This is a genomic window from Streptomyces bathyalis, from assembly GCF_015910445.1.
GTDB classification, from domain to species: domain Bacteria; phylum Actinomycetota; class Actinomycetes; order Streptomycetales; family Streptomycetaceae; genus Streptomyces; species Streptomyces bathyalis.
This window is the reverse complement of sequence record NZ_CP048882.1, coordinates 7,243,967-7,301,637: the sequence shown is the minus strand read 5'-3', so window position 1 is coordinate 7,301,637 and position 57,671 is coordinate 7,243,967. Positions and strand designations below refer to the sequence as shown.

Annotated in this window: 46 protein-coding genes (1 of these 46 cut by a window edge); 27 read left to right on the top strand and 19 right to left on the bottom strand. The window is 69.7% G+C overall.

Going from position 1 to position 57,671, the window contains the following annotated elements:
- Window positions 1-203: 203 nt before the first annotated feature.
- A complete protein-coding gene (locus G4Z16_RS31765) occupies window positions 204-641 on the top strand; it encodes a hypothetical protein (RefSeq protein ID WP_197354003.1) in 438 nt (145 codons plus the stop codon).
- Window positions 642-1,002: 361 nt separating this feature from the next.
- Window positions 1,003-5,358, top strand: coding sequence for a cation-translocating P-type ATPase (locus G4Z16_RS31760; protein ID WP_343070926.1), 4,356 nt, complete (start codon window positions 1,003-1,005; stop codon window positions 5,356-5,358).
- A gap of 74 nt (window positions 5,359-5,432) precedes the next feature.
- Here the strand turns inward: G4Z16_RS31760 and G4Z16_RS31755 are convergent, their stop codons facing one another.
- Together G4Z16_RS31755 and G4Z16_RS31750 are read right to left on the bottom strand one after the other, a co-directional pair.
- On the bottom strand, window positions 5,433-6,161 hold the full coding sequence (locus tag G4Z16_RS31755; protein ID WP_246531177.1) for a type 1 glutamine amidotransferase: 729 nt from the start codon (window positions 6,159-6,161) through the stop codon (window positions 5,433-5,435).
- A gap of 163 nt (window positions 6,162-6,324) precedes the next feature.
- A complete protein-coding gene (locus tag G4Z16_RS31750) occupies window positions 6,325-7,611 on the bottom strand; it encodes an MFS transporter (protein ID WP_197354001.1) in 1,287 nt (428 codons plus the stop codon).
- A gap of 72 nt (window positions 7,612-7,683) precedes the next feature.
- Between G4Z16_RS31750 and G4Z16_RS31745 the strand changes: the two genes are divergently transcribed.
- Window positions 7,684-8,526, top strand: a complete 843-nt coding sequence (locus G4Z16_RS31745; protein ID WP_197354000.1) for a LysR family transcriptional regulator — start codon at window positions 7,684-7,686, stop codon at window positions 8,524-8,526.
- Between the two features lie 145 nt (window positions 8,527-8,671).
- Here G4Z16_RS31745 and G4Z16_RS31740 read toward each other — a convergent pair whose 3' ends face one another.
- From G4Z16_RS31740 to G4Z16_RS31725, 4 genes are all read right to left on the bottom strand, one after another.
- Window positions 8,672-9,352, bottom strand: a complete 681-nt coding sequence (locus tag G4Z16_RS31740; protein ID WP_246531176.1) for a GOLPH3/VPS74 family protein — start codon at window positions 9,350-9,352, stop codon at window positions 8,672-8,674.
- A gap of 149 nt (window positions 9,353-9,501) precedes the next feature.
- Window positions 9,502-10,371, bottom strand: coding sequence for an ABC transporter permease (locus G4Z16_RS31735; RefSeq protein ID WP_197353998.1), 870 nt, complete (start codon window positions 10,369-10,371; stop codon window positions 9,502-9,504).
- Window positions 10,368-13,061: an alpha/beta fold hydrolase gene (locus G4Z16_RS31730; protein ID WP_197353997.1), complete on the bottom strand. Its 2,694-nt coding sequence runs from the start codon at window positions 13,059-13,061 to the stop codon at window positions 10,368-10,370. The genes G4Z16_RS31735 and G4Z16_RS31730 overlap by 4 nt, the downstream gene beginning before the upstream one ends.
- Window positions 13,062-13,234: 173 nt before the next feature.
- Complete coding sequence (locus G4Z16_RS31725; protein WP_197353996.1) at window positions 13,235-14,089, bottom strand: LysR family transcriptional regulator; 855 nt, start codon at window positions 14,087-14,089, stop codon at window positions 13,235-13,237.
- Between the two features lie 155 nt (window positions 14,090-14,244).
- Here G4Z16_RS31725 and G4Z16_RS31720 point away from each other — a divergent pair, with 155 nt between their 5' ends.
- The gene (locus tag G4Z16_RS31720; protein ID WP_425508138.1) at window positions 14,245-15,057 is read left to right on the top strand and encodes an EamA family transporter; all 813 of its coding nucleotides are present in this window, start codon (window positions 14,245-14,247) and stop codon (window positions 15,055-15,057) included.
- Window positions 15,058-15,452: 395 nt separating this feature from the next.
- On the opposite strand, the gene G4Z16_RS31715 is transcribed toward G4Z16_RS31720, so the two are convergent.
- The 4 genes from G4Z16_RS31715 to G4Z16_RS31700 form a co-directional block, all read right to left on the bottom strand.
- The gene (locus G4Z16_RS31715; protein ID WP_197353994.1) at window positions 15,453-16,232 is read right to left on the bottom strand and encodes an SDR family NAD(P)-dependent oxidoreductase; all 780 of its coding nucleotides are present in this window, start codon (window positions 16,230-16,232) and stop codon (window positions 15,453-15,455) included.
- A gap of 3 nt (window positions 16,233-16,235) precedes the next feature.
- Window positions 16,236-17,654 carry an amidohydrolase gene (locus tag G4Z16_RS31710; RefSeq protein ID WP_197353993.1) on the bottom strand — a complete coding sequence of 473 codons (1,419 nt, stop codon included), beginning with the start codon at window positions 17,652-17,654 and terminating at the stop codon, window positions 16,236-16,238.
- Window positions 17,651-19,027, bottom strand: coding sequence for an MFS transporter (locus G4Z16_RS31705; RefSeq protein ID WP_197353992.1), 1,377 nt, complete (start codon window positions 19,025-19,027; stop codon window positions 17,651-17,653). The genes G4Z16_RS31710 and G4Z16_RS31705 overlap by 4 nt, the downstream gene beginning before the upstream one ends.
- A 120-nt stretch (window positions 19,028-19,147) precedes the next feature.
- Window positions 19,148-20,893 (bottom strand): PucR family transcriptional regulator, encoded by a 1,746-nt coding sequence (locus G4Z16_RS31700; RefSeq protein ID WP_197353991.1) that lies wholly within the window; start codon window positions 20,891-20,893, stop codon window positions 19,148-19,150.
- Between the two features lie 140 nt (window positions 20,894-21,033).
- Between G4Z16_RS31700 and G4Z16_RS31695 the strand changes: the two genes are divergently transcribed.
- Window positions 21,034-22,227, top strand: coding sequence for a M20/M25/M40 family metallo-hydrolase (locus G4Z16_RS31695; protein WP_246531175.1), 1,194 nt, complete (start codon window positions 21,034-21,036; stop codon window positions 22,225-22,227).
- A gap of 67 nt (window positions 22,228-22,294) precedes the next feature.
- Here G4Z16_RS31695 and G4Z16_RS31690 read toward each other — a convergent pair whose 3' ends face one another.
- The 6 genes from G4Z16_RS31690 to G4Z16_RS31665 form a co-directional block, all read right to left on the bottom strand.
- Entirely contained in the window at window positions 22,295-23,431 is a 1,137-nt protein-coding gene (locus G4Z16_RS31690) for a M20 family metallopeptidase (protein WP_197353990.1), read from the bottom strand.
- On the bottom strand, window positions 23,424-24,092 hold the full coding sequence (locus tag G4Z16_RS31685; RefSeq protein ID WP_197353989.1) for a DUF1028 domain-containing protein: 669 nt from the start codon (window positions 24,090-24,092) through the stop codon (window positions 23,424-23,426). Before G4Z16_RS31685 ends, G4Z16_RS31690 begins: the two co-directional genes overlap by 8 nt.
- Window positions 24,089-24,505 (bottom strand): RidA family protein, encoded by a 417-nt coding sequence (locus G4Z16_RS31680; protein WP_197353988.1) that lies wholly within the window; start codon window positions 24,503-24,505, stop codon window positions 24,089-24,091. Before G4Z16_RS31680 ends, G4Z16_RS31685 begins: the two co-directional genes overlap by 4 nt.
- Window positions 24,506-24,659: 154 nt before the next feature.
- Complete coding sequence (locus G4Z16_RS31675) at window positions 24,660-25,925, bottom strand: flavin-containing monooxygenase (protein ID WP_197353987.1); 1,266 nt, start codon at window positions 25,923-25,925, stop codon at window positions 24,660-24,662.
- A 302-nt stretch (window positions 25,926-26,227) separates the two neighbouring features.
- Complete coding sequence (locus G4Z16_RS31670) at window positions 26,228-27,151, bottom strand: LysR family transcriptional regulator (RefSeq protein WP_197353986.1); 924 nt, start codon at window positions 27,149-27,151, stop codon at window positions 26,228-26,230.
- A gap of 67 nt (window positions 27,152-27,218) precedes the next feature.
- Entirely contained in the window at window positions 27,219-28,562 is a 1,344-nt protein-coding gene (locus tag G4Z16_RS31665; protein ID WP_197353985.1) for an MFS transporter, read from the bottom strand.
- A 507-nt stretch (window positions 28,563-29,069) separates the two neighbouring features.
- Between G4Z16_RS31665 and G4Z16_RS31660 the strand changes: the two genes are divergently transcribed.
- From G4Z16_RS31660 to G4Z16_RS31575, 18 genes are all read left to right on the top strand, one after another.
- Window positions 29,070-30,524, top strand: a complete 1,455-nt coding sequence (locus G4Z16_RS31660; RefSeq protein WP_197353984.1) for an FAD-dependent oxidoreductase — start codon at window positions 29,070-29,072, stop codon at window positions 30,522-30,524.
- 115 nt (window positions 30,525-30,639) lie between these two features.
- The gene (locus tag G4Z16_RS31655; RefSeq protein ID WP_197353983.1) at window positions 30,640-30,945 is read left to right on the top strand and encodes a hypothetical protein; all 306 of its coding nucleotides are present in this window, start codon (window positions 30,640-30,642) and stop codon (window positions 30,943-30,945) included.
- A gap of 351 nt (window positions 30,946-31,296) precedes the next feature.
- Window positions 31,297-32,994, top strand: a complete 1,698-nt coding sequence (locus G4Z16_RS31650) for a formate--tetrahydrofolate ligase (protein ID WP_197353982.1) — start codon at window positions 31,297-31,299, stop codon at window positions 32,992-32,994.
- The gene (locus tag G4Z16_RS31645; protein ID WP_197353981.1) at window positions 32,991-33,596 is read left to right on the top strand and encodes a cyclodeaminase/cyclohydrolase family protein; all 606 of its coding nucleotides are present in this window, start codon (window positions 32,991-32,993) and stop codon (window positions 33,594-33,596) included. The genes G4Z16_RS31650 and G4Z16_RS31645 overlap by 4 nt, the downstream gene beginning before the upstream one ends.
- Before the next feature lie 64 nt (window positions 33,597-33,660).
- Window positions 33,661-34,614: a phosphotransferase family protein gene (locus G4Z16_RS31640; protein WP_197353980.1), complete on the top strand. Its 954-nt coding sequence runs from the start codon at window positions 33,661-33,663 to the stop codon at window positions 34,612-34,614.
- Window positions 34,615-34,922: 308 nt separating this feature from the next.
- A complete protein-coding gene (locus tag G4Z16_RS31635) occupies window positions 34,923-35,789 on the top strand; it encodes an exonuclease/endonuclease/phosphatase family protein (protein WP_197353979.1) in 867 nt (288 codons plus the stop codon).
- A 315-nt stretch (window positions 35,790-36,104) separates the two neighbouring features.
- Window positions 36,105-37,103 carry an RNA polymerase subunit sigma-70 gene (locus tag G4Z16_RS31630; protein ID WP_197353978.1) on the top strand — a complete coding sequence of 333 codons (999 nt, stop codon included), beginning with the start codon at window positions 36,105-36,107 and terminating at the stop codon, window positions 37,101-37,103.
- A gap of 5 nt (window positions 37,104-37,108) precedes the next feature.
- Window positions 37,109-37,405, top strand: coding sequence for a hypothetical protein (locus G4Z16_RS31625; protein WP_197353977.1), 297 nt, complete (start codon window positions 37,109-37,111; stop codon window positions 37,403-37,405).
- Window positions 37,402-37,857 (top strand): DUF6069 family protein, encoded by a 456-nt coding sequence (locus tag G4Z16_RS31620; RefSeq protein ID WP_197353976.1) that lies wholly within the window; start codon window positions 37,402-37,404, stop codon window positions 37,855-37,857. The genes G4Z16_RS31625 and G4Z16_RS31620 overlap by 4 nt, the downstream gene beginning before the upstream one ends.
- Before the next feature lie 85 nt (window positions 37,858-37,942).
- On the top strand, window positions 37,943-38,863 hold the full coding sequence (locus tag G4Z16_RS31615; protein ID WP_197353975.1) for an isocitrate lyase/PEP mutase family protein: 921 nt from the start codon (window positions 37,943-37,945) through the stop codon (window positions 38,861-38,863).
- Between the two features lie 100 nt (window positions 38,864-38,963).
- Entirely contained in the window at window positions 38,964-39,788 is an 825-nt protein-coding gene (locus G4Z16_RS31610; RefSeq protein WP_197353974.1) for a phytanoyl-CoA dioxygenase family protein, read from the top strand.
- A gap of 248 nt (window positions 39,789-40,036) precedes the next feature.
- Entirely contained in the window at window positions 40,037-41,299 is a 1,263-nt protein-coding gene (locus G4Z16_RS31605; protein WP_246531174.1) for an ABC transporter substrate-binding protein, read from the top strand.
- On the top strand, window positions 41,296-42,255 hold the full coding sequence (locus G4Z16_RS31600; protein ID WP_197353972.1) for a carbohydrate ABC transporter permease: 960 nt from the start codon (window positions 41,296-41,298) through the stop codon (window positions 42,253-42,255). The genes G4Z16_RS31605 and G4Z16_RS31600 overlap by 4 nt, the downstream gene beginning before the upstream one ends.
- Window positions 42,256-42,268: 13 nt before the next feature.
- Complete coding sequence (locus tag G4Z16_RS31595; RefSeq protein ID WP_197353971.1) at window positions 42,269-43,081, top strand: carbohydrate ABC transporter permease; 813 nt, start codon at window positions 42,269-42,271, stop codon at window positions 43,079-43,081.
- A 13-nt stretch (window positions 43,082-43,094) separates the two neighbouring features.
- Complete coding sequence (locus G4Z16_RS31590; RefSeq protein ID WP_197353970.1) at window positions 43,095-46,301, top strand: glycoside hydrolase family 38 N-terminal domain-containing protein; 3,207 nt, start codon at window positions 43,095-43,097, stop codon at window positions 46,299-46,301.
- Window positions 46,302-46,347: 46 nt separating this feature from the next.
- Window positions 46,348-48,054 carry a class I mannose-6-phosphate isomerase gene (locus G4Z16_RS31585; RefSeq protein ID WP_197353969.1) on the top strand — a complete coding sequence of 569 codons (1,707 nt, stop codon included), beginning with the start codon at window positions 46,348-46,350 and terminating at the stop codon, window positions 48,052-48,054.
- Window positions 48,051-48,902: an ROK family protein gene (locus tag G4Z16_RS31580; RefSeq protein WP_197353968.1), complete on the top strand. Its 852-nt coding sequence runs from the start codon at window positions 48,051-48,053 to the stop codon at window positions 48,900-48,902. The genes G4Z16_RS31585 and G4Z16_RS31580 overlap by 4 nt, the downstream gene beginning before the upstream one ends.
- A 17-nt stretch (window positions 48,903-48,919) precedes the next feature.
- Window positions 48,920-49,957, top strand: coding sequence for a LacI family DNA-binding transcriptional regulator (locus G4Z16_RS31575; RefSeq protein ID WP_425508137.1), 1,038 nt, complete (start codon window positions 48,920-48,922; stop codon window positions 49,955-49,957).
- A 94-nt stretch (window positions 49,958-50,051) separates the two neighbouring features.
- Here G4Z16_RS31575 and G4Z16_RS31570 read toward each other — a convergent pair whose 3' ends face one another.
- Together G4Z16_RS31570 and G4Z16_RS31565 are read right to left on the bottom strand one after the other, a co-directional pair.
- Window positions 50,052-50,756: an alpha/beta fold hydrolase gene (locus tag G4Z16_RS31570; RefSeq protein ID WP_246531173.1), complete on the bottom strand. Its 705-nt coding sequence runs from the start codon at window positions 50,754-50,756 to the stop codon at window positions 50,052-50,054.
- Window positions 50,757-50,848: 92 nt separating this feature from the next.
- A complete protein-coding gene (locus G4Z16_RS31565; RefSeq protein WP_197353966.1) occupies window positions 50,849-51,481 on the bottom strand; it encodes a DUF4142 domain-containing protein in 633 nt (210 codons plus the stop codon).
- Window positions 51,482-51,887: 406 nt separating this feature from the next.
- On the opposite strand from G4Z16_RS31565, the gene G4Z16_RS31560 reads away from it, so the two are divergent.
- Window positions 51,888-52,592: a DUF2470 domain-containing protein gene (locus G4Z16_RS31560; protein WP_197353965.1), complete on the top strand. Its 705-nt coding sequence runs from the start codon at window positions 51,888-51,890 to the stop codon at window positions 52,590-52,592.
- A 65-nt stretch (window positions 52,593-52,657) separates the two neighbouring features.
- On the opposite strand, the gene G4Z16_RS31555 is transcribed toward G4Z16_RS31560, so the two are convergent.
- Window positions 52,658-53,926 carry an ROK family transcriptional regulator gene (locus tag G4Z16_RS31555; RefSeq protein WP_197353964.1) on the bottom strand — a complete coding sequence of 423 codons (1,269 nt, stop codon included), beginning with the start codon at window positions 53,924-53,926 and terminating at the stop codon, window positions 52,658-52,660.
- A 209-nt stretch (window positions 53,927-54,135) separates the two neighbouring features.
- Here G4Z16_RS31555 and G4Z16_RS31550 point away from each other — a divergent pair, with 209 nt between their 5' ends.
- The 3 genes from G4Z16_RS31550 to G4Z16_RS31540 all read left to right on the top strand — a co-directional run.
- Entirely contained in the window at window positions 54,136-55,383 is a 1,248-nt protein-coding gene (locus G4Z16_RS31550; RefSeq protein WP_197353963.1) for a glycoside hydrolase family 1 protein, read from the top strand.
- Between the two features lie 35 nt (window positions 55,384-55,418).
- Window positions 55,419-56,762, top strand: coding sequence for an MFS transporter (locus G4Z16_RS31545; RefSeq protein WP_197353962.1), 1,344 nt, complete (start codon window positions 55,419-55,421; stop codon window positions 56,760-56,762).
- Window positions 56,763-57,150: 388 nt separating this feature from the next.
- On the top strand, window positions 57,151-57,671 hold the 5' end (the start) of the coding sequence (locus G4Z16_RS31540) for an ABC transporter substrate-binding protein (RefSeq protein WP_197353961.1). Its footprint extends 802 nt past the window's final position; the window shows 521 of its 1,323 coding nt (coding positions 1-521); its start codon is at window positions 57,151-57,153; its stop codon lies beyond the right edge, outside the window.

Genomic DNA, 57,671 nt, shown 5'->3' with positions numbered 1-57,671 from the left:
GTGGGCGCCGGGTACCTCGCTCGGCCGCATGAAGATGCGCCGGGCTTGCCGGTCCCATTTGTCCAGGTAAGGGTACGAAGAGTGAGCTGTGTTATCGCCTCTCAACAACACCTCACCCTTCTCGAGGACGGAGAGTTCCCATGCCTGACCGTTCCAGTTCAACCCGCTCGAATGGCAAGCAGCAGCAGGTCCAGGAGACGGTCATGGATCCGATGCGAACGATGAGGACTGCTGCCGAGAGAGTCCCTGGGTCGGAGCGTGTCAGGGGGGTCTTCGACGACATGCTGGACACCGTCGGAATCGTTTCGCCGCGTGCCAGGCGCGTCGCTGCGTACACGGGGGCGGGGATCCTCGGCGTGGCGGGTGTCATCGAGTGGCCGGTGGCTGTGGCGGGCGCCGCGGCGGTGTGGCTGACGCAACCGCGTCCTGCGGACATGGATGGCGAGGCCACGGACGGGGCCCGGACGCAGAAGCGGACCACGAAGCAAGCTGCCTCCAGGTCCAGGTCGGGCAACGGCTCGAGGACGGCGAAGAAGGGATCGAGCAAGAGCACCGCCGCCAAGAGCACAGCCGCCAAGCGCACAGCGAAGAAGACCACGAGCGCCTCGCGTGCAAAGGCCGGCGGGCGGAAGAAGGCCTGAGCCCTCCTTGCCCGACGCTACGACCGTTCCCCCACGCCCGCCCGGATCCCCGCGAAGGTGAGGAATGCTGCTTCGATTGCTCGCCGGGCTGCCGAAGGTGGCTGACTCACTTCTCCGGAGTGTCTTGGCCGCGCCTGCCAGGACCACTCGCCGGATCACGCCTCCGGCGGCCGCGGCAGCGCGCCTGACGGGCAGGCTGGTAAGCGTCGGTGCGCATGAAGCGGTGAGCGGTGCGACGGAAGTGTGCGCGTCCGCCGGGCACCTCGGCAGAGTCGCCCGTGACGCGATGACGCCCCGCGTCGGCAGCTGGCGCGCAGGACCCCGGATGCACCTTGGGCTGCGGTACCCCCCTGGCGCACCGGTGCCCACCGCGGAACGGCTCGAGACCGCCGCCGAGAAGGTGGCCGTCGAACTGGCCGAGCACCCTGATGTGCTGCTCGCCTACTGGGATGGCGGCCTGGAATGCGTGGTCGTCAAGGCCGCCGAGGACGCGGTCTGCGAGCGTGTGGCGGCCAAGGCATCCGAACTCGCGGCCGAGCATGGGCTTGAACACACCGGCGAACGGACGCCGGAGCATGGCCACCCGGGTGACGTCAGGAACGTGCGCGTCAATATCGCCGCGCTCGCGTGCGACGCGGCAGGCATCGCCACGGTCGTCGCGGCGCGGGCCGTGCTTCCGGCACGCGCGCCGGAAGCACTTGTGGCGTCGGTCTCCCTCCTGCGTGAGGATTCGCGAGTACGTGCGGCATTGGGCCGCCTGCTGGGCTCGGACGCGAGCGACCTGCTTCTGGGCGCAGCACAGGCGGCAGTCTTGGGGATCGCGCAGTCACCGGGGCCTCTGCTGCTCGACGCCGCGCTGCGGGCCACTCAATTGGTGCGATCGCTCGCCCAGCTCGCGACCTTCGAGACAGCGCACGACACGCTCTGTGCTCCGGACCGCCTGACGGTGACGCGAGGCTCCACCGTGCGTCCGGCGCTGCGGACCTGCCCAGACGAGTCGTACTCGGACACGGCCGTCAACGGGATGCTGGGCGGTGCCCTCGCCACGCTCCTGTTCACCCGCAGCCTCGACAAGGCGGCGGAGACGGTCCTGGCCGGTGTGCCCAAGGCCGCACGCTTCGGCCCGTCGGCCTTCACCGCATCGCTCGCCGCTGCTCTCGCGCAAGAGGACATGCTGGTCGGCGATCCCGCGAGGCTCCGCCGTCTGGAACTGGTGGACACCGTGGTGCTGCATTCCGGAGCGCTCCGCAGCGCCCGCCGCACCGTGCTCGAAGTCCATCCCGACACGACGGGCTGGGACCATGCCCGGTTGTGGCACACGGCGATGGAGGCGCTCAGCGCTCCCGAGGCCGGGGCGAAGCCGCCTGGAGAGCCACACCTCACACTCCGTCCGGTGCCCGATGAGACGAAGGCGGAGGCGGGGCTGATGATCGCCTCGGTGCTCGGCAGGGACGTGGGCACCGTCCTGGTCGGCTGGGAGGTCGAGCCCATGGCCGAGGCGGCGCTGGACGCGGCGCGCCGGGCCGGCCTGCACGTCGTGGTGGTGGACGAGGACGGCCTCGGTGAATTCGGCACGCTGGCCGATCAACTCACGTCAGGGGAGGTCCCGTTCGCCGGAACCGTCGCCGCTCTCCAGGACGAGGGCCGTACGGTCCTCACCGTGGCGCGAGTCCCGCATGACCGCCGGACTGAACAACCGGAGCGGGCTCCTTCCGCTCGCGACGTCGTCGACGGGCTGCTCCACGGCGACATCGCCGTCGCGGTCGCCGACGAGGGCAGTGCCGTCGTCTGGGGCGCCGATCTGCTGTCCCTGCACGGGCTGGAAGGCGTGTGGCGGTTGCTGTCCGCAGTGACCCTGTCCCGAGCGGTCAGCGGGTGGGGCAAGTTCTTCGCAGAGGCGGGCGCCGCCCTCTCCGAGCTGCTGGTCCTCACCCGGGAGGCACGGTCCCCGGAGACGCCCGCCTCCCTCGAAGTCCGCCTCAGTCCGGTAACCGTCGCCACCGCCGCATCGCTGACGTGGGGCTGGGCCGCCGCGCTGGTCGTGACCGCAGGCACCATGCCACGGCCCGAACCGCGAGTGCCCTGGCATGCTCTGCCTCCGCACGAGGTCATGGCGCGGCTGCGAAAGGCGCCACGAACCGCGCCCACGGGGTGGTCGGCGACACGGCATCTTGCCGGCCGTCTCGCGCGAGTCATGGCCAGGTATCCGGTGCTTGCGCCCGTACGGATGGGAGTCCAGCTCGCGCGGGCCGTCTGGGCTGAGCTCGACGATCCGTTCACCCCCGTGCTTGTGGTCGGAGCCACCGCATCCGCACTGCTCGGTTCGCCGGTCGATGCCTACCTCGTCATCGGCGCCGTAGGGTTGAACGCCCTGGTCGGCGGGGTCCAACGGCTGCGCGCGCAGAGGGCGTTGTTCGCGCTTGCCACCGAGCAGCGGCCCATGGCCCGTCGGCTCGAGCCGTCGACCGGTGAGGTGTCCGTCGTGGACGCCGCCCGCCTGGCGCAGGGCGAAGTGATCGACCTGCGCGTCAACGACGTGGTCCCGGCAGACGCGCGGCTGCTGGAGGTCGACGGGTGCGAGGTCGACGAATCCTCGCTGACCGGCGAGTCCCTGCCGACCCCGAAAAACGTGGCCGCCGTTCCGGGTGCCTCACTCGCCGACCGAAGCTGCATGGTCTTCGAGGGCACCACCGTGGTGGCCGGCTCCGCGCGGGCCGTAGTGGTGGGTACCGGCCACCAGACGGAAGCGGGTCGTGCCGCGTCGCTCGCCGCCCGCGTCCCCATCTCGGCAGGAGTACAGGCACGACTGCACAGGCTGACCAGGCGAGTGCTGCCCTTCACGCTCGCAGGCGGTGCAGCCGTCGCCGGCCTGTCCTTGTTGCGCGGACGTCCGATGCGTTCGGCACTCCAGGGAGGGCTGGCCGTCGCGGTGGCGGCCGTGCCCGAGGGCATGCCCCTGGTGGCGACCGTGGCACAGATGGCCGCCGCGCGGCGCCTCAGCCGGCTCGGTGTCCTCGTCCGTACGCCGCGCAGCCTGGAGGCGCTGGGCCGCGTCAACGCCGTCTGTTTCGACAAGACCGGGACGCTCACGGAGAACAAGCTGCGGGTGGTCAGTGTCGTCACCGCGAGCGGCGATGAGCACAAGGCGACCGACCCGGAGGCGTTTGCGGTCCTGCGTATCGCCGCCCGTGCGTGCCCGGCTGCCGCGGACCGGGTGGGTGTCCACGCCCATGCCACCGACGAGGCCGTCCTGGCAGCCGCCCCGCCTGAGACCGGATGGACCACTGTGCAGGCCGAACCCTTCGAATCGAGTCGCGGGTTCGCAGCCGCCCTCGGAAGAGGCGCGCACGGCGACGAAAAGCTCGTGGTCAAAGGCGCGCCGGAAGTCGTACTGCCCTGCTGCCCCGACACGGACCCGGCGGCAGTCGACATGGCAAACGCCCTCGCCGCCCAGGGTCTGCGGCTGCTCGCCGTGGCCCAGCGGCCCCTCGGGGTGAACGAGGCGGCCGATGTCCTGGACAAGCCGCTCGAACTGCTGGAACTCATCGGGTTCGTAGCTCTGGCCGACACCCCACGCGCCAGTTCCGCCCCGCTCGTGTCCGGGTTGAGCGAGGCCGGCGTACGTCCCGTCATGCTGACCGGCGACCATCCTCAGACCGCCCGGTGCATGGCGATCGCACTCGGCTGGCCCTCCGACGTCACAGTGGTCACGGGCCACGACCTGGCAGCACTCGACCGGGCAGGGCGAGCGCGCATTCTCAAGGACTGCGGCGTTGTCGCTCGCGTCGCACCCGAACAGAAGCTCCAGGTCGTCGAGGCACTCCGGGAGGCGGGACGCGTCGTCGGCATGGTCGGGGACGGCGCGAACGACGCCGCCGCGATCCGGGCCGCCGACGTCGGGATCGGCATCGGCGCGCGCGGTTCGGCGGCCGCACGCAATGCTGCCGACCTCGTGATCACCAACAACGAACTCTCGGTGCTCATCGACGCCATCACCGAGGGGCGGGCCCTGTGGCGCAATGTGGCCGACGCCATCAGCATCCTGCTCGGCGGCAATGCGGGTGAGGTCGGCTTCTCCGTGCTGGGCACGCTGCTCTCCGGTACGTCGCCGCTGTCCGCGCGCCAGCTGCTCCTGGTCAACCTGCTCACCGACATGTTCCCGGCCATGGCGATCGCGGTCACGCCTCACGACCGGGGCCCCGCTTCGGAGGAGGCCCTGGCCGAGACGCACTCCGTAGGTCTCGCCAACCTGGGCGAGCCGCTCACACACGAGATCCGCCAGCGTGGCCTGATCACCGGAGCCGGCGCGGCGGCGGCGTGGCTGTTCGGCAGCTTCACCCCCGGATCGGCACAGCGCACCAGCACCATGGCCCTGTGCGGGGTGATCGGTTCCCAGCTCACCCAGACCGTGGCCGGACGCCGTGACAGCCCACTGGTCCTCGGCACGGTCATCAGCACCGCCGCCGTTCTCGTGGCCCTCGTCCAGGTGCCCGTCGTCAGTCGCTTCTTCGGGTGCACGCCCTTGGGCCCACTGGCATGGACCGGAGTAGCCATTGCCATCGGGACTTCCTCCGTGGGGCCCCGACTGGTGCCCCAGGCCGACCAGTTGCTCTCACAGCTCACCTCACGGCTGGGGTCCGTACTGCCAACTCGGGACGGCTCTGCACCACTGAGCCTTCTCCGACTTCGAACCCGCAGGTCATCGGGGCTGGTGTGAGTCGGCTCTCGCACTCAGCTCCAGGTGGGCAACTGCCCAGGCGTCCTTGGGCAGTCGGCGGCGAACCGCGTTTCCTAGGCATCGGCCCGCGGGGTGAAGAACGTGCGGGTGGCGGTGAGTTCGGTCCGATCGGCCACGAGTGCCGCGAACCGTGCGAACACCCGGTCCCGGTGCGGTGCCAGCACCGTCAACTCACCGGGCGTCTCCTCCCGAAGACGGGGAGCAGCGGCCACCTCCTGCGGGGTCGCCGTCTCCATGAACGCGTCCACTGCGGCCTCGTCGACCTCCAGGTGAAACTGCAGCCCCCAAGCTGCTCCTCCCATCCGGAACGCCTGCACCGGATACCGATCGCAGGAGGCCAACAGCACCGCCTTCTCCGGCAGGTCCATGGTGTCGCCGTGCCAACTCAGAACCCGTAGCCGCTCGGGTGTACCCGAAAGCAGCGGATCGCCGTCGGCCTCGGGGCTGAACGCCACTTCACCCCAACCCAGTTGCAGCCCGGACCCCACCCGGGCCGTGCCGCCCGCGGCCAGGGCAAGCATCTGTGCCCCCAGGCAGATCCCGAGCACCGGCACTTCGGCGGCCAACGCCTTGCGCAGCAGCTCCAGTTCGGCGCGGCGTGAGGGAAAGCCGTCGTCGCTGTAGGCAGCCTGCGCTCCGCCCATCACCACCAGGGCATCGACATCGGTCAGAGTCGCCGGCACCGGATCCCCTGCCCACACCTGGCACAGACGCATCCGCAGCCCGGCGGCCGCCAGCGCCTCCCCGAGCGTGTACGGGCCTTCGCCTCGTGCATGCTCCACGACCACTACACCCACAGCCTTCGCCCCAATCTGCAGACGCACATCAGATTACGGTGATCCGGTGGCTGCGAGGTTGGCTGATCGACCTCGTACAGCGGCAGCGCTACCCAACGCTCCACGAGGCCGTCCGTACGAGCTGGGCTCGCGTACGTCACACTCGCGTTCACGCCACGTCCGATGACGGGCTGACCGGGCAGTGAGGCGGCTGGATCGCCGCCGCGCGACGGTCCTCGCCGTGTTGGGGGAAGACCGTGTTCTCCCCTCCGCGCGGGCTCCCCGCTGAGGGGGACCGCGTTCGGACGGGCGAGCGACGGGACAGCAGGCATCCGGTCAGCGCGGCGGCGAGGCCGGCCAATCCGGCCGCCGCGAAGCCGCCCGCCGGCACGGACAGGTCGATCGCTCCCCCGACGATCGGGGAACCGAGTGCGAAGCCGGCGCTCAGCGCCGAGGATTGCAGGCCTGTCGCCTCGCCGCGCGCACCGGCGGGCGCGAGCCGGCTGACCGCATCGGCCACCGCGGAAAGAGCCGGCGCGGCGAACAACCCTGCACCGACAGCGGCCACGCACAACCAGAGCCAATGGTGAGCCAGCCCGGCGGGAATGGTCGCCAGCCCGAGCAGACCGAGCGGCAGCCACGTCGGCACCGGCCGGGAGAGCGCGCCGTACACGAGCCCGCCGATGATGGATGCCAAGCCGTACGCTGCCACGACCACGGCGGCCCAGGAGACCTGGCCGGCTTCTTCGAGGGTGGCGACGATGGCCAGGTCGGTGCCGCTGAGCAGCATCGTGGTGCCGAACGCCATCACCAGCACGGCGATCATGCGCGGGCCCAGCCATTCCCGTCGACGGGGGCGGTCGGCCACATCCCCCTCGTCCTCGGCATGCAGCGACGGGTTGAGCAGGGCCATCCCGGCTCCGCCGACCACGAGTGCGGCGCCGACACCCCATGTCACGACGCCCGGGGACGTATTCGCCGCGCAGAGGATCACGATCGGCGGGCCCACCATGTATGACAGCTCGCCCTGCACCGATTCCAGCGCGAAGGCGGCGCGGCGCTGTCCCCCCGTCGTCATCGCGGCGATCGCCTGCCTGGTCACCGACTGGGCCGGCACCATCAGCAGACCCGCGGCGAAGGCGGCGCCCAGCAGGGCTCCGTACGGCAGGGCCGGTACGCTCAGCCAGAACACGACCTGCGCCACGGCGGTTACCGACAGCACGGTACGCGGGCCCCGCCGGTCGATCATGCGGCCGAGGAGCGGCCCGCCCAGCGCCAGCCCGGTGGTCAGTGTCGCCGCGACACCGCCCGCTGCCGCGTAGTTCATGTCCAGACCCAGCACGACGTGCATCATCAGCGCGATCACGGCAGACGTGATCGCGGTACGGGCGAGCAGCGAGACTCCCAGCAGGGATGCCATCCCCGGCACGGCGAGCACCTGTCGGTATCTGGTCACCTGCGTGACGCTAGATCGTCGCGGGCGTCATAGGAAGCGGCAAATTTGCTGGAGCTGGCATAATGAATATTTATGGCCAGGGAGCTTGAGACCCCGTTGCTTCGGTCGTTCGTCACCGCCGTGCGCGCCGGCAGCATCAGCCGCGCCGCGACCGCGCTCGGGCAGACCCAGCCCGCGCTCAGCCAGCAGCTGCGGAAACTCGAGAGCGCGGTCGGCCGTCCGCTGCTCCACCGGTCGCCGTCCGGCGTCTCGCCGACACGGGCGGGTGAGGAGCTGCTGCCGTACGCCGAGCGCATTCTCTCGTTGTGTGCGCAGGCACTCACCGAAGCTGGGCGCGCGCTCACCGGCCACTGCCGTGTCGGGTTGCTCGAAGACCTCGCCGCGTCCCAGCTTTCACAGGCCCTGGCGGACCTCGCCCGGCTGCACCCCGACGCGACGCTGGAAGTGCTCGACTTGTCCAGCGCTGAAATGCGGGGCGCCTACGACGCCGGCAACGTCCAGCTCGTACTCGATCACGTGCTGGACGTTCCCGGCCCGCCGCGCTGGACGGTGCGCCGCCCGCTGGTCTGGGCCGTCGGCCAGGGTGTGGATCTGGCTGCCGAGCCGCTGCCGGTGGTGCTGTTCTCGAACCCGTGCATCTGGCGTACTTCAGTGCTGGAAGCACTGCAACGCGCCGACCGGGACTGGCGGGTGGCGTTCGAAAGCAACAGCCTCGTCGGTGTGCTCGCCGCGGTACGGGCCGGGCTCGGCGTCGCGGCGCTCATGCCCGCGAACCTCGAACCGGCCATGGCCTGCCACGACGCGGACGCCCTGCCAACCCTGCCCGACGTCGAACTCGGACTCGCACGGCACCCACGGACCGAAGGTGATCCGCTGATCGATGCCGTGGAGACCGCGCTGCGACGCACGATCTGAGATCCGCGGTGTTCGGCGAGGGCGAACGCCGAAGTCGCCCTCGGTGACGGCGCGTTGCGCACGCGCACGTGCCCAACTGCTCGGCGTCGCCGAGATGAGAAGTCGTCCACATCGACGCCTCGGCCTGCGCAACCGGGGCGCGTTACTACAGGACCGTGGTGAGCACGATCGTGACAGTCGATGCGGCGATCGCCGCGGCGGTTCGGGTCACCGCTGTGTTCACGGCCGAGGCCGCCCAGTTGCCGTTCTCGATCTCCTTGGCGCGCTTGAGGACTTCCGCTGTCTGTGGAAGGGCGGGACGCAGAGTCTGAAGGGTGCCGCTCGATGACAGCAGTGCGATCAGTGCTGCGGTGCGCGGGTCGGGACGTGCTCTGCCCTCCAGTACGGCGCGGACCTTCCGCCTCAGCTCTGCCTCGTGCCGTGGGTCCCCGGCGGGCAACGTGGTCGTGCGGAACAACCCCAGCACCCGCTTGCTCTCGCGGCGAATGAGACCGCGCTCGACGAGCCGGTCGACTACGGGCTCCTGAAGGCCGTCCCCGATCTCGAGGAGGAGGGTCTGGATGTCCTTGGGCTTGCGCGCAGAGATCTTCTCGTAGGCAGTCCGAAGCAGGGGGTCCGAGAGCTCACCACCCCCGGCGGCCACGACCTCGGGGCCGTTCTCCCCCGCCTGTCCCCGTCCGGTCTCGAGCATGCCGCGGAGTGCGAGTTCGACGAGCACAGCGCCGCCGAGGGTGTATTGCAGCGTGGCAGCTCCCGCGACGACTCCCGTCTCGTCGTCGAGCATCAGGAGCATCACGTCCTCGACGATCAGTGTTTCGCTCTCCACTTCGCCTCCTCTTCCTTGTGCGGGCCGTATCTCCGATGCGCGAACTTTCATGCGCGGCCGGGCGTGAAGGCTGAGGAGCCCCTGACCCCCCGGACCTCGGCGCACCGAATGCGCCTGCGCAGCCGACGAGTTCGGTCCCCTGAGGCGGTTCAGGAAACCACGTCCTTCCGGCCGAACCCCCGGAACGCGAGGGCGAACAGCACGAGGGCGTAGGCCACCGACACGGAAGTCCCCTTGATCATCCCTGTCCACTCCAGCTGGGGCTGTATCGCGTCCGCCCACGCGTACTGCCAGTGCGCGGGCAGGAACTCCCGCCAGGAGCCGAGGGCTTCGACCGCGTCCAGCAGATTGCCGACGATGGTCAGCCCGACCGCTCCGCCGACCGCGCCCAGCGGTGCGTCCGTGATGGTGGAGAGCCAGAACGCCAGCCCTGCCGTGACCAGTTGGGAAACGAAGACGAATGCGACGGCGAGGGCGAGTCTCAACAAGGCATCCGTGGCGGGAACCGAGCTGCCCGTCGGGCTCTGCAGCGGGTGCCAGCCGTATGCGACCGTGCCAACGGCCAGGGAGATCAGGGGGAGCAGCACGATCGCGGCCAGGCTGAAGGTCAGCGCAACCGCGAACTTGCTCCACAGCAGCCGTGCGCGGGGCACGGGCGCGGCGAGCAGATAGCGCAGTGACGACCATCCCGCTTCCGAGGCCACGGTGTCTCCGAAGAACAGTGCCACGGGGATGACGAGCAAGAATCCGGCCGAGAGGAACAGCGCCGATGAGGCGAAGTTGAGCCCGGAGGCGGTGGCGGTGTCCATCAGGTTGATCCGTTGCTCCTGCCCTCCTCCCCCACCATCGTCGTCGCCCCCGCCGATGGCGAAGGCCGCCACCAGGACGAAGGGGAGGACGGTCAGGATCACCGCAACCACCGCGGTGCGGCGGCGGCGCAGCTGTCGTACTGCTTCCACACCGAAGGGGAGGGTGCGGCCTGCACGGAAGCCGGACGCGGTATCCAACTGGCCGGTCACGAGGTCTCTCCTTCGATCAGAGTGAGGAAAGCGTCCTCGAGGCGACGGTGCGGGCCGAGGCCGTTCACCGGGATCTCCATCCCGACCAGTTCCGCCAGCAACCGGGACGGGCTCGTGCCGCCCAGCCGTACCAGCAGGCCTTCGTCAGCCCGCGCGGCGGAGATGACGCCCGGCAGTCCGGCCACCTTCCCCACCACGGCGTCCGACGGGGGCGGGCCGTCGATGCCGATCAGCAGCGTCTCGCCGGAGCCCGTGATCTCCGCGACCGCCCCCGCCTGCACCAGTCGGCCTCTGTCCATGACCACAAGGTGGGTGCAGGTCTGCTCGACCTCGGCCAGGAGGTGCGAGGAAACGATCACGGTGCGGCCCTGGGCGGCGTACCGGATCATGACGTCCCGCATCTCGCGGATCTGCGGCGGGTCGAGTCCGTTGGTCGGCTCGTCGAGGATCAGCAGATCGGGCAGGCCGAGCATGGCCTGGGCGATGGCGAGGCGCTGCCGCATGCCCTGGGAGTAGGTGCGCACTGCGCGTTGGAGCGCCTCCCCGAGGCCGGCGATCTCCAGGACTTCGTCGATGTGGGCGTCTGCGGCGGGACGGGCGGTCGCGGCCCAGTACAGCTCCAGGTTGGCCCGCCCGGACAGATGCGGGAGGAAGCCCGGACCCTCGACGAAGGCACCCACCCGGGAGAGCACCGGCGCGCCCGGCCGTACGGCGTGCCCGTAGATCCGGGTCTCGCCGTCGTCGGGCCTGATCAGGCCCATCAGCATGCGGAGGACAGTGGTCTTGCCCGCGCCGTTGGGGCCGAGAAGACCGAGCACTTGGCCCTTCTCGACGCGGAAGGACAGGTCGCGTACGGCGTACCGGTCGGCGGACTTCGAATAGCGCTTCGTCAGCCCGGTGATCTCCAGAGGCACTTCTGCAAGCTTCGGGTCGGGAGCCGGGGCCGAGGTGCGGCGCCTGCCGCTCACCAGCAGGACCGCGGCGACGGCGGCGCCGGCGAGGGGAAGACCCCAGACCCAGGCGGGCAGCGGGGCGGCCTCGGCGGTGACACCGCGCGCGGTGGGAACGCTCAGTTCGCTCTCCACCGTGGCGGTGTACGTACTCGGCTCGGCGGGAGACGCATAGCCGAGGTCGGTGGTGGCGAGCACGAGCCGCAGCCGGTGGCCCGCCTCGACCTCGTGGTTCACGGCGGGCAGGCGGAGCTGGACGTTCCGGCCCTTCTGGGCGTCGGCGACCCTGATGGGCGAGACAAGCTGCGAAGGCAGTCTCTGGCTGCCGTCCCGCCCGACGTCGTACACCTTCGCGAAGAGCACGGCGTCGTCGGCACTCTCGGACTTGACCCGCACCGTGACGGTGGGCGAGCCGGTGATGCGCAGGGAACTCTTCAGCGGCCGGGAGTCGAAGCGTGCGTGCTGGCCGGGGAAGTCGATGTTCAGACCGCCGACGCCGAGGGAGGACAGCTGCGAGAGACCGCTGCTGAGGCTGGGGATGGCGGAGATCGAGGGTGGTCCTGCGCCCGGCGGGTTGTTGAAGGACCTCTGCGCGGTGTCGAGGGCGACCGTGCGGGCACCGTTGTTCAGCCCGGGGTAGGCGGTGCCGGTGGCGCCGCGTGTCTGGAGCGTCCCGTCCGTGGAGTCCATCCCCCCGGCCTCGGTGACGCGGAAGGCCGGACCCGCCTCCACGCCCTTCTCGCCCTTCAGATAGCGGTCGAACCAGGCCGTCGTACGGGTGTCGAGGCGGGCCGTCTCCAGGTCGCCGCCATCGTGTCCGCCCGCGAACCAGTCGACGGAAACGGGTGCTCCGTTGGCGCGGATCGCCTTGGCCATGGCATCTGCCTGGCCGAGGGGGAAGAGGGAGTCGGACTGGCCCTGGGCGATCAGCGTGGGCACCTTGATCCGGTCCCCGACGGCGGAGGGGCTGCGCGCTGCGAGCAGTTCACGGGCGGCGGCGTCCGGCTTGCCGCTCACCGCCACCCGCTCGTACATCTCGCACACGTCCGTCTCGAAGCGGCCACAGCCACCCCGGGGAGAGCCGGAGCCGAAGAAGACGCCGGCCCAGAGCTTCTTGAAAACCCCGTCCGGGAACAGCGCGTCAGCCAGGTTCCAGTACGTCATCCGCGGCGCGATGGCGTCGACCCGCTCGTCGTGGCCGGCCGCGAGCAGTGCGATCGCGCCACCGTAGGAGGCGCCGGCCACGCCGACCCGCGGGTCGCCGGTCTCGTCGAGCCGCACTTCGGGGCGCTCGGCCAGCCAGTCGATGAGGCGGGAGACGTCCGCGACCTCATGCTCCGGGTCATTGAGGCCTATCTGGCCGGTTGAGGCTCCGAAACCCCGGGCCGACCAGGTCAGGACGGCATATCCCTCCCGGGCCAGCTGCTGCGCGTGGGCACGCACGGCGTCCTTGCTGCTGCCGAATCCGTGGCCGAGGAGCACTGCGGGCCGCTTCCCGGACCGGGAGCCCGAGGTGAAGTACGAGGTGTCGATCTGCGCGCCCGGCATATCAAGGGTGCGGTCTGCCCGGTGGACCGGCGGCTGTCCGTCGGACGCCAGCGCGCTCCACGTGCCTGCCCCGGCGAGCGTGACAACAGCGGCAGCCACGACGAACAACCGTCTCGAGCCGCCGCGCACCGTGCCGCGCAGTCGGGCTGACAGTTGAGCCGGCCGGCTCCCACCGCTCTTTCGCAGGTCCATGCTGGAACCCTAGAAGCACGGATCCTGTGTTTCGGGGGCCTTCAGGTGGATCCCTGGTTGCGCTCGGGGGCGTATGGTCACCCGCCCGCGTACAACTGACGGGGTACGGCCCGGCCCCGGCTCATCGCCGCCCGGCACCTCCGCGACAGCCTGCCCGGACCGGCGATGCCGGCTCAGCCTGTGCGGTAGAGGGCGGTGAGCATCTCGATGGCGGCCTGTGTTGCGGGGTGCGGATCGCCCCGCCACCAGGTGAGACGTACGGCGATGGGTTCGGCGTCGCGGACGGGCCGGTAGACGATGCCGGGCCGCTGGTACTGGTTGGCGGTGGACTCCGCCGTGACCCCGACACTGCGGCCGGCGGCGATCACGGTGAGCCAGTCGTCGACGTCGTGCGTCTCCTTCGTCGCCGGCCCGGATTCCGGTGGCCACAGCTCGGGCGTGGTGGTGCCCGTCCGGCGGTCGATCAGCATGGTGTGTCCGCTGATGTCGGAGAGCCGGAGTGAGCGGCGTGTGGCCAGGGGGTCGTCGGCGGCCATGGCGCAGTAGCGGCGTTCCAGCCCGACGATGGCCGAGTCGAAGCGACGGTCGTCCACCGGTCGGCGTATCACGGCGAGGTCGCACGTCCCTTCCGCCAGTCCGGCGGTGGCCGTGTTGGCGCGGACGAGTTGCAGGTCGGTCTCCGGGTGCTGGGCGGCCCAGCGGCGCTGGAAGGCGGTCGTGTGCCGGCCGAGTGCCGACCAGGCGTAGCCGATCCGCAGGTGCGCGTCCCCGGAGGTGGCCGTCCGGTACAGGTCATCCATGTCGGCGAGGACGCGCCGTGCCTGTGCCACCACACGCAACCCGGTGCCGGTGGGGGTGACTTCGCGGGAGGTCCGGCGCAACAGCCGCACACCGAGGGCTCGTTCGAGCGAGGCCAGCGTGCGGGAGGCCGCTGCTTGGGAGATCCCGAGGGCGATGGCGGCATCGGTGAAGGTGCCCTCATCGACGATCGCGACGAGGCAGCGCAGCTGCCGCAGATCGGCATCCATGACTTCAGCGTATAGGTGGGTCTCCAGATGCATTTTGAGCAAGCAGCGGGACGGCGCACGATCGGCGCATGCAAGCAGCGCCAGAGCGGTCAGCGGTACCCGGTCATGGAAGGACGCCGTCGTCTGGGGCCTCCAGGCCGGACCGGAACGCAGGCGTGGTCGCGATGGTCGGCAGCGGTGTGTCCAACCAGGTCGGCGCGGCCATCGGGTCCCTTGCCTTCCCGGTCATCGGGCCCGCGGGCGTCGTAGCGGTACGTCAGTACGTCGCCGCGATCGCCCTGATGTCCCTGTCTCGCCCGCGTCTGAGCGTCTTCACCTGGCGCCAGTGGTGGCCCGTACTGCTGCTGGGCCTGGCGTTCGGGTCGATGAACCTGTCCCTGTACAGCGCCATCGACCACATCGGCCTCGGGCTGGCGGTGACTCTCGAATTCCTCGGTCCGCTCAGCATCGCCCTGGCTGCTTCGCGCCGCCGGATCGACGCATGCTGCGCGCTCATCGCCGCTGCCGGTGTCGTCACCTTGATGCGTCCGCAGCCCTCCACCGATTACCTGGGGATGGGGCTGGGATTGCTGGCGGCCGTCTGCTGGGCGTCCTACATCCTGCTCAACCGCACCGTCGGCCGGCGCGTACCCGGAGCACAAGGGTCGGCAGCCGCCGCTGCGCTCTCGGGCCTGGTCTTCCTCCCCGTCGGTATCATCCTGGTCCTGCGGCAGCCGCCGACCACGGGCGCCGTCAGCTACGCCGTCGCCGCCGGCGTGCTCTCCTCAGCCGTGCCGTACCTCGCGGACCTCTTCAGCTTGCGCCGCGTACCGGCCCAGGCGTTCGGGCTCTTCATGAGCATCAACCCCGTGCTCGCCGCCGTGACGGGCTGGATCGTCCTCGGACAGCAGCTCGGGTGGAGCGAGAGCGCCGGCATCGGCGCCATCGTCGCGGCCAACACGCTCAGCATCGTCACCTCGCGCAGGTGACCGGGTCTGCTCCCAGGCTGCCTGGGCGCTGAGGGTCACATCGGGCTTGAGCATGGTGCCGTCGAATTCCCCGACGGGGCGGCCTTCTGCGCCGATTCGCTGGATCCGGTCGGGGTCGGCCGGGGCTCCGAGGCCCAGCGCCACCATCTCGGCGTGCCCGTCGGAGTGCGGTCGTCGTCATGTTCCTCTCCCCCACCGCCGACCCGCTGGTCGCGTGGTCGTTGTGGCTGCTGCTGATCATTGCTGCCGTGGCGTTCCGCCCAACGCGCCGTCCAGCACTGAGATGGATCGCCGGCCAACCGCCGACAGCAACTGCCGGGGCGGGCTCGCCGCCTCGGGAGCAGGGAGAAGCACGGGCCCGGTGAGCGGCCAGCCCGACTGCCTGGCGCCGGTCCTCAACTCAGCGGCAGCGCCGCGTTGCCCGTTCCGGCGCCACCGTCCACGCTCAGGGACGCTCCAGTGATCCAGCCCGCGTCGGGGCCGCACAGGAACGCCACCGCCCCGGCGACGTCCTCGGGCGTGCCCGCGCGGGGCCAGGGCTGTCCACCGCGGATGGAGCGCACGTAGTCGGCACCGAGCGGATTGACCTCGCTGCTCACTTCGATGAATCCGGGCGAGACCGCGTTGACGCTGATCTCGTGCTGGGCCATCTCCAGCGCGAATGCCTTCGTCAGCATGTCCAGGCCGGCCTTCGAGACGCAGTAGTGTGCGGCGCCACGGCGCGCCCTGGTGGACGCCCCGGAGCTGATGTTGACGATGTGACCGCCGCGCCCTTCCTCGACGAGCCGCTGCGCGAAGGAACGGGAGAGCGAGAAGACGGCGGAGAGGTTGACGTCCAGCACTGTGTCCCAGGAGTCGTCCGCCATGTCGAGAAGGGGCGTGCTGGGGTACAGCCCGGCGGCATTGACCAGGATGTCCAGCCCTGACCACACCTCACGGGCGGCGTCGACGAAGCCCGGCAGGGACTCCCTGTCCCTGAGGTCCACGGCGAGCGGCGCCACCTCCTCGGGCGGTCCCAACTGTGCAGCCACGTCCGCCAGTCGGTCCTGGCGCTGATCAGCGAGGACGACGCGAGCGCCATCGCGGTGCAACCGCCGTGCGATCGCGGCGCCGATGCCACCGGCCGCGCCGGTGACCAGGGCTCGGGGGCTCTCCACCACCGCTGGTCCCGTCATCGTTCAGTCCTCGCCTCTCCGCACACGTCCGGCGTCGCCGCCGGCCCCTGTGTCAGCTCCGTCGAATGTGTACGAGGCGTCGAAGCGTCCCCTCAACGCCGCGTAGTCGTCGCGGACTTGTGCCGCGGTGCGGTCCTGTCGCCCCCGGCCGTCCTCGTCAGTCCGGCCGGCGGCGTCCATGATGCGGCGCGCCTCCGCGGCACCGTCGACCAGCAGGTCGACCACGCACCAGGCGAGCAGGACGGCCGGTTCGAGGGCTGCCGTGACGTGGTCGGTGACCTGGTAGTCGGGGCTGTGCGCGTCACCTACCGCTCCGGCCGTGAACGGGTGTAGTACGGGCATCACTTCGCCCAGGTCGCCCATGTCGGTCGAGGCGCCGCGGTGCCAGCCCCTGACGACCTTCTCCGGCCCGAACAAGGTCTCCGCGTTCGCCCGGCACAGTTCCACCAGCTCCGGATCCTGGTGGTGCGGAAGGTAGTTGAGGGTGGTCTCGGTCGTGGCCGTCGTCCCCAGCGCGACCGCTCCGGCGCGCACCGCGCGGTCCACTGCCGCGCATGCCTCCCGCAGGGCGCCGACCGTGCGGGCTCGGATGACGACCTCCATCTCCACGCGGTCGGGCACGGCGGTCGGCGCCGAACCACCCTGCGGCAGCACCGCGTTGACGCGTACCGCGTCCTCGTCACGGAAGGTGTCGCGCTGCGCGTCGATCGCGGCGAGCGCGAGGGTCGCCGACTTGAGCGCGTTCACGCCACGCCACGGGGACGCACCGGCGTGGCTGGCCCGCCCCTGGAAGAGGACCTGCTTGACCACCGAGCCGTTGTGGCTGTCGCCCACGGACAGACGTGGAGCACCCTCGCCCGCCGTGTGGCAGAGCATCGCCATGTCGATGTCGTCGAAGGCGCCGCGCGCGATGAGGTCGGCCTTGCCGACGAGGTGGCGGAGTTCACCGGCCCGTACGAGCTCGCGCCGCCATGCCAGTTCCGTGCTCTCCTCGGCGGGTACGGCGAAGAAGACCACGTCGCCGTCGAGTTGCTCCTGTACCGCGGCGAGACCGGCCGCCGCGCCCACCATCGAGGCGATCTGGGCGTGGTGGCCGCAGGCGTGCGCCGCGCCGGTGCCGGGATCGGCGAGCGGGTGGGACGGCAGCAGCAGCGCGTCGAGTTCGCCCAGGACCGCGACGGTCGGTCCGCTGCCGCCACCGGTCATGCGCGCCTTGACCCCGGTACGGGACAGCCCGCGCTCGAAGGGCAGCTCCATGCCGGTGAACCAGTCGGCCACAAGCGCCGCGCTCCGCTCCTCCCTGAACCCGGTCTCCGGGTGACGCTGCACGTCCGCGCTGATCTCCAGGACGCGGTCACGGGAGCGTTCGACGGCTTCGCGCACCGCACGCTTGACCTCGGTGACCTGCCCGGCGGTGCTCAACCCGGCTCCCCGGCAACGCTATTGGAGGGCGCACCGAGATGCCGTCCGAGTCCGCGGCGGAAGCTCTCCGTCGTCTGCGGAGTGATGAGTGCGCCGATGACGGCCAGTCCCGCGCCGAAGACCAGGAAGGAGAAGGCGACTTCGAAGGAGAAGTGCTCGGCGAGGAACCCCATCACGAACGGGGAGACCGCGCCGGCCAGCTGGCCGCCGAAGTTGACCATGCCGCCGCCCACGCCCGCGTATTCGGCAGGCAGCATGCGCAGTGGAAGCCCGAAGATCTGCATGTACGCGAGGTACATCACCAACGTGCCGGCCGTCTCCCAGAGGATGAACTCCGCGGCGGTCTCCGCCCGCACCATGAAGATCAGCAGCACTGCCGTGATCAGCATGACGGGGATGACGACCCTGCGATGGTTCCCGCGCAGGTAGCGGTCGAACACCCAGCCTCCGAGCACCATGCTGACGGCCGCGGCGAACCACGGGATTCCCGCGAGCACGCCCGCACCGGTCAGGGACACGCCCTTGCTCTCACGAAGGAACGTCGGCACCCAGGAGACGAGCCCCCAGCCGATGATGTTGAAGCCGCAGAACATCAGCGTGAAGCGCCACATCACCGACGAGCGCAGCAGCCGCAACGCGTCCCGCACGGGCACCTGCACCGGAGCCGCCGCCTCCGCGGGCGGGGCGTCGCCGTCCGTCCCCGTCTCCTCGTCCTTCCTGGTGAGGGCGGGCGGCAGGCCCTTCCACAGGACGAAGACCATCCCGGCGCCCAGCACCGCCACGGCGAAGAACGCGCCGCGCCAGCCGAACGCCGCCACCAGGGGTGCGGCGACCATCGGGGCGATCGCGGCCCCGAACGGGTTCGAGGCGGACATGGCTCCGTTCGCGGTCAACCGCTGCCTGCGCGTGGTGCGTTCACTGATCGCCTTGATCGACGCCGCGGGGAAGATGCCCTGCAGGACACCGAAGAGACCGCGCAACGCCAGCATCGAGCCGAGCCCGCGAGCCAGCCCGCAGGCCGCCGTGAACACGCTCCATCCGGCGGCCGCCACCAGCATGGTGCGCTTGGCGCCCCAGCTGTCCGCCAGGATTCCGCCGGGTATCTGGAAGAGCGCGTACGTGATGAAGAACGCGGTGAGCACCAGGCCCTGTTCGGTCTCGCCGAGGGAGAACTCGTCGCCGATCTCCGGCAGCGCGACGGTGATGACCAGACGGTCGATGTAGTCGACCAGCCAGGCGAGGAACAGCACGACGACGGTCACCTGGGCCACTCTCGACGCGGGCGGGCGCCGGGCCGTGCCGGTCGTCCTTCCCGTGTCAGCGGCATCACGGAAGTTGTCGGCGCCCTTCGTGTTCTCCGTCTCCAGTTCCATCCTTCGCCTCCATGCAGCGCGTCGGGAGACCACCACCCGGCGTGGGCACCGGATGATGCAGAGCAGTCTGCAAACCCGGCGCACCGAGCGGCTTGTGGAGGGCGACGAGGTTATGACCGTTCAGTCATGCTGAACTCCAAGGGCGAAGAGCTGGATGCCCGCGCTCAGCCGCTCGTGCGGATCGGCCAGGTCCAGGCCGGTCAACTCACGTACCCGGCCGAGCCGGTAGCGGAGCGTGTTCGCGTGGACGTTGAGCGCGCGGGCCGCCGTCGCGGTGTCCCCGAAGGCGTCAAGGTAGACGGCAAGGGTCGCGGTGTAGTCGGTGCCCCGTCTGCGGTCGTGTGCGCGAAGACGCGCGACCGGGCCCGCCTGAAGACGTTCGTCGGCGGCCACCGTCTCACTCAGCACGATGAGGTTGGCCGTACCGCGCACGTCGTCGTACGAGGCGCAGCGCACACCCCTTTGGCCACGCCGCTTCAGCGCCCGCACCACCAGCTCTGCTTCCGTATGGGACGCGGGCAGCTCACCGATGTGAGGGACGCTCGGGCCCATGCCCACCAGTAGCTCGACGCCCACCGATTCGGCCACGGACGCGGCCATCCCCGACGCGGCCCTTGCGATCCCTTCCGGATCGGCGGCATCGACCAGGGCGATGAGGACGCGGTCCGGTCCCGTCGTGGCCACCGCGCGCCAGCGGTATCCGGCGAGGTGACGCAGCGACTCCTCGCGTACGCGGTGGGCCACGGCCGGGCCTCCCGCCGGCGCGCTGATCCCGCCGCCTCCGGCCGCGGGATCAGCGAACTCCGCGACGATGACGGCCGCGGGCGCATCGGGCGGGATCCCCAGGTGCGCGCCCGCCGTCCGCGGATCGACCTCTCCGAGGAGCAGCCGGCCCACCAGTTCCTCGCTCATCCGGTGCCGGGCCAGCTCCTCCTGGTCGAGGCCGAGCAGACGGACCGCAACCACCGGCGCGCTCTCCGCGAGGAGCGACGCGGCGTTCCCGGCGAGCGGTCCGCCGCTCTCCGCGACCCAGATCGAACCCAGGTTCTCCTTGCCTGCCCGTACGGCCACGGCCAGCCTGCGGCCCGCGCCGAGTTCGGGGACGGCGTCCACCTCGACCACGCCCTCGTCCGACCAGAGCCTGTGGTAGACGCCCATCTGTGCCAGCTTGCTGCGGTAGCCGGGCGGACCGTGCTGCTCCAGCACTGCCGCCCTGCGCATGTCGTCGTCGCCCTCGGTCAGCCGTGAGGCAGCGAGCAGCTCCTGTCCGGGGGTGAAGATCATGACCGAGCCGTGCACGAGTCCCGCGAGGGTGTTGGCCAGGCTCGACAGGTCGTGCTGGCGGGAGAGCACGCCTACATGTCCGTGCCGTGGCGTGGCAGCGAGGGCGAGTAGCGCCCGCAGCCTGCCGATCACCTCGGCCCACTCCAGCTCGGCCGACAGCCCCAGCAGCGCCACGCCGTGACCGTCGGCGAGGGCTGCCGCGCCCGGCGGAGGTCCGCCGCGGTTCCTGACGAGGACAGCGCGCGCTCCGTCGGACGCGGCGGCGGCGAGCAGTTCCGCGAGGTCCCGCCGACCGTCGACACCGGTACCACCCGGAGCCCCGGGGCCGCCGGCAGCGACGGTGCCGATGGCCAGCAACAGGTCGGCGTTGTGCGGGCGTTCGTCGTCCCGCTCGCGGACGGCGATGTCCGAGACGGGCACCTCCAGGCCGTGCGGAGCGGCCCAGACCTCGACACTGTCCGGGCCGAGGGACTCGACGACGGTCGCCAGTGTCACGGGTGTCGCACGCCCGGCATCTGTGTGCCCCGGATCTGTCTGCCCGCGCTCTCCGTGGCTGCCCGCCGTGGGCTTGTGCTCCGCCATGATGGATCAGCTCCAAAGCTTGGTGGCTGGCACAGACTGTCGCACGGCAGCGGCCGGGGATGCTGGTCGGCGACCACGGGACGTACGCACGTCCGGTCCGGCCCCGGTACCACCGGCGAACGCGGCAAAGGAGTCTCGCTGTGCCAGCCTCGTCCCTGCCTGATCCGCAGGACCTCCTGGAGAAACTCACAGCGGACAGGCCCGCCATGCTCGACGACCTGGACGGACTGGTCTCCGCCGAGTCGCCCTCCTCCGACCCCGTTGCGCTGCGCGCCTGCCGGTCCGTCCTGGAGGACATCGGCACGCGACTGCTCGGCAAGCGGCCCACGGTGCTCCCCGGCGCCGACAGCCCGGGAGGAGACGGAACCCCGGGCGGCCTCCTGTGGCGGCTCGGCCCGGCCGGACGCCCGCCGGTGCTGCTCGTCGGACACCTCGACACGGTCTGGCCTCTGGGGACGCTGCGCCACCGTCCCTTCGACGTACGGGAGTCGCGGGCGACGGGCCCCGGCGTCTTCGACATGAAGGCGGGGCTGGTCCAGGGGCTGCACGCGCTGGCAGCGCTGCATGCCACGACGGGCGCGTATCCGTCCGTGGCCTTCCTCGTCACCACGGACGAAGAGGTCGGATCACCACTGGGCGGCCCCGTCGTCACCCAGTGGGCAGAGGAATCGCGCGCCGCGCTCGTACTGGAGGGGGCGGCCGACGGCGGAGCGCTCAAACACGCGCGGAAGGGCTGGTCCTTCTACGACATCTCCGTCGCGGGACGGGCCGCCCACGCCGGCCTCGATCCACATCAGGGCCGCAATGCCCTCGTGGACCTCGCCGGTCTCGTCGTCCGCCTCGACCGATTGGCGTCCGCCGACGGGGAGACGACGGTGACACCCACGATGGCCGCCGCCGGAACCACGCAGAACACCGTTCCGGACCGCGCTCACGTGACGATCGACGTACGGGCCCCGGACTCGGCGGCGCAGCGGGGACTGGACGCGGCGTTGCGCCAACTGGTGGCCGAGACCGCCGAGTTGCCGTACGAGATCAGCGGCGGGATCAACCGGCCGCCGCTCGAGGAGGCCCATGCACGCGAAGTCCTGGGTCTCGCACATGCTGCCTTCGACCGCCTAGGGCTGCGCTGGCCAGGGTCGGCACGGGTCGGAGGGGTCTCCGACGGCAATCTGTGCGCCGCGGCCGGCACTCCGACACTGGACGGACTCGGCGCCGTGGGCGGCGGCGCGCACGCCGATCACGAGTGGACCGACATCGCCCGCATGCCGGAACGGGCCGCGCTCGTCGGCCAGTTGACCGCCGACCTCGACAGCAGGCCCAGGCCCGCCTGACCGAAACGAGGAATCCGTTCCGCTCCCTGCCGGGTTCCGCACGGCAGGCAAGGGGCCTCGTGTCCGCTCAGGACCTCCACGCCAGTGCCAGGTCGACCGCCGTCCAGGCAAGCGCGGTCGCACCATCGGTGAGAGTCCGCTCGGCGACCTCGCCGATGCAATGATCGGCGAACTCCTTCTGATGGTTGAGCACTGGAAAGCAGTCGAGACCGATGTAGGGGTGAATGGCGGGGACGACCTGCGAGACGTTGCCCATGTCCGTCGACGCGCGGCACATCTGCGTCTCGGGCCCCCCGGTGGCAAGTTGGCGCCCCAACTCGACGGCGTTCTGCTCGTACAACTTCAACGCCGGCTCATGGGTGCGGAAGTCGGAGTACGGCTGCGATTCCGGCTCGATCTCCAATTGGCACCCGGTGGCCAAAGCCCCCGCCTCGAAGCAGCGGCGCACCTTCTCCTCGGTTTCGGCCAGTTCGTCCATGTCCTTCGCACGCACATACCAACGTCCTGCCGTCGTCTGCGGGATGGCGTTCGGGGCCTCCCCGCCTGAGGTGACGATGCCGTGCACACGGACGCTCGCCGGCAACTGCTGGCGCAGCAGCCCGATCGCGACCTGCGCGATCGTGAACGCGTCCGCCGCGTTCCGTCCATGGGCCGGATAGGCCGCCGCGTGCGCGGCCTTGCCCGTGTAGCGGATCGCCGAGTGCGACACGGCGAAGGGGACGGCGCGGGCGACGTCGACCGGAGCCGGGTGGGCCATCATCGCGAAGTCGAGGCCCTCGAACGCGCCGCGGCCGAGCATCTCGATCTTCCCGCCGCCGCCCTCCTCGGCAGGGGTACCGAAGACCTCGACAGTGATTCCGAGTTCGTCGGCTCGCCGGGCCAGCGCGATCGCCGCACCCACCGACATCGCCGAGATGAGGTTGTGCCCGCACGCATGCCCGATGCCCGGCAGGGCGTCGTACTCGGCCATGAAGCCGATTCGCTTCGTACCCGCTCCGGACCGGGCGTGAAAGGCGGTCGGCAGCCCGACGAAGTTCTCCGTGACCTCGAAGCCATTGCGGTGCAGGACCGCGGCCACTTTCCTGGCGGACTCGATCTCCTTCCACGCCGTCTCGGGGTTGCGGTACAGGCTCTCGGACAGCGCGATCAGTTCACCGCGGACGCTCTCGACGTCTCCCTGGACGCGCTTCTTCGCCTCACTCATCGCCGGGCACCCCGTACGCCGGGGCCGTGCTGGGGTCGATGCCGCGCGTCACGTAGTCCCGGCACTGCGGCAGCCACATCTCCAGCAGCGCCTCCAGATCGGAGATCGGAGTCTCGCTCCAGTCGACGCGGAGGTCGGTCTCGCGCCACCCGGCATCGCGAACGACCGCGAGTCCGGCCGAGTGGAGATCGCCGGCTTCGCCACCGGCAGCCAGACCGGACTTCAGCGCTGTGAGCAGTCGCCGCTCCAACTCTCCGGCGGTGGACTCGAAACCCTTCAGGACGGCGTCGACGACACCCGTACTGTCGAGCAGATTGCCCGCGGCCACCGCATGCTCCGACGTTCGCGAGTGGTGCACCCCGAGGGTCCGCCCGCCGGAATGGACTGCCGGAGCGCCCTGAACCCCGATGACGGCGACCTGGCGGTAGTCCATCGTGTCATCGTGCTCGCGGAGCCTTGCCAGAGCCTCGTCCGCCGCGTCCCCCTCGGCGAGCCTGTCGAGGAGCCAGTCACCGAACCGGGGGTCGGTGATGTTCTGGGAGGCCACGACTCCCACACCACAGCGAAGGTGAAGGCAGCGCGCAGCCACGCAGGGAGAGGACGACGTGACCGCCATTCCGAAGGCGCCTGAGTCGTCCCTGGCCAGGATGGAGAACGTCATGCGCGCTCCCCGAGTACGGCCGTGGCGTCGATCTCGACGAGCCACTCGGGACGGGCGAGCGCCTGGACGACAATGCCGGTCGAGACCGGGAAGACACCCTTGAGCCAACGCCCCATCACGCGGTACACGGTCTCGCGGTAGCGGACGTCCGTGAGGTAGACGACGACCTTGACGATGTCCTGGAGCTCACCGCCGGCCTCTTCCAGAAGCATGGCGATGTTGGACATCGCCTTCTCCGCCTGGGCCTCGACGTCGCCGATGCCCACGCTCTCGCGGGTCTCCAGATCCTGCCCGATCTGACCCCGCAGATATACGACGCCACCGGCGACGACGGCCTGGCACAGATCGTTGTCGAGGTTCTGCTCGGGGTAGGTGTCCTTGGTGTTGAAGGTACGGATCCTGGTGTGCTTCATGAGCGTTCCCCGATCTCTTGGGAGCTCCCGGGCCGAACTGCAAGGCGCTGAGCGGCCGTTCGAGACCTCTGAATTGAAGCCGGCGGGCAGGTGGGTGGCGTGGCTGACGGGTGACCGAGGGGCCGCCCGGAGGTGACGCAGCGGGCGGCTCCGGCTACACGGTCGCCGCCGCCCCCGCGGAGTTGTAGGCGCGGTAGGACCGGCGGATCATGATGTGGTCGGCGAGGAAACCCGCGTCGTGCCAGACACCCCAGATGAAGCTCGATCCGCGCCGTGACTGCCACGGCAGGCCGAGGAAGAAGACGCCAGGCTCGGACGAGATGCCACGACGGTGCTGCGGTCGCCCCTTCTCGTCGAACGCGTCGACCTTCAGCCAGCTGTAGTCCTGTGTGAAGCCTGTGGCCCAGACGATCGAGGTCACGCCCGCCTCGGCGAGGTCGAGTTCGAGCAGGGGGTCCGTCACGCACTCCGGATCGGGCTGAAGGTGGTGGGCCCCTGGCTCCTCCGGCAGGTCGAGTCCGTTGCGTTCGATGTAGGCGTCGGCCTCCTGGAGCAGTGACAGGTAGTTGGCGTCACCCTGGGCGATGTTCTGCTTGAGGTCCGGAGCGAACCGGATCTTCCCGTCCTCGTAGGACTCGGCCGTCCCGACCAGCGTGATGCCGTCCGCGGCGAGGTTGCGGAAGTCGACGGTGTGACCGCCGCGGGCGCCGCTGACGGCGATGGTGACGTGCTCGGCGCCCTGGGGCGGCGTTGCCGCCTCCCACTTGTTGAGGACGCCGAGCCACCAGACGAAGTCACGGCCTCGGTAGCGTCGCGGGGGCCGGTCGTGCGGGCTGACCGCGAGGTAGACCTCGCGGCCCGACCCTCTGAGTTCGTCGGCGATCTGCACCCCGGAGGACCCGGCCCCGATCACGAGGACGGCCCCTTCCGGCAGCTGCCGCGGGTTGCAGTAAGCGCTCGAGTGGATCTGATGGATGCGGGCAGCGTCAGGTACGACGGCCGGGATCACCGGCTTCTGGAAGGGACCCGTTGCGGCAACCACGTAGCGGGCGTCGATGGTGCCCTCCGACGTCGCCGCGCGGAATCCGGGCTCGCCGATGTTCTTGGTCACGGAGATCACCTCGACCCCGGTGCGGATCGGAGCGTTGATCTTCTCCGCGTACTCCGCCAGATAGGCAGCCACCTCTTCCTTCGTGGGGAAGGCGTCGGGTGCGCACGGGAATTCCAGGTTCGGGAAACGGTCATGCCACGCAGGGCCGTTGGCCACGAGCGAGTCCCAACGGGACGTCCGCCACCGCTCGGCGACTCGGTCGCGCTCCAGGACGATGTGCGGGACGCCGTGGTTACCGAGGTGCTCGCTCATCGCGATCCCGGCCTGGCCCCCGCCCACGACGAGAACTTCCGTCGCTGTGCTCGACATCCGTACGTACCTCCACTCGATATCAGCTGTTGCACCGCCAGTTGGCGACTCGTCCGGGCAGGACTGGACTCACTTTGTCTTGCCACCGGCGAAGGCATCGGCGAGGTGGGGTGAGGAACGTCTGCCGTTCCGGCCTGTCGGCGATACCGGTGTCGAGACGCTCAGGAACTCGACGGGTTCTGCTTCATCGCACAGCACTTGCTCGGCTTCCTTGTCTCCACGACATTGCCCCCGGTGGGTGTTCACCAAGGTACGGAGAAGCGGTGTGGTCAGCCAGAATGGATTTCCGTAGGTCCCTTCGGTTATCTCAATACCTCGGGCCTGAGGAGACGCACGGCCATCTCGATGAAAGTCGCGACCCGTTTGCTGGGCATGCGATCGCCCGGCGTGACCGCGACGACATCCAATCCCTCGTGTTTGACCGTGAGTTCCTTGGCCACGTACGGCAGGCCCTCGTAACTGACCGTCGTCTTCGGCCGCTGACTCAGCAGCGAATATCCCGCACCCCTTGCGACCAGGCAGCGCACGAGCTCGGAATTGGGCGTGCGGAACCGGATGTTGGGCGTCACGCCCTCCGCATCGAAGACGGAGAGGAAGTACTGCCCGCCCGGTTCGAGGTCGAAGAGGATATAGGGCTCGTCCGCCAGTTCACGCAATGCCACGGTGTCCGCCTGGGCAAGGCTGTGCTCAGGATGCAGCAGGACGTAGGGCGGCACGGCCGTCAGCTTGGTGGCGGTGTGGCCGAGGTCCGTCAAATGGTTCCGGAATCGGTACGCGTACATGACGGCCACGTCGCTCCTGCCCTGTTCCATCTGTTCCAGGAGCGCGTGCTGCGACCCTTCCGAGAAATTCACGTCCACGGCCGGGTAATGGAGCATGAACTCGGTGACGATGGCGGGAAGCAGGAGGGGCGCGATCGTCGAATAGCAACCGATGTGAAGTTCCCCTGCCAACTCCCCGCTCAGACCGGCCACGCGGCGCTCCAGGCTCGAGACCTCCCGCAGCAGGCGCCGGGCCTCGGCGAGGACCATCTGGCCGTCACGGGTGAGCGAGAGTCCCCGGGCGTGCCGCACGAACAGGTTGATCTTGAGGACGCGCTCGAGGTCGGCGATCGCGGAGGACACCGTCGACTGCGAGAGATGGAGTGCCTGCGCCGCGGCAGTTACCGTCCCGTGCTCAGCGACTGCGACCAGGTAGTCGAGCTGTCGCAGGGTCACGTTGATCATGAGCACTCCCGTCCGCCACGGTGCACCGACAGCGGCCCGGCCTGTCGGCCGCCTGCATCGCTGCTGCTCAGCGTACGGGTGCAGAAGGGCGGCCTCCTGCGGAGACATCGGACTCATGGAGGAGGTCGGTGCCCTTGGTCTCCGGGATCGTCAGGACCGTCAGCAGGCCCACGATGCCGACGACGATGAGGGTGTACGCCGGGATCATCGGGTCATCCGTTGCCGAGATGAGCCACGTGTTGATGTACGGCAGGGTGCCGGCGAAGGCGGCACCGGCAATCGCGTAGGCCATGGACAGACCGCTCTGCCGGGTGCGGGTGGGGAAGAGCTCGGCGACGGTCGCGGAGTGCGTGCCCAGGATGATCGCCAGAATGGCGGCAAGGCCGGCGGTCGCCGCGAAGGCAGCGGACTCGGAGCCTTGGCGCATGAGGAGGAACAGGGGCACGGCACCCACGATGAGCAGCCCGGCAGCGCCAAGGAGGACCGGCCGGCGCCCCACGCGGTCGGAGGCGATGCCGGAGAGCGGGATGAGGGCGATGGCGACCAGTGACGCGGCCGTCGAGAGCAGAGCGGCCTGATCCGGGTGCAGCCCCACGATCTCCTCCTGGTAGGTGAGGAGGTAGACCAGCACCACGTAGAACGTGCAGTTCATGAAGGTCTCGATACCGATGGTCTGGAAGAACTGCTTGCGGTTGTTCTTGAAAACCTCGGTGACGGGCGACGCCGGGATGGTGTCGAGCTCTTCCAGAGCGCGGTACTCCGGGGTGTCCTCGACCTTCAGCCGGATGTAGAGGCCGACGAGGGCCAGGGGAACCGTCAGGAGGAAGGGAATACGCCAGCCGCCGTCGATGATCGCCTCTTCGCTCAACGTCGCGTGGAGCGCCCACACGACGAATGACGCGAGCAGGAAGCCGAGTACGGAACCGACCTCGATGGATGAGGTCCCCAGACCACGGCGCTTCGCCGGGGAGTACTCCGCGAGAAAGGCAGCGGCCGAACCGAACTCACCACCGGCGGCGAGACCCTGAATGATCCGGGCGACGACGAGAAGTATCGGCGCCGTCACACCGATCGTGTCGTAGCCCGGAATCAGACCGAGCAGCAGAGTTCCGGCAGCCATGGAAATGATGACCATGGAGAGGGTCTTCTTGCGTCCGAAGCGATCACCAAGGTGGCCGAAGATGACCGATCCGAGGGGCCGGACAAAGAACGCGATGGCGAAAACGGCGAAAACGGAGAGAAGGCTGGCCGTGCCGTCCTGGTTGGGGAAGAAGATGTCCGCCACCGTGGTGGCCATATAGGCGTAGACCGCCCAGTCGAACCAGTGGACGAGGACGCCGATCGACCCGGCGATGACACTCCGTCGTAGACCTTTTTGCGTTGTCCGGTCATCCGCAATCGTGGTTGCCATCGATGCTCCTACATCAGCGGGGAATCTCCCAGTAGCCGGGGTGCGCAGCAGCGTAGGTGGCCATCTCGGTCCCAACCAGAGGAAAAAATCGATGGTCCCCACGGTCCCGTCGATGCCTTTTCCAGCAGCCGCTCCAAGAAGTCGGGCGCGTGCGGCCGATGGAGACCCCGTCGGTGAGGTCGAGGCTTGCTGCCGAACGAGTTCGCAAGGGGTCCGGTCCGCGAGGGGCGGGGCGGTGGGTCCCGCGGGGCCGCGATCGCAGTTGTAGGCCTGCTGTTCCGAGCTCCGTAGCGAACAGGCTGACGTCGTCGATGACTTGACCTCACAGAGGCGCGAGATCACCTCAGAGGGAACCGTGGGAACTCTGCGACGTCGAGGCGGTGGTGGCGCGGCAATGGAGCCTTCAGCGCCGTCGCTGGAGAGGCGTTCGGGACCGTCTGCACCGCTGCCCGGCCCGTGCCAGTAGCATGAGCCCCTTTAAAGGTCCGTACCAATACGAGGAGGGTCATGCTGGGCTCGATGCACCCACTGAGGCGTCGATCGGTCCTGCGGAACGGCGTGCTGGGGATCGCCTCCCTGGGACTGCTCAAGCCGGGAACACTTCACGCCGGTCAGCAGGGACGGAAGAAGGGAGCGCCGCGCAAGCGGCTGGCGGTCATCGGTGCGGGCGCATCGGGCATCGCCTCCGCCTACTTCTGCGATTCGGCGTGGCAGGTCGACCTCTTCGAGTCGCGCGACAAGATCGGCGGACACGCCGACACTGTCTCCGTCACCGAAGGGGACAGGAGCTACGCCGTCGACATCGGGGCCGAGTTCTTCCACCCCAACACCCACCCGCTGTACTGGTCGTTCCTCGCCGAGATCGGCGCGCGTACCGACGACCCCGCGACGAGCAAGGTGATCGAGGGCCCGGCAAGCCTCACGATCTTCGACGCCGGCACGGGCAAGGCCCGCTTCGGCTCGGACCACGCCCTGGACGACCTCCCCGCAGCGCTGCGCTTCCTCACCTTCACCGGAGAAGCACGGAAGATGACCGAGCCCGATGCCCCATGGGAGACCCCGATGGGCGAGTGGCTCGACGGGCTGGACATCGACGACGACTACAAGCGCGACATCCTCACACCCTGGCTGTCCTCACTGACCTGCGGCGACACCGAACTCGTACGCACCCAGTCGGCCCGGGCCCACCTGTCGTCGTTCGCGAAGACCTTCCCCGAGACCATCTTCGAGCCCGTCCACACCTACAACTCCACGGTGGGCCTGGAGGGTTATCTGCGGATGCTCCTCGACACCTGTGAGAACACGAACGTTCTCACGCGTGCCGCAGTGGAGCGCCTGGAGGAGCGGTCCGGGACCTGGCACGTCCGCACCGCCTCCGGCCGCCACGGCCCGTACGACGCCGTCGTCGTCAGCGCCCCGCCGCCCGTCTCCAAGAACTTCTTCACCGACCTCCCCGGCCTGGGGCACATCGCCGAGTACCTCGGCGCGCACGAGTACCACCCCACGCGCCTCGTCATCCATCGCGACCCGCACTACATGCCCGCCGACAAGGGCTACTGGTCCGTCCAGAACGCCGCCGCGGACGGCCGGCACTGTGAGACCTCGATCTGGATCGGCGCCTACCACGGCACCCAGGACCTTGCGTCCAGACCCAGCATCTTCAAGAGCTGGGCCGCGCACCGCGCCACCGATCCCGCCGAAGTCCTCGCCGAACGCCGCTTCCGGCACCCCTTGTCCACCCCCCGCAGTCTGCGCGCGGCACGCGACATGATGGCCCACCAGGGCGAGCGGAACCTCTACTTCGCAGGGAGCTTCACCACGATCACGGACCTGCAGGAGAGCGCCCTGTACTCCGGACTGAAGGTCGCCGAGAGCCTCAACCCCGACGGAGCGCGGCTCACTTCCTTCAAGCAGCGCCTCGCAGATGACGACCTGCTCGACACCTCGTACGACATTCCCTGACCGCCGTCTCCGGCCCCCGCCGCGTGAACCCGGGAACCCGCGCCGGCGAACCGCAGTGACTGGAGCCCGCGTCCTCCCCGGCAACCGTCGCCCGCCCCCCCACAGGAGAACGACCATGAACGACAAGGACGTTGAGAAGACCGGAGAGCAGGCACACCCACAGGCCCCTTGGTGGGCGGGACTCGGGATGCTGGGCGCCCTCACCCTGATCGTCGTCGGTGGAATCGCGGCAGCCTGGACCTTCCTCGCCCCTGCCGCAGGGCTGTCATGGCTGCCCTTCACCCCGGACGAACCTGCAACCGGCTACTACCAGGCCGCCAAGCTCGTCGCGATCGGCCTGGTCATCCTGGGAACCGCCCTGCTGGGCCGCCGCAGCCGCACCGCGGTCGCCGATGAGCCGGAGAAGCCACAACGGACTTGAGCGGCTGGAGAGCGCCCACACCTGCGACCGACCAGCGCTCGGCGCCGGTCAGGCCGGGCCAGGCCAGACCGGGCTGCAGCCTCCGTCGACGACGCAGTGATCCCCATGATGAAACCGGGCCCACCCCGAGGAACCAGCACCGGGCAGCCCGTTCCTGCACTGTGAAACGCTGCGGTCACTACCCGTGGTGACGCCACCGCGGACGCGGGCCGCGTGTACGGATTCACTGTCGCCACATGATGAGTTCTCGTCCCGATCATGGATGAACCTGCAAGGTTTGCTCAACTTCGGGCAGGGACCTCCGTTGGGGCTGCCGCCTCTTTCTCGCACCACCTTCGTAAGGAGCCGATGATGGCGTTTCCCAGTGACCTCGATATCGCTCGCTCGGCGGCGTTGAAGCCGATCGAGGATGTGGCCAATGGGATGGGTCTGAGCAGCCGGTCGCTGCAGGCGTACGGCGACGACGTGTGCAAGGTGCGGCTGGAGGCGCTGGACGACCTCGCCGACCGCCCTCGCGGCAAGTACGTGGTCGTATCGGCGATCACCCCGACGCCGTTGGGCGAAGGCAAGACGACCACCACGGTGGGACTCGGCCAGGCGTTCGCGCACATCGGGAGGAAGGCGTCGATCGCGATCCGGCAGCCGTCGATGGGGCCGACGTTCGGGATCAAGGGCGGCGCCGCGGGAGGTGGCTATTCCCAGGTCGTTCCGATGGAGCTGCTGAACCTGCACCTCACCGGGGACTCCCACGCCGTGACCGCGGCGCACAATCTGCTGTCCGCGACGATCGACAACCACCTGTTCCAGGGCAACGACTTGGACCTGGACCCGCACCAGATCACATGGCGCCGCGTGCTCGACGTCAACGACCGCGCACTGCGCAACGTCATCGTCGGGCTGGGGTCGCGGGCGGACGGGGTGCCGCGGCAGACCGGGTTCGACATCACCGCTGCCAGCGAGGTGATGGCTGTGCTGGGGCTGACCACGTCGCTGCCTGATCTGCGGGCGCGGCTGGGGCGGATCGTAGTCGGCTACACCCGCGGCGGCGACCCTGTCACCGCCGAACAGCTGCAGGCCGCGGGATCGATGGCTGTGATCATGCGGGAAGCGATCAAGCCCAATCTGATGCAGACCTTGGAGAACACCCCTGTCCTCGTGCATGCAGGCCCCTTCGGCAACATCGCCACCGGCAACTCCTCGGTGATCGCTGACTCGATCGGCCTGCGCTGTTCCGAATTCCATGTGACCGAGGCCGGGTTCGGAGCGGACATGGGTGCGGAGCGGTTCTTCAACATCAAGTGCCGCACATCCGGCGAGGCCCCCGACGCGGCCGTCGTCGTGGCCACGGTCCGCGCGCTCAAGGCCCATTCGGGCAACTACAAGATCGTCGCCGGCAAGGAACTCTCCCCGGAACTGCTGGCGGAGAACCCCGACGACGTCGCACTCGGGGCGGAGAACCTGCGCAAGCAGATCGACAACATCCGGATGCACGGCATCCCGGCCGTGGTCGCGATCAACGCGTTCCCGACCGACCACCCCTCGGAACACCAGGTGATCCAGAAGATCGCTGCCGAGATGGGTGCGAAGTCGGCGGTGTGCACCAACTTCGCGGACGGCGGACGCGGCGCCACGGAGTTGGCCGAAGCCGTCGCCGAAGCGTGCGAGGAGCCGTCGAAGTTCCAGCTCCTCTACCCCGACGCCGCCACCCTGCGCGAAAAGATCGAGACGGTCGCAACAAGGGTCTACGGCGCCGACGGCGTCGACTACACCTCCGCGGCGGAACGCCAACTCGACACCTACGAACGCGCCGGCTTCAGCAACCTCCCCGTCTGCATCGCCAAGACCCACCTCTCGATCTCCTCGGATGCCGCCCTCAAGGGTGCCCCCACCGGCTGGCGGCTCCCTGTCCGCGAGGTCCGCGCCTCCGCCGGCGCCGGGTTCGTCTATCCCCTGTGCGGTGCCATGCGCACCATGCCGGGACTCGGCAGCAAACCTGCCGCGGCGCGCATCGACCTCGACGAGAACAGCGAGATCGTCGGACTGTCGTGAACGAAACCACCGATTTCCCGTCGGCGACCGTCCGCGGGTTCCTCGACCAGGTCGCGGCACGCACGCCGGCGCCGAGTGGCGGCGCGGCGTGTGCTGTCGCCGTCGGGACAGCGGCCGCGCTGGTCGCGATGGCGGCCCGCTTCTCCACGAGACAACTGCCCGACGCCGACCGGCTCGCCGCGAACGCCGACGAACTGCGCGCGGAGGCGCTGCCGTTGGCAGATGCGGACGCCGAGGTGTACGGAGAGCTGCTCGCCGCTTCCCGTGACAAGGGGCCCGGCCACGAGGAGCGGTTCGCCGAGGCATGCCGTGCGGCGTGCGACGTGCCGTTGCGGATGAGCGGTACCGCGGTCAGGGTCGCCGAACTGGCCACGAGGGTGGGCACCGAAGGCAATCCGAACCTTCGCGGCGACGCGTACACGGCGGTGATGCTGTGCTCCGCGGCCGCGGAGTCGGCGGCCGCGCTCGTGGGGATCAACGCTCGTGCGGGCAACCTCGACGATGAACGGGTGCGCCGGGCTGCCGGCCAAACGCTCGCCGTCGCACGGGCGGTGACGGCCCTGAAGGAAAACCTCGGGCCGCCGGCGTCGGCGTCCGGCTGAGCAGCAGGCCATCGACTCCGGAAAGCCTTCGCGCGTGCCGCCCTCCGGATGGTGAGGTGGCACGGTGACCAATCACGATGAGGCGGCGGCTGTCCGACCGTTGACATTGGCCTGGGTGAGCCGGCACCTGGAGGTCGGCGAACGGATCGTCGGAACCGAGGTGCTGCACGGCGGCATCACTGCCGAAGTGCGGAGGCTGACCGTCGGCACCCGGGACGGAGGCACCCGTGACCTGGTGCTGCGTACCTTCGTCGACGTGGAGGACGCCGAGGACAGTCTGAACAGGGAGGCCGGCGCCCTGACCCTGCTCTCGGGGACCGGCGTGCCGGCTCCCGGACTGGTCGCGGTTGATCCGGCCTCCGCGCATTGCGAGTATCCATCGCTCCTCATGACACATCTGCCGGGCCGGACAGTCCTCGACGATGAGGGACTGGAGACGCGCCTCCCTCTGCTGGCCCGCCAACTCGTCGCGATCCACGCGCTGCGACCCTCTGAGCGGCCCCGGGAGTATGTGGCGCTGACGACGGCCGACACCGTGGTGACTCCCAAGGGCGCCGACGCAGCGGCATGGGCGGCAGGCATCGACATGCTCCGCAAGCCCCCGCCGCCCTACGAAGGGCGGTTCCTGCACCGGGACTTCCACCCCGGCAACGTGCTGTTCGACGTGCCGCCCCCGAGTCCGGCGGGTCCCCGCATCACCGGCGTCGTCGACTGGGCGGGGGCCTCCTGGGGCCCGGCGGATCTCGACGTGGCGCACTGCTCCACCAATCTCGCGCTGCTGCACTGCCCGGCGTGGGGTCTGCGGTTCGCCGAGGCGTACGAGGAGGCCGGCGGGGTGCTGGCCGCCACCGCGAGCGAGCGGCTGTACTGGCAGATGCGGGACGGGCTGGCGTTCTCAGAAGACCTGCGGGTGGTGGCACAGACATGGCGGGAGGCGGGGAGGACAGAGCTGACGACGCGGGCCGTGGAGGAGCGGCTGGACGCCTACGTCACCGCCCTGATGGACACGCTGGCCTGAACGGCCCCCGGGCCAGGCCGTGTCAGGGCCCGCATCGGTGCCCATGACAAACGTAAAGCGATGCCACGATCTCGCCCGGCAGACGGAAGGTTCGACCTAGGGTCCTCCCCGTAGCGGGCTCAACTCTCGCCGGATGGACGCTCGTTCGTACGAACTGGCCGGTTTGCGTGACGCACGCAGTTCGGGCACCTCAGAGTCGTCCCGGGTCGGCGGGCGTCGTAATTCCCCGCTGAGAACGCAGAGTTCGCCAAGCATGCTCCTGCCACGGGCCACGGGGGCCAGCAGGGAAGCCCAGGGGAAGGACATCCATGGAATCGCTCAGCAGGAGACGGGCCCTCGCGCTCGGCAGCGGCGCCGCGCTCGGCACGGCGGGCATCCTGGCCGGCGCTGCCGGCGCGGACGCCGCACGTGCCAGGGCCGACGGCCCGGAAAGTGCGGGCAATTGGCAACGTCTCGTCGTCGTCACCGCGAACGTCGGACGCGACCACCGGGACGAACGCGAACGGGCCATCCGCGACGTACGGCATGCGGTGTCGATCGACGGCGAACTCGCCGCCCCTCTCGTGGGCTGGCAGGAGATCGGAGAAGGGGACGACGACGGCAAGGAGGCCGGGTTCATCCGCAAGCATTTCGGGAGCTCCTTCCACAACCTTTTCGTCGGAGACAAGGTCGCCGGCCACGTCCCGATATCCGTTCCGCGCACGTTCAATGTCGTCGACCGCAGGGTGACCTTCGCCCACGGCGGCAAGGCCGACGTCTCGCCGCACCGCGTCATCACCGAGGCAGTTCTGGAACTCGCTGCCGACCCGCAGGTGAGGTTCGTCTTCGCCAACACCCATTACGTGGCCGGGGCCTGGAACGGCAAGAACGACCCGGCAGAGGCGTGGCGGATCAAGATGTGGCGGCGGCACTTCCGCAAGCACCGCGACGACGTCCTCAAGCACTGGCACGACAAGGGCTACCCGGTCATCTGGACCGGCGACGTCAACCGCAGCCCCATGCCGCTTCTCGTTCCCAAGAAGGAAAACCGCGCCTTCCCCCGCGGCATCGACCAGATCGCCTGGCTGCCCGGAACCAATGGCACGGAGCTCAGGCTCAAGCGCACGGCGAGCGTACCGATGCACGTCGACGGACACGACGCCCGCGTCGCCGTCATGCAGATCCGGCGAGGGTGACGCCGCATTCCCCGCGGGACGGCCGCCCTGCACCTGCTGCGTAGCCGTGTGCGGGGCGGTGCGCCCGGTTGCCGGCCTGCTCATTGAGCCCTTGTCCAACCTGTTCTTGCAGGTCAGGGCGCTTCCTCCGCCACCATCCCGCTGTCCGGTCGCCCCCGAACCACCTCGCCGGCCCGATCCGCCGACACCGCGCGCGTCGTGCTCCGTCACCGGATCCGTCACTGGATCAGCGATGCCGACCGACCCGAGTGATGAGTTGTCGCGCCCGCACCCGTCACACATACGACGGGAGACACGAGGCGGAAGGATGACGTGATGAGTGCGGACACGCGGCTGGAGGAGCTGGGCGTGAGCGGGCTGGGCGAGGTCGACGAGCCGACGTTCTCGGGGCTGGCGGAACGGCACCGGCGGGAGCTGCACGTGCACTGCTACCGGATGCTCGGGTCGTTCGAGGACGCCGAGGACACCGTGCAGGAGACGTTCCTGCGTGCCTGGAGGCGGCGGGAGACCTTCGAGGGCCGGTCGACGTTCCGGGCCTGGCTGTACCGGATCGCCACCAACGCGTGCCTGGATCTGCTGGCCAAGCGCCGGCCTGAGCCCGCGACCGGCGGCGAGGTGCTGTGGCTGCAGCCCTACCCGGACCGGCTGCTCGACGAGCTGCCCGCGCGTGACGCGGACGAGCCGGAGACCCTCGCCGTAGCGCGGGAGACGATCGAGCTGGCGTACCTGGTCGCGGTCCAGCACCTCGCACCGCGCCCGCGGGCCGTGCTGATCCTGCGGGACGTGCTCGGCTGGCCGGCGAAGGACGTCGCGGAGCTCCTCGGGGACTCCGTCAACTCCGTGAACAGCGCGCTGCAGAGGGCCCGCGCCGGCATGCGGGAGCACCTGCCCGCCGAGCGGCAGGACTGGACCGGCGGCGAGGAGGACACCGCGACACGCGAGCTGGTGCGCCGCTTTGCCGACCTCAGCGTGGCGACCGACGTCGACGGGCTCGCCGCACTGCTGCGGGACGACGTCCGCTGCTCGATGCCGCCCACGCCTGGCCTGTACGTCGGCCGCGAAACGGTGGTGAACGACTGGATCGAGAGCGGCTTCGAGGGCATGAAGGGCCTGCGCACCGTCCTCACCTCCGTGAACCGGCAGCCGGCCGCCGCCTTCTACATCTGGCAGGAGCGGGAGCACGCGTACCTGCCACTGACGATCGACGTCCTGCGCATCACCGGCGGGGCGATCACCGAGATCGTCACCTTCCACGACGACCAGTTCCCGCGGCTGGGGCTGCCGGAGCGCCTGCCGTCGGAGGGCACGGAGTAGTCCCGGTGCGGACGCTCGCGCTGCGCGGTGGCGCGCGTCTCGCGGTGGTCGCGGCTGAGTGGTACGACGCGTTCGGCGTCGTCACCCGCGGGCGGGTGCAGCTGGAGCTGCGCGACGGCGAGCCCGGGCCCGTCCTCGGACGCGGCGCCGGGTTCTGGCTCCGCGGCACCGGCGTCCGAGCCCTGCGGAACCCCGGCCGTCGCACGGCGAGGGTGCGCATCGTCACCCCGAGGGCCAGGACCGTCACATGCCCGTCAACACACCCCGTACGCCAGTCACCGAATGATGGAGGAACGGCATGAACAGCATGAATGACAACACGGTCGTCGCAGGCCCGGCGCCGGGCCGGACCAGTCGCACCCACCGGCTCCGCGGACTCGTCGGCACCGGCCTCATGGCCACGCTCGCGGCGGTAGTGGCCACCACCCTCGCCGCTGCGCTTGCCCAAGCCGCCGGCGTCGGCTTCGAGATCCCCGACGGTGGCGAGAGGATCCCGTTGCCCGGGTTCGCCGTCGTGACGGGCGCCTGCTCGGTCGTGGGCATCGTCATCGCCGCTGCTCTTCTTCGTTGGAGCTCCCGCCCCGCCGACCGGTTCGTGCGGACGGCGGTGTCGCTGACCGCGATCTCGTTGGCACCGCCCCTCCTCACCGGGGCGAACACCGTCACCACCACCGCCCTCCTCGGGCTGCACCTCGTCCCTGCGGCGGTGATGATCCCCACCCTGACGCGGAGCCTTCGCACCCGGACCGACTGATGATCGGCCGTCCTCCCCCGACTCGGACGACTTCCGGCTGGCTATAACGTCGCTCCAAGGACACAAGGTGAGAGGGGCGCGAGACATGGTGAACGCGTCGAACCGTGCGAGTCGCACGCCGGCCGGACAGCTACGGGAGTTGCTCACCGCAGCACCGTCGCGGGGCCCGTTGCTCGCCCCGGGAGCCTACGACGCGCTGTCCGCGCGCCTGGTCGCCGACGCCGGGTTCGACTGCGTCTACATGACCGGCTTCGGCACCACCGCGTCGCTCATCGGGCAGCCCGACATCGGGCTGCTCACCGCGACCGAGATGGCCGACAACGCCCGCCGGATCGCCGCCGCCATCGGCGATACACCGCTGATCGCCGACGCGGACACCGGCTACGGCAACGCGCTCAACGTCGCCCGCACCGTCGAGACCTACGAGCGCGCCGGCGTCGCCGGCATCCAGCTCGAGGACCAGGTCATGCCCAAGCGATGCGGGCACATGGCCGGAAAGCAGGTCATCCCCACATCGGAGATGACGGGCAAGATCCGCGCCGCTTGCGACGCCCGCCGTGACCCGGACACCGTGATCATCGCCCGGACCGACGCGGTCGCCACCGATGGTGTCGATGCCGCGCTGGAACGCGCACGGGCATTCCGCGACGCCGGCGCGGACGTGCTGTTCGTCGAGGCGCCGACCGGAGAGGCGGACGTCGAGAAGATCGCAGACACCCTCGCCGCCGGCACGCCACTGCTCTTCAACTGGGCCGAGGGCGGGAAGACGCCGCCACTACCGCTTTCCCGCCTGCGCGAGTTGGGCTTCGCACTGGTCCTCTACCCGATCGGCACGCTGCTGGCCGCCACCGCCGGGGTTCGCTCGCTGCTGTCGGCCCTGCGCCGCGACGGGACGCCCGCCGCCGCCTTGAACGACTCGCAGAGTGTCAGCCTCCCCGGCTTCGAGGAGTTCACTGATCTGGTGGGACTTCCGGCCGCGCGGGAGCGCGAAGCCCGCTACACGTGACACGGGCAAGGGGGTCTCCCCGTACAGGGGGGCAAGAACGTACCGGTTCCTGCCGTCGGAGACGTAGCACGATCCTCTGAAGCCACGGATTCTGAGGGGCATGACGACCACCGCGCACCCGGAACTCCACCGCCCCTACTCGCTCGATGCGACAGCGCGCCGGCGTTTCGAAGATCAGGGCTTCGTCAAGCTTCCCGGCGTGCTCTCTCCCGGCACTGTCCGCAACTACGAGCCAGAGATCACTTCGAAGGTCATCGAGCTGAACACCCAGCGTCTCCCTCTCGCCGAGCGGGACACCTACGGCAAGGCGTTCCTCCAGGTGACCAACCTGTGGCAGCACAGCGAGGTCGTCCGGGACTTCGTCTTCTCGCCCCGACTGGCCCGCGTCGCGGCCGAGTTGCTAGGCGTCGACGCCGTACGCCTCTACCACGACCAGGCCCTCTACAAGGAACCAGGCGGCGGCATGACTCCCTGGCACGCGGACCAGTACTACTGGCCGCTGTCCACCGACCGGACGGTCACAGCCTGGATCCCCTTGCAGCAGACGCCTGTCGAGATGGGACCGCTGACCTTCGCCGTCGGCAGCCACCGCTTCGTCCACGGCCGCGACCTGCCGATCAGCGACGCGTCCGAACGCGAACTCCAACGCGCCCTTGCCGAGCAGGACTTCCCTGTGCTTGAGACCCCCTACGAGCTGGGCGACGTCAGCTTCCACAACGGCTGGACGTTCCATCGCGCCTCGCCCAACGGCGCGGTCAACCCGCGACGGGTGATGACAGTCATCTACATGGACGCTGACATCACCGTCGCCGAACCCGTCAACGACAACCAACGCGGCGATCTCCATGCCTGGATGCCGGGCACTGCCGTCGGCGAGATCCCCGCGACGCCCCTCAACCCGGTCCTCCACGACCGGGAGGCCTGACGACCAAGTCATCGGGCCCCACTGGCAGTTGCTCGGTCGCGACTACGGCGGGGTGAGGTGGAAGACGTCCGGTGGCTGCTCGCACCACTTCATGAGAATCCGGCACCGAAGAGGCAGATACTGCCGCGCCCATTGACATCCGGAGGTGGCTGGAGTTGGCTGCCGCGCAACATGTTAACGATAACACCCGCACGTGAGGGGCCAGTCCCATGCATGGACGCCGTCACAGCACGACCCCGAGATCCACCATGAACCGCCGAGGTCTCCTCGCGGCGGCCGGTGCCGCCGCTCTCACCACCGCCTGCGGAACCGCCGCGGGCCAGCCTCCCGGCGAGGTCGCCCTCCACGGCGACAACGCCTCATGGGGCAAGCCGATCGCCGCCGCGGGCCGCCGGATGAAGTCGACCGCCGGCATCGGACTGGTCCCGCAGGTCATACCGTCGCTCGAGTCGTTCGAGCAGATCGTCAAGTCCTCGCTGCGCACCAGCAAGACGCCGGACATGCTCAAGTACTGGTCGGGCTACCGCCTGCAGGATCTGGCACGCACCGGCGGCATCATCGAGATGACCGGTCACTGGGAAAGGGCCGAGGCGCGCGGCTGGGTCTACCCAGAGCTGCGCAGCGCCTTCACCTACAAGAACCGCGTGTGGGCCCTGCCGATGAACCTGGCCTACTGGGTCTTCTTCTACAACACCGAGGTCTTCGCCGAACACGACCTCGAAGCTCCGCAGACCTGGGAGGACTTCCTCGCAGCCTGCAAGCGCCTCAAGAGCGCCGGCATCACACCACTGCACGCAACGACCGACGGCCGCTGGCCCGCCTTCATCTGGTTCATGGAGGTCCTCGTCCGGCAGGACCCCCGCTTCTACCAGGACCTGATGAACGGGCGGGAGAGCTACACCGACCCGCGCGCCGTGCGGGCCATGCGCACCATCGTCTCCTTCTTCGACAACGACTGGTTCACGCCCATGGACATGAGCCATGACGACGCGGCCGCCGGTGTGGTGCACGGCAAGGTCGGGATGATGCCGGGCGGCACCTTCCTCACACCCAGCCTGCAGGCCGCGGGCGGCAAGCCGGGCGGCAACGTGGACGCGTTCGTGCTGCCCATGGCCGATGCCCGGGCGCGGCCCAGCATGATCTTCGAATCGAGCGCACTGGTGTGCACCAGCAAGGGCCCGGACCGCAAGGAAGCCGTCAAGGCGGCAGGGCAGTGGCTGCACCCGCGGGTGGCCGAGGCGTTCGCGCACACCCTGCAGGACGGCTGCCCCAACCCCCGTGTGGAACCGGCCAATCCGATGGTCGACGGCATCGCACGCACCGCGCGGCGGAAGCGGCTGTGGATGCTCAACCGCTTCTGGGAGCAGGGTCCGCCGGAACTGGTGGAGTCGACCGTCGACGACCTGGCGGGGTTCCTGCTCGACCCGCCCAGCTACCGGCAGGTGCTCAGGACGATGCAGGAGCGCGCCGACGAGGCGTGGCAGGTGTGGAGGGAGGCGGAGAAGGTATGAGCGAGACGCTGAGCGCTGCCGGGCCGATTCGGGTCAAGCGGCGGATCCCCACCCGGACGCCCGGACAGGCCTCCGGAGCGGCGACGGCGCGAGGCCGGCTGGGCAGCCCTGCCGGATCGCTGGTGTGGGCCGCCCCGGCGCTGGCCTTCGTCGGAGTCCTGCTGGTCTATCCGTTCTTCCGCAGCGTCTACGGCAGCCTCTTCGAGGACAACGGCTTCACCAGCGAGTTCATCGGGCTCGACAACTATGTCCGGCTGGCGGAGGACCCCATCCTGGGCCGTTCGCTGATCAACACGGTGATGTGGGTCGCTGGGACGCTGCTGCTTCCCGTGGTGGCGGGGCTGCTGATCGCGGTCGCCACGCACCGGATGCGCCTGGGGAACCTGGCGCAGCTGGTGATCGTTCTGCCGTACGCGATCTCCGGGGCGTCCACGGCCGTGCTGTGGAAGTTCATGCTGACCTCGGACGGCGCCGTCAACCAGGTGCTCGGTGCGGTCGGTCTGGGCTCGCTGGCACAGCCGTGGCTGCTGGAGTGGCCGCAGAACACCGTGTCCCTGATCGTGGCAGGCACCTGGCAGGCGACCGGCATCAACGTGGTGCTCTTCACCATCGGGCTGCGCGCCATCCCCCGCGACATCGTCGAGGCGGCGCACCTGGACGGCGTGAGCGGCTGGAGCATGTTCCGCCACATCACGCTGCCGCAGCTGCGGGCCATGACGGTGGTGGTCGTCGGCATGGCCATCGTCAACTCCCTCAAGGCGTTCGACTTGATCTGGGTGCTCACGCAGGGAGGCCCGTCCCGGTCCTCCGAGACGCTGGCACTGACGATGTACCGCGAGGCCTTCCGGCTCTTCCACGTCGGCTACGGCTCGGCCGTGGCCCTGGTTCTGTCCGTCATCGTCGTCGCCGCGTCCTGGCTGTATCTGCGCCGCCAGATGCCCGGCGCCCGGGACTGAGGAGGCACGGACGATGGGACGTGCGCTGCGCAACATGTTCGTCGCCGGATGCGTGCTGCTCTGGCTGATCCCGCTCTATCTGCTGATCGTCAACGCTCTTACCCCGGCGGGTGGTTACACCGGGACGCCCGACTGGGCACCGCGCGGGTTCGCGATCCTCGACAACCTGAGCATCGCGTGGAGCGAGGCGGGCATCGGGCAGAGCTTCCTGGTCTCGCTGCTGTATTCCGTGGTGTGCGGGTCGGTGGCCGTATTGGTCGCCGCGATGGCGGCGTTCGCCGTCGTCGTGCTGCCGGTTCCCAGGCCCGCCTTCTGGTTCTGGTTGATCTACTCCGGGACTCTCTTCCCGTTGCAGATGTTCCTCGCGCCGCTGTTCGGGCTGTACGCGGACGCCAACCTCTACGACACACGGCTCGGCCTGATGCTGGTATATGCGGCGTGGGCGGTGCCGTTCGCGTTCTTCCTCATCCGCAACCAGATGACGACCATGCCGCCGGAGGTCACCGAGGCGGCGATGCTGGACGGCGCGTCCTTCCGCCGGATCTTCTGGCGCATCCACGTGCCGCTGATGAGCTCCGGTCTGGGAGCGGCGTTCATCTTCCAGTTCACCGCGGTGTGGAACGACCTGCTGCTGGGCATCACGCTCAGCCGCAGCCCCGAGGTGCAGCCGGTGATGGCGGCGCTGACGACGCTCAACTCCGCGTACGGCTCCTCGGGTCCGCCCGTGATCCTGGCCGGGGCGCTGATCGTCTCCGTGCCGACCCTGCTCGTCTTCCTCCTCTTCCGTGGTCTCTTCCTCCGCGGAGTCACCGCGATCGCCCGATGAAAGCGAGTGCCGCATGACGACCCGTGCTCTCGTACGGACAAACGACTGGGACCACGAGCGGATCCACGACAGCCTGCGCGAGTCCGTGGTCTCGGCGGAGGGCCGGCTGGCGGACCGCCGGGTGCGGCTGATCCAGGAGCCGCTGCTCTGCCGCTCCGGTGACGGACTGCTGCAGTCGCTGCGCGTGGAGCCGGCCGACGGCTCCCCCGTGCCGGATGAGCTGGCAGTGCGCACCGGATCGGGTTCGGCGCTGCCCGCCGAACGGCGCCCCGGACCCGCGGGTTCGGTCCGGCTGATGGTGCCGGCCGTCGACTCCGCGCAGGAGATCACCGTCGCGGTGCCGGGCGGAGAGGACGAGGGCGTCGCGGTCACGCTGACGCCGCAGCGCCGGTGGACGGTCCATCTGGTTCACCACTCGCACCTCGACATCGGATACACCGATCCGCAGGGGTTGGTGCTGGCCGAGCACCTGTCCTACCTGGACTCGTGTCTGGAGCTGACACGGGCGACGGACGACTGGCCGGCCGACTCGCAGTTCCGCTGGTGCGTGGAGTCGCTGTGGTCCTTCCAGCAGTGGGCCGCGGCCAGGCCCGCGGAGCAGGTGGAGGAGTTCGTACGCCGGGTCCGGCAGGGACGTATCGAACTGACGGCGATGCCGTTCAACCTGCACACCGAGACCTGCTCCACCGATGAACTCCACGAACTGCTGCGCTCCGCACGGACGGTGAGCGACGAGTGGGGCCTGACGCTCACCTCCGCCATGCAGACGGACGTGCCGGGGTCGGTCGTGGGACTCGTCGACGCGCTCGCCTCGGCGGGCGTCAAGTACCTGTCGGTGGCGCACAATTGGGCGGGCCGTTCCGTGCCGCACCTGGTGGGCGGGGACAAGCTGCCCCGGCTGTTCCGGTGGGCGGCGCCCAGCGGCAACAGCCTGCTGGTGTGGGTGACCGACACCCCGCACGGCCTGGCCTACATGGAGGGCCCGCTGCTCGGCTTCGACACGGACTACGGACGTGTCGACGATCTGCTGCCCGCCTATCTGACGGCGCTGGCCACCCGCCCCTACCCGTACCCGGGCGGCGTCTTCGGCTGGAGCATGGACCAGGAGAAGAGCGAGCGCGAGCCCTACCCGTGGGACGTGCTCCATCTGCGCGTACAGGGCAAGTTCGGGGACAACGCGCCGCCGCGCCGCATCATCGCCGACACCGTCCGCCGCTGGAACGAGACCTGGGCCTACCCGCAGCTGCGGCTCTCCCGCAACGAGGACTTCTTCACCGACGCCGAGAGCCGCCTCGGCGACAGCATCCGCACCTTCGAGGGCGACTGGACGGACTGGTGGGTCGACGGTGTCGGCTCCGGGGCCCATCCCCTCTCGATGGCCCGCACCGCCCAGTCCACCGCCGCCGACGCCCAGACCATCGGCACCTTCGCCGGAATCCTCGGCGCGGACGGCGCCGATCAGGAGACCGCCGGAGCGGCCGGCGTCTACGAGGCTGTCTCCCTCTTCGACGAGCACACCTGGGGCGCGGCCGACCCCTGGACCCACGGCCACGAGCACATGCACTCGGGCGAGCAGCAGTGGCACTGGAAGTACGGGCAGGCGCTGCGCGCCCACGACGACTCCCGTTCACTGCTGGACCGGGCCACGGCACGGCTCGGGCAGCGACTGTCCGCCGCCGAGGGGGCGGACGCGTCGTACCACGTGGTCAACACCTGCTCGTGGCCGCGTACGGAGGTCGCTGAGATCTTCCTGCCGGAGAGCAGCGTCGGGCTCGGCGCGTCCGTGGCGGTCCACGACGCCCGGACGGGACACCGCCTCGACCACGAAGAACGCGCCCAGGTCAACCCCGAACACCGCGACGCGGGACGCTTCCTGCGCGTACGCGTGGAGGATGTGCCGCCGGCGGGCTCGGTACGCCTGGACATCCTCGCGGGGCCCGAGCCGGCGGAGAGTTCGCGTGCCGCTCCCCCGTGGAATCCGACCGGCGGCCCCGAGAAGCACGACCCCGGCGAGAGCGCGGCACTGGCGCAGGCCCACGCGGACCCCACCCTGCTGGAGAACGAGCACCTCGCGGTGCGGGTCGACCTGGCCCGTGCGTGCGTCTCCTCCGTCATCGACAAGGCGACCGGCCGGGAACTGGTGCGCACGGACGCGACCGTCGGGTTCAACGCCTACATCCACGACAGCTACACCACCGCCGGGGGTTTCAACCACAACTCCAGCCGCACCACGGCCTCCGAGCGGCTGGAGCACCTGGGGACGCGGGTGGTCGCCCCGCCCGCGGCGCTCATCGCCCGTACTTCCACGGCCACTTCGGAATCCGTCACGTACGAGACCCGGCCCGGCGGCGCGAAGCGGGTGCGCACCACCCTGACCCTGCCCCTCGGCATCGCGAGGCTCGACATCGACAACCGCGTCGACAAGGACGCCACGCTGGGCAAGGAGAGCGCCTACTTCGCGTTCCCCTTCGCCTTCGATGACCCGGAGGTACGGATGGAGGCCTCCGGCGGCGTCACCGGCAGCGGTCTTCCCGTCGTGCCCGGCTCCGCTCTCCACATGCGGGCCGTACGGCGCTGGATCACACTCGCCGAGGACGACTGCACCGTCGCATGGGCCACGCAGGATGCACCGCTGGTGCAGTTCGGCAACATCGCCCTGCCGTACGCGCCGTTCCCCCGCACGATGGAGCACGACGAGCCGGCCACGGTCTTCTCCTGGATCCACAACAACCTCTGGGACACCAACTTCCCGAGCGAGCAGGGCTTCGACTTCAGCTTCCGCTACAGCCTCGCCTGCGCCTCCGGTCCCGCCGCGGCCGGCATCGGCCCGCGCACGGCAGCGGCGGGCAGCCGCCCGCTGCACGCCGTACGGGCACGGGGCGGCACCGTCGGCCGGGAAGGAGAGGCCGGGGACGGCGCGGACGGCGCGGGCACCCGCTCGCTGGTGAGCGACTCCCTCGCCTTCGCCGAACTCGGCGACCCGCGTGTGCGTCTCGTCGGCGCGACGACGCCCGGCCCCGGCAATGCCGTGCTGCTGCGGCTGCAGTCCTTCGCGGAGGAACAGCTGACGTGCCCGGTACGGGCGCTGTTCCCCGTGACGGCCGCACACAGCGCCGACTACCTCGGCCGCGTCCTCAGCCCGCTCCAACTCGCCGACGGGGGGACGCGAGTGGACATTCCCCCGCTGAGCACGGCGGCGGTGCTTCTCGAACGTCCGTGAAGCGGCACCAGGCGCCGCACCCAGTTTCCGTCCCGAAGGAGAACGTGTGTACCGGCTCGACCCGCGATACGCCCCCGCGCCGCAGGCCCGCCTCGTCACCGGCTGGCAGGCCGTGTCCGCGGAACTGCCGCAGGGGCCGGCGGTCGTGGCGGTGGACGGGCCGCCCGCCGTGGACTGGGCCACGCTGCGGAGTCGGCTGGTCGAACACCTCTCCTCCCACGACACGGCGGTGGAAGTGCTCGACGTGCGCAGCCGCTACGCGGCGGCGGAGGTCGTCGTCCGGCGCACCGAGCGGCCCGAGGACACCGGCGACCCCTACTACTGCAAGCTCGCGGACAACCCGCTGGACGACCTCTTCGACACCGTCCCGGAACCGGCCCCGCCGCGGCGGGGCGTGCTGCTGGTCTGCGGACCGGGCGCAGCCGCGGTCGCCCACGACGTGCTGTGGTACGCGGACGTGCCCAAGCGCCACGCGGAGGCCGCTGTCGCGGCGGGTACGGGGTCCAACCTCGGACTGCCCGGCCTGCGGGGCGAGTTGCGCCGGCTGTTCTACGTCGACTGGCCCATGCTCGACCGGCACCGGGATGCCCTGGCGCCCCGCATCGACGCCTGGCTCGACGTGCAGGAGCCCCGACGCCCCGTGCTCATCGACGGGGACGGGCTGCGCGCGACGCTGGCGATGCTGGCGCGGCAGCCCGTGCGCACCCGGCCCTACTTCAACTCCACGCCGTGGGGCGGTCATTGGGCGCAGCGCACGCTGGGCTTCAACGCGGGTGCCCGCAACACCGCCCTGGGCTACGAACTGATAGCCCCGGAGTCGGGTGTCCTCATCGGCGACGGTCCGCGCGCGCAGGCCGAGATTCCCTTCCAACTGCTGTGCGTGCTGCATCCGCTGGAGATGCTGGGCTCGGGGGTGCATGCTCGCTACGGCACGTCGTTCCCGATCCGCTTCGACTACCTGGACACCGTCGGCGGCGGCAACCTCTCGCTGCACTGCCACCCCCAGGAGCGGTACATGCGGGAGCGCTTCGGCTGGCACTACACGCAGCACGAGACGTACTACATGACCGTCGGCAGCCGCGACACCCGCGTCTTCCTCGGCCTGCGGGAGGACGCCGACGTCGCGCTGTTCCGCAAGCAGATCGAGGACGCCCTCTCCGAGGGCACGCCCATGCGTCCGGAGGACCACGTGCTGACGTTCCCGGCCGAGCAGGGCCGGCTGTTCATGATCCCCGCCGGCACGCCGCACGCGAGCGGCGCCGGCAACCTCGTACTGGAGATCAGCGCCACCCCCTACCTGTACAGCCTCCGCTTCTACGACTGGCTGCGCCCGGACGCCGACGGCAATCCCCGTCCGCTTCCGTACGAGCACGGCCTGGCAAACCTCGACACGCGGCGCCGCGGCGACGACGTCGCCCATGACCTGGTGCCGCGGCCACGCACCCTTCGTGGCGGTGACGGCTGGCGTGAGGAAGTCCTCGGCGCGCTCCCGGAGATGTTCTACGAGGTGCGCCGCCTGGTCCTCGACGGCAGCACGGCCGCCGAGGACGACACCGAGGGCCGCTTCCACGTGCTGAACGTCGTCGAGGGCGAAGGTGTGACTGTGGAGACCGCCTCCGGACACCGCCACGAACTCGCCCACGCGGAGACCCTGACCATGCCCGCGGCGGTCGGCCCTTACCGGTTGCACCCGGTGGACGGCGGCCCGGCCAAGGTCGTCAAGGCGCTCGTACGCCCGCAGGACGCGCCGTGAGACCCGTACTCGAGATCGGCGGCACCCATGTGACGGCCGCGATGGCCGACCCCGGCGGTGCCGGGGTCACCGCACGGGCCAGCCGCCGGCTCGATGCGCAGGGCAGCGCGGAGAAGATCCTCGGCAGTGTGATCTCCTGCGCGGCCGGGCTTCCCGCGCCGCCCGGTGACGTGTGGGGGGTGGCCGTTCCCGGTCCGTTCGACTACGTGCGGGGCATCGGACTCTTCGAGGGCGTCGGCAAGTTCGAGAGCCTGCGCGGTGTCGACGTCGGCGCGGCGCTGCGCGGCGGACTCCCCCGTCGCCCCTCCGGCATGGTCTTCCTCAACGACGCGCACGCCTTCCTCCTCGGGGAATGGCACGCGGGAGCGGCACGGAGCCACGCGCGCTGCGCCGGGATCACACTCGGCACGGGCGTGGGCTCGGCGTTCCTCGCGGACGGCTCCCCGCAGACCGACGGGCGCGGAGTACCGCCCCAAGGCCGCGTCGATCTGCTGCAGTTGGACGGGCGGCCGCTGGAGGAGTCGGTCTCCCGCCGTGCCATCCGCGAACGGTACGGCGACGCACGGCTCGACGTGGACGGCATCGCCTCCCGCGCACGCAGCGGCGAGGGGCGGGCGCGAGGCGTTCTCGACGAGGCGTTCACCGCCCTGGGCGGCGTGCTGGCCCCGTACCTGGCCTCTTTCGGTGCCTCGGTGCTCGTCGTCGGCGGTTCGATGACGGGCTCCTGGGACCTGATCGGCCCCGCACTCCGCGCCGGACTGGGGGATACTCCGGTCACGGTGAGGACCAGCCGTCTCACCGGCGACGCCGCGCTCGTCGGCGCGGCCGTCGCGGCGGCTGCGAAGTGAGAGGGGGCATGGCCGGCATGGCGGACGGGCGAGCGGCGAAGGGCGGGAAGCCGACACTGCGGGACGTCGCCGAGCTGGCGGGTGTCAGCTCCATGACGGCCTCGCGCGTGCTGCGCGGCGACCCGCGCGCGTCGGCGGCGACACGGGAGCGCGTACAGGCGGCGGCCGACGAGCTGGGCTACATGCCCAATCACATGGCCCGCAGTCTCCGCCTGGGCGAGGGCACGGGACTCGTCGGTCTCCTCGTCACCAACCTCGCCAACCCCTTCTACTCGCAGCTCGCGCTCGGCGTCGACTCGGTGCTCGCACCGCACGGCCTGAAGACCGTCATCGCCAACACCAAGCAGGACCCGGTCACCGAGAGGGAACTCGTCGACGACCTCGTCGCACGACGTGTCGACGGCATCGTCGCCGTGCCCGCCTCCACCGACCAGCGCCATCTGGCAACGGCCGCGGCGGGCGGGGTGCCCGTCGTCCTGGCCAGCCGTCCGCCCGAGGGGTTCGAAGCCGACTGCGTCCTGGTGGACGACTTCGGTGGAGCACGCCGCGCCACCGAGGACCTGCTCGCCCAGGGCCACCGCAGGATCGGCTTCGTCGGTTCGCCCCGGACCGTCTACACCGGCACGGAGCGCCTCAAGGGCTTCACCGACGCCCTCGATGCCGCGGGGCTTCCCGTCGACGAACGCTACGTACGGCAGGGGCAGAAGACCACCGGGGAGGCGACGCTCGCCGCGCGGGAACTCCTCTCTCTGCCCGATCCCCCCACCGCCCTGTTCTGCTCCAACAACCGCAACACCATCGGTGCCTACCACGCCATCCGCGCGGCGGGCCGCTCCACCGCCCTCACCGGATTCGACGACTTCGAACTCGCCGACGCCCTGGGACTTCCGCTCACCGTCGTCGCATACGACACCGACCAACTCGGCCGCCGCTCCGCGGAGTTGCTCGTCTCCCGCATACGGCCCGCCGACCGGCCGCCGTCCGGGAAGCCCCGCCGGATCACCGTGCCCACCGAGCTCGTCACGTACAACTCCGGGGGCAAGCAGGTCCGCTGACCGCTGGGGCGAGCAGGTGTCCCGGCCGCCGAGCCCGGCCCGGTCACGGAGGTGCCGCAGGGAGGGACGGGGTGAAGCTCCGCTCCCTCGCGCTTCAGGACAAGTACCCGATCAGCCGGTCGACCAGCTCGACCGGACGTGACAGGGCAACCAGATGTCCGCCCGGGACGACGTCGGCATGGATTCCGAGGCGGTCCCGGGCGACTCGGCGCTGGAACTCCAGGGGGAAGAAACGGTCGTCGGCCGCTGCGAGCACGCGCGTGGTCACGTCCGGCCATCGTTCCATGTCACAGGGCTGACCGAAGACGATGTCGGCTTCAGGCCTCTCGTGGTCCGCGCCGGCGGCGGCGACCCCGGCAGGAACGTCGTGCAGGAAGTAGGTGTCCAGGTCGAACTCCTGGGCGTACCCGCCTGCTTGAGCCGCTGCGACGCGGGCCGCGTGCCACCCGGTGCCGTCCCACCACTGTCCGGGCGTCTCCCCCGGCAGCGGAATCATCGCGTTGACCAGAACCAGCAGATCCACGGGTGCGCGAGCGCAGGCCATCGGGGCGGTGAAACCGCCCAGCGACTGGGCCACCAGCACGACGTCGTCATGATCGCTGATTGCGCCGAGCACCGTGTCGGTGTACTCGGGCAGCCCCGCGAGCTGGTCGGCGCCGGGCAGATCGACAGCCACCGCCTCGTGCCCGCGGGCCTGCAGTTCTGGCACGACACGATGCCAGTACCAGGCCATGCCCCCGGCACCGGGAATCAGGACAAAGTAGCTCACCCGCAGCCAGCCTCCCTCCGTGTCGAACATGGAGACCACGGGGGGCAGCGAAAATCATCGGTCGGGCGGCGTCGGCAACCCTGCGGCACCAACGGTGTACTGCCTCAGGCGAAGAAGCAGCGCTACTGGCTGAGCGCCTCGTAGTCCACCATTCCGGTCTCTTCCAGCACGGAGATGTGGTCGAGGGCGATCGAGTTGGCCCTGGTCGCCAACGACCGCACCATCGAGTTGCTGGTCTGATCGCGTACGAGACTCACGAGGGCCAAGGTCGAACCCCCCTGCTTCCGGAGGCGGTTGACGAGAACCTCGTCGAATTTCCTGCCCTTCGCGTTCTCGATCTCGAGCAGGTACTTCCGCTGGGCGTCGGTCGCCCGGTTCGGAAGCGACACCTTGAGGGCGCGGCTGGCCTCGATGACGCGCTTGTCCAACTCACCGCAGCCCTCGACGACATGGTCACCCACGATCCGTACCGACCTCTTCGTGCTTCGCTCTCGTGCAGCACGGCCGGCAGGTACTTCCCACAGCCCCGCGCTCCGCACGCTCCGCAGGAAGTCACGGTCGAGCGACGTCAGCGGTCCGTATTCCGTCTTCCAGGTCCCCTTGCCGTCGTCCTGCCACCCGGACCGCGAGAGCGCGATGGAGCGGTTCCCGTCGAAGAAGTAGACGGGAATCAGCAGCGCGGCAAGCGTTGCCACGACGCCGAGAACGACCAGCACGGTGCCGGCCACTCGCCCGGACGGCTTGACGGAACGCATCAGAACCCCTCCCCACACACGCCATCGAAGCGCGGTGAACATTCTGTGCTCATTATTGGTGTGCGCGAGGCAGAGTTTGAGGCTTAGTCCTGATCTGACAAGTCCGTTGCGGCATCAGCAGACGTCACAACATCTGGCCCACCCGTCACGGTGGTTGGCGACGAGCGTGGCGCATCCGGACACGAGGCACCAGCCCCACACGATCACGGTTTCAGCCGGCGGCCCCTGACACGGCCAGGGTCAAGTCGCCCCGCACGCAAGGCACTTGAGGGTAGCCCGTCCGTCGCCGGCTCACGCGGATGCCCGTCGAGTCCGGAGCAACAACCGGCGTGTTAGGTTTGCCTAACCTAACTACGTCAGGTCCGCGTGCCCGTACGACCTCCGACCCAGCCATGGGAGAACCTGGATGCGCCCCTTCCGCACCCGCGTCACAGAGCCGACGCCCGCCGAGCGCGTGCGGTCGATCCTGGCCGCCGCCCATTCGATGACGGTGGTGAGCGACGGGCTGCATGCCGAGGTGCACCGGCTCCGCGGCACGGAGTCGGTGGGCAACTTCCACCTTCACGCACCCCCCGAAGACTCTCCCCCCAGGGACGGGATACGCCTCCCGGTGAGACTGGAGCTGACCGACATCGCCCCCACGCCGGTGCGCGAACGGCTGCGGGCTCGAGTCACCCTGACCGGAGTGCTGGCGGCCCCGTTCGACCCGGAGGCCACGGAGAGCACCTGCATGGAGTTCGGCCAAGCGGTCCTGGAGGACTCCCGCAAACGGGAGTTCGTGACACTCGGCGAGCTGCAGGAGTCGATCCCTGACCCCTTGGCCACCAGCGAGGCGAGCATGCTGACGCATCTCTGGGACGACCACAGTGAATGCGTTCCCCTGTTCCTGCGTCTCGTGCGACCGCAGCCGGCCAAGGGCATCGTGCGCGCGGTTCCGGTGGCACTGGACAGGCTCGGCGTGACGCTGCGCCTCGAATATCCGAGCGCCCATCGTGATGTCCGGCTGCCGTTCGCGACACCCGCAGAGAATCCCGACCAGGCCAGCTCCCGGATCCGGGCCCTGCTGGACGCTGCCCGCAGGGTGTCCCGCCCCAACCACCTGCTGGCTTGATCGCGACCGCCGTGCCGGCTCACGGCGGCCGCAACGTCGTGATCGCGACGGGCGCCGTCGATTCCTCAGCCGCCCTGGTGGATCAGGTCGGCGAGGCCCTGGGGGGTGCCGTACTCACTCCAGACGGCCAGAAGGCGTGGTGAGAGCAGTTCGTCGACGACCAGATAAGCGGCACCGATGAGCCCCGCGGCATTGCCCAGCGCCGATACGGTGACGCTCAGATCCTCTGCCGCGCTGGGCAGCGATCCGGCGCGGACCGTGGTGCGGAAGGCGTCCATCAGCGGGTCGTCGATGCTGAACAGGCCTCCGCCGACGACGATGACGGACGGGTTGACCACGTTGACGACGACTGAGGCTGTCCGTCCGATCAACTCGCCGGCGTGGCTGAGGAGTTGATGGCTGGTCGGGTCTCCCGCCGAAGCTGCCGTGAGGACTTCGCGGACGCCGATCCGCCGTCCCTCCGCCCGGATGGCAGCGAGGATGGGGCTGCGGCCCGACGCCGCCGCCTGCTCGCCCTGGTTGCCGAGCGCTCTGGCGCCGGCGATCTGAGTGAGGCATCCACTCTGCCCGCACCAGCAGGGTTCGGTGACCTCGGTGGTGACGACGGTGTGGCCGATCTCACCGGCAAAGCCTCCGGAGCCGCGTTGGAGGGTGCCGCCTGCGATGATCGCGCCGCCGATGCCGCTTCCGAGCTTCACGAAGAGCACATCGTCACGGCCCTTGGCGAGCCCGGCGCGGACCTCACCGAGAGCCATCAGGTTGACCTCGTTCTCGACCCAGACCGGGACGTCGTACCGGGCCGCGAGGCGGTCGCGCACCGGGTAGTCCGCCCAGCCCGGTGCGGACACCGCCCCGATGGGCCGTCCGGTGGCGGTCGCCACGGGGCCCGGGATGCCGATACCGATGCCCCAGACGGGCGGGCTGTCCGCGGACCGCTTGGTCAGCATGCCGTCGAAGAGCTGCTCGACCCGCTCCAAGGTGGCGTCGGGTCCGGAGCGGGCGTCCACGTCTGCGGCCGCTTCGTCCAGGATGGCGCCGCTGAGATCGGCAAGGCCGACCGTGACACTGGTGGCGGCGAGCTCGGCGATGAGCAAGTGCCCGCCGTTGGCACGGAATCTGACCTCACGCGGGGCGCGCCCGCCTGAGGACCTGGCCATGCCGCCGTCCTCGGCCAGCCCGCAGGCGATCAATTCCTCGACGCGCTGCACCACGACCTTGCGGGTGAGTCCCGTGCGCTGAGCCAGCTCGGGCCGGGTGATTCCACCTGTCGATCGCAGCAGGTCCAGCACCGAGATCAGGCTCGGCGACGGGACCTGCGGCCGCGGTCGCCCCACTCGGCCCTCCCCGTTCCCTACGGACAAGACCCCTCCCTCTTCGTCGTACGGCCACCCTACGCGGACACATCCGCCAGGGAGCAGTCAGATCCTTGAGGGAATTCTTCCGTACGCACGGATGGACTTATGTCCCTCGGAGACATATGTTGCCCCGCGGGTCGCCCTACCTCCCTCCGCACCCGCACCCGCACCCGCACCGAGGAGAGTCCGTGACCAGTGCCGAGACCGGTCCCCATGACGCGGGTGCCGACTTTCCCGCCGGCTTCCTCTGGGGCAGTGCCACGGCCGCGCACCAGGTGGAGGGCGGCAACGTCAACAACGACTGGTGGGCCTTCGAGCACGATCCCTCGACCGCTGCCCGCGAGTCGTCCGGCGACGGCATAGACCACTTCCACCGCTACGAAGAGGACTTCACGCTCCTGGCGTCCATGGGGCACAACGCCCACAGGCTGTCGCTGGAGTGGTCCCGGATAGAGCCCGCGCCGGGAGAGTTCAGCACGTCCGCTCTCTCGCACTACCGCCGCGTGCTCACCGCGCTGGCCGACAGAGGACTCACCGCGTTCGTCACGCTTCACCACTTCACGCTGCCGCGGTGGTTCGCCGCTCGCGGTGGCTGGCTCGCCCCTGACGCGCTCGAACTCTTCGAGCGGTACTGCTCGCGCGTCGCTGTGGAACTTGGCGACCTCATGCCGTTCGTGTGCACGGTGAACGAGCCGCAAATGGTCGCTCTCCACGGCTACTTGGAGGGCTATCACCCGCCGGGCGTCACAAATGCCGTGCTGTGGAAGCGAGTAGGCAGGACCCTGCTGGCCGCACATCGGGTCGCCGTGCGGGCCATGCGCACAGGAGCGGGCACCCCGCAGTGCGGTCTCGTCGTTCAGTTGCCGCTGCTGGCGCCTGCCCGAGCGGACGACGAAGGCTGCAGGGCGTTCTGCGAGACCATGCGTGGGGAGATCGTCGACCTGTACCTGAACGGTCTGAGCGGGCGCGACCGCGGCGACTGGCTCGGCGTCCAGTACTACCGCAAGCAGTGGGTCGACTCCGCGTCCCCCACCCTGTTCGCCCAACCACCCGCCGGCGTACGGATCTCACAGATGGGCTGGGCCGTGCACGCCGACGGCCTGCGTCTGATCCTGCACCGGGCTTCCGAGACCGGCCTGCCCCTCTACGTCACCGAGAACGGCATCGCCACCGAGGACGACTCCGAGCGCGTCGAGTATCTCGCCTCCCACCTCGCCGCCGTGGCACAGGCCATGGCGGAGGGCATCGACGTGCGCGGCTACCTCCACTGGTCGGCCTTCGACAACTTCGAGTGGGCCGAGGGCTACGTGCCCAAGTTCGGCCTGATCGCGGTGGATCGCGAGAACGATTTCGTCCGTACGCCCAAGCCCAGCGCCTACGCCTTCGAACGCATCGCACGAACCGGTCGCCTCTCTGCGCTGCCGGACCCCGGCTGACGCCGACGCGCCGCACCATCACCAAGGGAGCCGACATGGCCCACACCACGCAAGGACACGACACCCCCGACGACCCTGCAGCTGTCCACCGGCCACGAGAAGCCGTATCCCGCAAAGCCGTGATCGCAGGCGCGATCGGCAACTTCGTGGAGTGGTACGACTTCGTCCTCTACGGCGCGGCCGCCCCCATCCTCGCCCGCGTCTTCTTCCCCGGTGGCGATCCGCAGGCGGCCATCATGGCCACCTTTGCCACCTTCGGAGTCGCCTTCGTCGCCCGGCCGTTCGGCGCGTTCATCCTGGGCAACCTCGGTGACAGGGCCGGCCGCCGCAACGTCCTCGCCGGGGTCGTCCTGGCCATGTCGATAGGCACCGCCGTCATCGCCCTGCTCCCCGGCTACGCACAGATCGGCGTATGGGCGCCGCTGCTCCTGCTCCTGCTCAGGGCCCTTCAAGGCTTCGCCGCCGGCGGCGAGTTCGGCGGTTCGGCGACCTTCATCGTGGAGTACGCGCCTCCCGGCAAGCGCGGCCGCTACGGGTCGTGGCAGACGGCCACAGTGGGACTGGGATCCGCCACCGCCACGGCCACCGTCCTGCTCTTCACCAGCATCCTTCCGGAGAGCGAACTCGACGCGTGGGGCTGGCGCATACCGTTCGCGCTGGCTCTCCCGCTGGGTGTCATCGGCCTCTACATGCGGATGAAACTGGAGGACACCCCCGACTACAAGCATGTCGCCGAACGACGCGAGGAGTTGAAGAGCCGGCCTTCCGTGCCGGTCCTGGAAGCCCTCCGCCACCACTGGAAGCTGATACTGCTGGGCGCCGCCGTCGTGACCGGCGGCACGGTCAGCACGTACGTCTTCCACAACTACATCCCTGCGTACCTCAACTCCGAACGTGGCGTGCCGCTTTCCGTCGCGCTGGGCGGCAATCTCATCGGGCTGCTCGTCTACTCCGGCGCCGCGCTGATGTGGGGCCGTCTCTCGGACAGGACCGGACGGAAGCCGATCCTGATCACCGGCGCCGTGGCTCTGCTGGCGCTGATATATCCGATCTTCGAGCTCGACAATGCCGTCAACCTGGCCGCGATAGCCGCCGGACAGGCCCTCTTCGGGATCTGCGCGGCAGCCATCATGGGCCTCGTCCCGACCCTGCTGTCCGAGTTCTTCCCCACCACCGTGCGCATGAGCGCGCTGTCGGTGACCTACACGCTGGCGAACGCCCTGTTCGGCGGCACAGCACCCTTCGTCGTCGCCTGGCTGGTCGGAGTCACGGACACCCCGAACATCGTCGTGGTCTACTGCGTCGCCGCGTTGCTGTTCACCTTGGCGGGCGCCCTCGCAATTCGCGAGACCGCCCGCCGCCCGATGCCGGACGTCTGAGTTCTCCGAGAGCCCACGGTCGCACCGGGCGCGTACGGCGACTACTGCTCCTTGCACGGCACTTGCATGAGTCCTGCTACTCAGTAACGTTTCAGGCGATCCGAAGATCGCTTCTCGTTTCGACAAGTGATCGTTTCCCACGAGCACCGGCCCCTGGGGGCTTCGTCACCGCAGGCCGGGGCCTACTCCAAGCCACTGTTTACCTTTTCGTTACAACACCGCCGGTTGACGGGCAACGACCACGGCGTCAGCATTTAGTCACTTTCATGTGCTGAAACGTTTCAAATGGCGGGTCCCCTCCACGGCCCATTGCTTCACGGTCCAGAACCCCCGGGCGGCGCCACGTCCGCACCGGTCAGCGCAGTCACGCTCCACGGAGGTCGACGACATGAGGTTCGGAATCCCGGCCCGCCGTTCACCGGCGCTCGCCACGCTGGTGGCACTCTCGATCAGCCTGGCCGGATGCAGCTCGGGCAGTCTCGGTTCGAGCGGCGACAAGGACAAACTGACGCTCGAGTTCCTGGTCCCGACCGGCCCGGACAGCCTCCCCGTGGGCGAGCGGCTGGCCAAGGACTTCACCGCCTCGCATCCGGACATCAAGGTCGACGTGGAAGCGCGGCCCGGCGGCGGCGAGGGTGACAACGTGGTGAAGACGCGGCTGGCCACCGGCGAGATGGCAGACGTCTTCCTGTACAACACCGGCTCCCTCTTCCAGGCGATAGACCCGAAGAAGAACCTCGTGCCGATGACCGACGAGAAGTGGGTCGGCGACCTGGACGACTTGTTCCGCCCCACCGCCTCCGTCGGGGACCAGGTGTACGGCGCACCTGCCGGCTCGAACATGGGCGGCGGCGTGCTCTACAACCGGAAGGTCTACGCCGACCTCGACCTCAAGGTGCCGAAGACCTG

Bases quoted from the DNA above. Each gene is read 5' to 3' on its own strand.
- G4Z16_RS31610 (WP_197353974.1), top strand. From the start codon at position 38,964: ATGACGACCACCGCGCACCCGGAACTCCACCGCCCCTACTCGCTCGAT.
- G4Z16_RS31665 (WP_197353985.1), bottom strand. From the start codon at position 28,562: ATGGCAACCACGATTGCGGATGACCGGACAACGCAAAAAGGTCTACGA.
- G4Z16_RS31680 (WP_197353988.1), bottom strand. From the start codon at position 24,505: ATGAAGCACACCAGGATCCGTACCTTCAACACCAAGGACACCTACCCC.
- G4Z16_RS31655 (WP_197353983.1), top strand. From the start codon at position 30,640: ATGAACGACAAGGACGTTGAGAAGACCGGAGAGCAGGCACACCCACAG.
- G4Z16_RS31615 (WP_197353975.1), top strand. From the start codon at position 37,943: ATGGTGAACGCGTCGAACCGTGCGAGTCGCACGCCGGCCGGACAGCTA.
- G4Z16_RS31575 (WP_425508137.1), top strand. From the start codon at position 48,920: ATGGCGGACGGGCGAGCGGCGAAGGGCGGGAAGCCGACACTGCGGGAC.
- G4Z16_RS31700 (WP_197353991.1), bottom strand. From the start codon at position 20,893: ATGGCGGAGCACAAGCCCACGGCGGGCAGCCACGGAGAGCGCGGGCAG.
- G4Z16_RS31685 (WP_197353989.1), bottom strand. From the start codon at position 24,092: ATGACGTTCTCCATCCTGGCCAGGGACGACTCAGGCGCCTTCGGAATG.
- G4Z16_RS31590 (WP_197353970.1), top strand. From the start codon at position 43,095: ATGACGACCCGTGCTCTCGTACGGACAAACGACTGGGACCACGAGCGG.
- G4Z16_RS31660 (WP_197353984.1), top strand. From the start codon at position 29,070: ATGCTGGGCTCGATGCACCCACTGAGGCGTCGATCGGTCCTGCGGAAC.
- G4Z16_RS31765 (WP_197354003.1), top strand. From the start codon at position 204: ATGGATCCGATGCGAACGATGAGGACTGCTGCCGAGAGAGTCCCTGGG.
- G4Z16_RS31730 (WP_197353997.1), bottom strand. From the start codon at position 13,061: ATGGACCTGCGAAAGAGCGGTGGGAGCCGGCCGGCTCAACTGTCAGCC.
- G4Z16_RS31650 (WP_197353982.1), top strand. From the start codon at position 31,297: ATGGCGTTTCCCAGTGACCTCGATATCGCTCGCTCGGCGGCGTTGAAG.
- G4Z16_RS31605 (WP_246531174.1), top strand. From the start codon at position 40,037: ATGAACCGCCGAGGTCTCCTCGCGGCGGCCGGTGCCGCCGCTCTCACC.
- G4Z16_RS31725 (WP_197353996.1), bottom strand. From the start codon at position 14,089: ATGGATGCCGATCTGCGGCAGCTGCGCTGCCTCGTCGCGATCGTCGAT.
- G4Z16_RS31690 (WP_197353990.1), bottom strand. From the start codon at position 23,431: ATGAGTGAGGCGAAGAAGCGCGTCCAGGGAGACGTCGAGAGCGTCCGC.
- G4Z16_RS31630 (WP_197353978.1), top strand. From the start codon at position 36,105: ATGAGTGCGGACACGCGGCTGGAGGAGCTGGGCGTGAGCGGGCTGGGC.
- G4Z16_RS31545 (WP_197353962.1), top strand. From the start codon at position 55,419: ATGGCCCACACCACGCAAGGACACGACACCCCCGACGACCCTGCAGCT.
- G4Z16_RS31560 (WP_197353965.1), top strand. From the start codon at position 51,888: ATGCGCCCCTTCCGCACCCGCGTCACAGAGCCGACGCCCGCCGAGCGC.
- G4Z16_RS31635 (WP_197353979.1), top strand. From the start codon at position 34,923: ATGGAATCGCTCAGCAGGAGACGGGCCCTCGCGCTCGGCAGCGGCGCC.
- G4Z16_RS31670 (WP_197353986.1), bottom strand. From the start codon at position 27,151: ATGATCAACGTGACCCTGCGACAGCTCGACTACCTGGTCGCAGTCGCT.
- G4Z16_RS31705 (WP_197353992.1), bottom strand. From the start codon at position 19,027: ATGGAACTGGAGACGGAGAACACGAAGGGCGCCGACAACTTCCGTGAT.
- G4Z16_RS31570 (WP_246531173.1), bottom strand. From the start codon at position 50,756: ATGTTCGACACGGAGGGAGGCTGGCTGCGGGTGAGCTACTTTGTCCTG.
- G4Z16_RS31745 (WP_197354000.1), top strand. From the start codon at position 7,684: ATGGCCAGGGAGCTTGAGACCCCGTTGCTTCGGTCGTTCGTCACCGCC.
- G4Z16_RS31600 (WP_197353972.1), top strand. From the start codon at position 41,296: ATGAGCGAGACGCTGAGCGCTGCCGGGCCGATTCGGGTCAAGCGGCGG.
- G4Z16_RS31675 (WP_197353987.1), bottom strand. From the start codon at position 25,925: ATGTCGAGCACAGCGACGGAAGTTCTCGTCGTGGGCGGGGGCCAGGCC.
- G4Z16_RS31595 (WP_197353971.1), top strand. From the start codon at position 42,269: ATGGGACGTGCGCTGCGCAACATGTTCGTCGCCGGATGCGTGCTGCTC.
- G4Z16_RS31620 (WP_197353976.1), top strand. From the start codon at position 37,402: ATGAACAGCATGAATGACAACACGGTCGTCGCAGGCCCGGCGCCGGGC.
- G4Z16_RS31565 (WP_197353966.1), bottom strand. From the start codon at position 51,481: ATGCGTTCCGTCAAGCCGTCCGGGCGAGTGGCCGGCACCGTGCTGGTC.
- G4Z16_RS31715 (WP_197353994.1), bottom strand. From the start codon at position 16,232: ATGACGGGACCAGCGGTGGTGGAGAGCCCCCGAGCCCTGGTCACCGGC.